Raw genomic sequence first — 57177 nt, forward strand, 5'->3', positions numbered from 1 at the left:
TTAACTCAATATCTGCTTCCACAATAGGTTTTGCGATAAAATCATTAAACCCGGCATCTAAGCATTTCTCCATCTCCCCTTTCACATTGCCGGCAGTAAGTGCTATTATGATAACATCAACGCCGGAGGGCAAAGACCGAATGCTACGTGTTGCTTCTATTCCATTAAGTTCGGGCATTTGAATGTCCATAAAAATAAGGTCTGGCATTTTGACTTTGCAGGCCTCTACCGCAAGCAAACCATTTTCAGCTTTTTCAATTGACGCAAGTGGGGCAATGCGTTCGATAATTGTGCTCGTTAACAACATATTAACCGCATTATCTTCGGCAATAAGCACATTAAAAGGACGAACGACAGCTTTAGATGGCAACCGATCGCTTTCTTCACCATTTACGACATCAATCTTTTGCGTTCGCTTAAGAGCCTCGTACATCTCTTTCGTATTAATCGGTTTCCTTACCCGTGTTACCATTAATTCATTTGATTGTTTAACAATATCTTCGTCTTCAGATGAACTGTATAGCAAAATAATTGGAATGTTGGAATATTCCGCTTTTGGGCTCTGTCGTATTTTTCTAATTACCTCTAAGCCATCTAAAATCGGCATCTGGTAGTCTACAATCAGTAAATCATATTTTTTATTGTCGTATAATTTTTGCAGGGCATCGAAGCCATTACTAACAGATTCAGAATGAATATTTTTCAACGCCAACATCCGTTCCAGTATCATCCTATTATGATCATTATCATCTACGATCAAAACAGATTGCAAGTCGTTTAAATCACCATTTCCTGCAGGATCTCCAAGCTCAAACGACGTTTCTAAGTTAAAAAAGAACGTGCTTCCAATCCCGACCTCGCTTTCCAGCTGCAGATGACTGCCCATTAACGCTAACAATTTATTGGAAATAGTAAGACCTAAACCTGTTCCCCCATATTTCTTAGTAATAGTACTATCTTCTTGGGCAAAAGCCTCAAAAATTTCATGTTGTTTGTCTCGTTGAATACCGATACCCGTATCTGTTACGGAAAACCGCAAAGTAGTTTTGTTATCTGAGGCGCTTATTTGTACTTCTTCTATTTTCAGTTCTATTTCTCCTATTTCTGTAAATTTGACGGCATTACCCAGTAAATTAATAAGTATTTGTTTTAATCGTGCATCGTCCGCCCAGATAAAACGCGGAAGATGAGGAGACATATCGAGAATTAATTCCAATCCTTTCTTTTGAGCTTGGTAGGTGATAACGTTTATTACCTGTTCACTCAAGTCAAATAAGTCTATTCTTTCAGAATTCAGCTCCAGTTTACCCGCTTCGATTTTAGAAAAATCAAGGATATCATTAATAATCGCTAAAAGCGAAACTGCAGAATCATTAACGATCGTGAGATACTGTTTCTGCGTATCATTTAATGAAGTTTTTAATATCAGATCAGTAAAGCCAATCACACCGTTGAGAGGCGTTCTTATTTCGTGGCTCATGTTAGCAAGAAATTCAGATTTAGCTTTGCTGGCTTGTTCCGCTATTTTTTTTGCCTTCCGCAATTCCTCGCTCTTTTCAAAACTTTCTGTTATATCCTGCGTAAACATAACCAGTCCCCCCACTTCATTATTAAAGTGACGCCAAGGTCTGATTTCCCAAATAAGGTGTTGTTCGTGGTCCCATCCCGGTGGCGTCCAGACATCGTCATTTTTTTTATGCACCTCGCCATTCAGACATTTTTTATGAATTTCTTTCCAATCGTCAGGAAGATTCGGAAAAACATCGTAATGTGATTTGCCAATAATACTCACATCTGCTAAATGATAACTTTCATACCATCGTTTGCTGACGGCAATATATCTTAAATCTTTGTCTAACATTGCTACAGCCGCCGGCGCATGCTCAATGAACGTTCGAAGCCTGGCCCTTTCCTCTATTAATGCAACTTCTGCCCGCTTCTTTTGATCTATATCTTGGAAAGTACCGAAAATCCGTTTGCATACACCTTCTATCATTTCGGGTTGTCCGTGGCTTCTGACCCAAATCAATCGTTTCTTTGCGGTGCGTAACTGTAATTCTAAGTCATAAGGTATGCCTTTCGTCACGGCTTCTTGAAATGCTTCTTCTATATACGCACGATTCTCGTCTTCATAAAAGGCCAATGCCTGTTCAATGGTCGGTTCATAATCGACTGCGACTTCATGAATACTTTTTGTAACATCCGACCATATAATTCTATTATTCGTTAAATCTACCTCCCAGCCGCCAACCCGCGCGACGCGGTTGGTCTGCTCCAACATTTCTTTCGTCTTCTTGAGATCACCCTCCAACTTCAAACGCTCAGTCATGTCAATCGCATTTCCAATAATGTAATCGTTACCTTCTGCGTCTTGTTCTAACACATTATTATAGAGCCAAAACAAGGGCTGTCCGTCTTTATGAAGCGTTTTCATAAGCCCTGTATCTTTGCGATTTAATTTGATACGATTCAAATATCCTTTCAGAAATTCGTGATGATAGGGTGGAACTAAATCGAATAAGGACATTCCTAGAATTTCTTCCTTTTTATATCCTAGTATGGCAGCACCTGCTTGATTGACCGACAAAATATTGCCCGCTAAGTCGTGTGTACACATCAGGCCCTGAGAATTCTCAAAAAAAGAACGAAGTTTATTTTCGCTTATCTCTAGCTCTTGATTCTTTAGCGTTTCTTCCGTCATATCACGACCAACGACGAAAATCTCATTTTCTCCGATATTAGGAGTTACAGACCATTGGATCGTTCGATTAGATCCGTCTTTTGCCAATAAACGATTAGTAAAATGAATGGTGTTCTTTCCGGATCGCCTATCCGAAAGTTCGTCCTCTGTCTTCCTGATATCATCCGGATAAACAAACGTTAAAAGTTTCTTTCCGAGCAACTCGCTTTCTCGCCAACCTAAAAGGTCTTGGAAAGCGGGATTCACCATTTTTATGATGCCTTCGGAGGTGACCGAGCTGATCAAATCTTTTGATATGTCAAACAATTTAGAAAAGTACTTTGCTTCTTGGGTATTCTTTCTCTCAAGTATTAAAGTAACCACCTGCTTAGCCAAAAGCTCAAGAAGTCTTTTCTGCTTTTCGTTTAATTCTTTCGGCTTTTTATCGATAACACATAATGCTCCCAATGCATATCCGCGAGGATCAATTAACGGGTAACCTGCGTAAAAAGCGATATTTGGATCTCCTGTAACGAGTGGGTTATGAACAAATCGGCTATCTTTTGCTGTATCGTTTACTTGGAAAACGCTGTCATTTAAAATGGTATACTGGCAAAAGGAAATATCACGGCTCATTTCAACCGTATCGATACCTTTCTTCGATTTAAACCACTGTCTGTTTTCGTCAATAAGTGATATAAGCGAAATTGGGGTGTCGCAAATCAAACTAGCCGCTTCAGTAATGCTATCAAAGTCTTCCTCTTCAAGTGAATCAAGTATATCATAATTTCTCAGCGCCTGCACGCGCTCTTTCTCGTTTTCAGGAATTGGAAAACTTATCATAATTTGGATTTATTGTACACCTAATATACAACAAACAAAAACAAATTAAGTTCTTTATAAAGAAATGTAAGATGATTTAGAAATATCAATGTCGAATCAAAACGACCTAATTTTCATAAAACCGACACAAGTATCACAATAATTCACATGAAAGCTGGTTGCAGTATACTCTTTGTACGTGATCATCATAGTCTAATTATTGTATTGAATTGCCTCTGCCTTATAGTATGAATCAGCATCTTCGCCGCCTGTATATTCAATGCCATGAATAATAACTCCATCTGCACCGACAGCTTTAGCCTTTTCAACTATTTTCCGCTTCGCCACTTCTTCATTGAGCAAAACCTTCGAAGATATATGTCCGATAACTTTATAGTCTTTTTTAACGTCTTTGCTTGCATAATAAACATCCATATGCATCGTCGGATTAAATCGATCTCCAAGATAAGATGTGCCGACGCAGGACATCATACTCAATAAAATAGGTAAAAATAGCTTTTTGTTCATAATTGATTCGATTGTTACTGGTTAGACTGGTGAAACACGTTTTGGTTTAGCAAACGGTTATAACTTGTCGCTATATACCCGGATATTGCCGCATTTCGAGTGCTCACATTCACTAATTCAACTTAAATTTACGTTCAATATTTACATTCATCATGACACGTAGATTACCAACCATTACATTATTAATGCTAGTTTTTTTATCTATGAAAGCTCAACAAACACAAATTGGCAGTTATGCCCAAGTAAATGGCCTGAAAATGTTTTATGAAATCCATGGTAAAGGCAATCCCTTAGTATTATTACATGGAGGAGGATCAACCATTGCAACTACTTTCGGCCGCATTTTACCCGAACTTGCCAAAGCACATCAAGTAATTGCAGTAGAGCTACAGGCACATGGGCACACTACTGATATCGATAGGCCACTCAGTTTCGAACAGGATGCAGATGACGTGGCGGCACTCTTAAAGCAGCTGAGCATTAAGAAAGCGAGCTTTATGGGTTTCAGCAACGGAGGTACCACCTGCTTGCAAATTGCTATACGACACCCCGATTTAGTAGACAAGCTTATTGTGGCCTCTTCCAATTATAAGCGCGGCGGACTGCAACCCGGCTTTTTTGAGGGTATGGAGCAAGCAACACTTGATAATATGCCACAACCATTGAAAGACGCCTATTACGCTATTAATCCTGACCCAAAGGGGCTACAAGCCATGTTTGAGCGGGATAAGGCTAGAATGCTTGCATTTAAAGATATAAGCGATGAGCAAATAAAGAGCATTCAGGTTCCTGTGCTTGTCGTGAATGGCGATACGGATGTAATTCGTACCGAGCACGCACTTGAACTTTCCCGGATGTTACCGCATGCACAACTGGCCATTCTACCTGGTGGGCACGGTGATTATCTAGGGGAAATTTGTGCGCCAAATAAAACAAGCAATATGCCCGTCTTCTTTGTCGCTTTGATTAACGACTTTCTTGGGAAATGACGCCGGAAAACGCACTCCTTATAATTATACTGCCATCAAAACGGATAGACAATATTTAGTAATGTCAATATGACATCTTCCATCCTTGTTGCACAGCTTTTGCTGAGGCTCGAAAAAAGGATTGATTTTGCATGATGACCATTCATTTGACAGAAAATAATAAACTGAAAAAGTTGATTGTTGTAGGAGATCGGGTGCTGGTAAAACCGGCGAAACCTAATGAGCGGACAGAAAGCGGGCTCTATCTACCACCCGGGGTTCAGGAGAAGGAAAAGGTGCAACAGGGTTATGTTATAAAAACAGGGCCAGGTTATGCTATTCCCGTACCCGCTGATGAAGATGATGCTTGGAAGCCACAAGAAGAGAAGGTAAAATATATCCCCCTACAGGCGAAGGAAGGAGATTTAGCAATTTTCTTGGTAAACGGCTCCACCGAGATCTTGTATCAGGGTGAAAAATACTTCATTGTTCCACAAGGGGCCATTTTAATGCTGGAAAGAGAAGAAGAACTCTAATTCTTTGCATGGCGGCGATTTTTCAAATTTGTTGCTTGACTAAACAATATCACCTCATGACTGTTAAGTTAAGCAACAAATTATTTCTATTATGAAAAATCTTAAAAAGCTATTCGCAACACTATCAGCTTGTTTATTTTTATCGATTATTGGCTGTGGACAAAATAGCCAGGAAAACGAAACGGAAGGTGATTCTTATCGAGATACCGTAGAAGCGCCTACGACTAACGATAACAATATGCGCAATGACCAACCGACGGACGAGTTGACAACAAAGGATTCGCTGAGTACCGACTCTATTTGATGTTGCTGCTAAGCCAACTTGCAAGCAAACTTATCTTTACCTATTTTTGCTAATAATGTTAGCAAACAAATGAAAGAAGAGATAAATTTTTACTTATTACAGGCGGATAAATTCAATCCTTATATTAACCGAAAGGAGCATCTTCAACGTATTTATCCTAAATTGACGTGGGAAACGATTTTAAGCCACCGACGAGAAGTCTATACTCGAGATCGGATAATCATCTACTTAAAACAAAACATAGAAAGATTAGGTGCGCTTGGCTTTAGGGAAGTAGCGGAGCGGCATCTCCATCAGTACGAACGGGAAAGCTATCCGGAGTTATTTTATGACGAGTGAGCTTGGTAGCCACATAAAAACAAAAGGTTCTTTTTAACAAGGAACCTTTTGTTTTTTATACTGTCGGTCAGGGTTTTATTCGCCTGCTTTTTTACCTACTCGAAACAACCATCCGGAATCAGTAACTGCATACAGGGCACCGTCCGGTCCTTCTGTTATTGCCCGGAAACGTTGCGCTTGATCGGCTAGCAGTCTTTCCTCTCCAACTACCTTATTATCCTGAATAACAAGACGAGCTATGTGCACACCACTCAAGGCGGAGATAAATAGGTTATCCTTCCATTCAGGAATCACGTCGCTGCTGTAAAAGGTAATGCCGCTGGGTGAAATTACAGGGTCATAGTAATAAATAGGCTGCTCTAAACCTTCCTTTTGTTGAATGCTATCGCCAATTTTTTTCCCACTGTATTCGATACCATAGGTTATAATCGGCCAACCATAGTTTTTACCTGGAAGAATACGATTTACTTCATCACCTCCCCTTGGTCCAAACTCGGTTTCCCAAAGATCGCCCGTCGTAGGATGAAAAGCTAGGCCTTGCACATTTCTATGGCCATATGAATAAATCTCAGGGCGCGCATCCCCCTTACCCTCGAAGGGGTTACCTGGAGCAGGTTTACCGTCCTTTGTAATTCGAAGAATTTTACCTAAGCCCGACTTCAAGTCTTGGGCTTGAGGTCTTGTTTCCAGATCAGAACGCTCGCCGGTGCTCACGATGAGATTACCTGTTTTATCAAAGAGAATACGACCACCATAATGTAATGTTCCATCATGAACAGGTGTCGCTTCGTAAATGACTTGCGCCTGCTCAATTGTCTTTTCGTCAGCAGCTAACTTACCTTTGCCAACTGCTGTCAAGTTGCCGCCGGCCTTAGGTTCTGAAAAAACCCAATAAACCATCCGGTTATTTGCAAAGTCAGGGTCTATTGTTAGCCCCAGTAAACCACCTTGTCCCCTTGCATCAACCTTAGGTAAGCCCGTAATGGCCTCGCTGATTTTACCGTCTTTTGCAACAATCCGCATCGTACCACCTTTTTCAGTAATCAGAAACCTTCCATCCGGTAGACAGGTGATACCCCAAGGATTTTTCAATTCTTTGTTGAGTACGGTGACCTCGTAAGGAGTGCTTGTTTTTACAGCGCCTATACGCGTTTGTCCCGCGAAAGCTGGTTTATAGTCGCTATTCGGTGAACCCGTCTCTACCGGTGGTAAGCTGGTTGTATCCGCGCCTACCGGTCCGCCGTTCTTATTGGCTGAAGAACTACAAGAGGCAACAGATAATGCTAATCCGGAAAGCAATCCTAAAAATGTTGAGTTATATGACATAGTTTATCTTTTTTGCGATTATAAAACTATTGAATTTTATTTATATCAGCAATTAATCCTACACTAACAAAAAAAGAAGAGTACCATCAAAGCTCCCAGAAGCGTATTAAGAAAATTTACGCCGTTATTTCCCAAATATTGCTTTCTTTCCAAACTCGCACCTAAAATAGAATCGAACAGGTTACCTAAAAAACCCGCAATAGCGATAAAGACGGCTACTTTATTCAATCCTGCATAAACAATCCCCATTAAAGCTGAAGCCATAAGTCCTATCAAGGTACCTTCCACGCTGACGACACCATCTTCACCTCGGATGTCGTGTTTGAAAGTTAACATGTTATAAAAAGAACGGCCATAAAGGGTACCTAATTCGGAAGACAAAGTATCTGCCAATGCCGCTGCAAGACTGCCGACCATCATGATTTTATAGACATCGGTATGCGACACATCTATCAAGCATAAAACTGCTAGCAATCCGGCAACACCTCCATTTGCAAACACCTGTCCCGCTCCCCGTGTTTCTTCATGCTTAGATAAGGCAAGTAACCGCGCTTTATCTATTTTCTTATGTGAAGTTGCCAATACGGCAAGGCCAAAAAATAAGCATAACATCAACAATTCCTTGATTCCCATAGCATAAAAAACCAACAAGCCGATACAAGAGGCTAGCCCGGCAGCAGAAACCGTTAGCTTTTTCGTGAGAACGGCTAACATGGCACAGATTAATAATACAAAACAAAGAATTAGCGAAGAATTTCCCATTAAATTGTCAGGATTATCCAATATAACATCATTTAACAAATTATTATTATTAGAGTTTCTACCTTTACCCCATCACACATAAAACAATTGCGCTATGAATTCCACAACATTATCATTGAAGGGAAATAGTGAAATACTTATCAAAAAACCAGGCGTAAAAGAACTGATCGCCGTTGCAAAGGGAATGAAAAAAGATGGATTTTCCTATGACGAAATCGCGAGAGAAACAAAACTCACACTAGCTTTTGTTATGTCTTTGTTTAAATAGTTCGTTTGCGTGCGTTGCTACCCCTTATATAGCAGCGCACGTAAAATGCAAATGCACGATCATTTGATGTTTAAACATTTATTATTTTAGCAGCTATTTTATTTATCAATCCAATCTACTATTTTTGTAGACATTTAAACAAAAAAATAGCGTATGAAGACAATTATCCCAGCATTCGCCCTCGTGCTCCTTTTAGCAGCATGTGGTGGTTCAACAAGCGATCAAGCGAAAACCGAGGAAAAACAGGAAGCAGCGGCAGCAACCGGTAGTTCTTACAGCATCGATACAACCGCTAGTCAGGTCACTTGGCAAGGTACTCATAAAGGCGGCTTAGCTCCTCGTTTTGGAAACATTAAGGTTACAGGTGGTTCATTATCCGTTGAAAACGGGACGGTAGCCGCAGGCGATTTGGAAGTAAGTCTTGCCAGTCTGCAAGTTGATCCTAAGTCTGTTACCGAAGAGGGCAAAAAACATACAGATTTAGAAGGTCATCTAAAAAGTGCTGATTTTTTTGACGTCGCAAAACATCCTGCTGCAAAATTTGTCATCACCGCTGTAGCACCTTACGACAGCACCAAGCAAAAAAGTTTGCTTCCCGGTGCTACTAATTTGGTCAGTGGCAATTTAACGTTAAAAGATAGCACCCTCAATATAACGTTCCCTGCACAACTTACGGTAGCTGAAAACGAAGTGACGGCTAAAGCAAAGTTCACGATCGATAGAAGCGCTTGGGGTATCAACTATAAAACAGAAGGAAGTCCTGAAAATTGGGCGATCAGCAAAGACGTTGAAATCGGCTTTGATTTGAAAGCTGTTAAAAAATAATTCCAAAAAAGTAGTTTGTGAAGGCCTGACGTCAATGTTCAGGCCTTTTTTTATGTCACTAGTCCTATACCAATTTATATACTCATCCAAATAATATAGCAAGCCGCTAACTAAGTCATTTTCTACCACATTGTTATCTATAATAAAAATGACCGCCCATTTTTAAGGTTTTCTTTTTATCTTAGGTCGCGTTGTAATATTTCCACTTATATACGCTAACATCAGCACTTATGTCTATACTGCAGCACATTAAAGAAAATCAATTAGTTGCGATTGTTAGAGGAGCAGATCCAAAGGATATCCTCTCTATTGCGGAAGCACTGTATGAAGGGGGAATCCGTTTATTAGAGATTACCATGAATTCCACCGAACCTCTGGCTGCCATCGAGCAGGTGAGCAATAAACTGGGCGATAAGCTCATTATCGGCGCGGGAACTGTACTGGATAGCACGATGGCAAAAGATGCCATTCATGCCGGTGCGCATTTTATTCTTTCTCCTATATTGGATAAGAGGGTCATTGAGACGACCAAGAGCCTAAACAGGGTAAGCATTCCAGGTGCTTATACAGCGACGGAAATTTACCAAGCTTACCAAATGGGCGCGGATATTATAAAAGTTTTCCCGGCTACTTCACCATCTTATCTAAAAGACATTGCCGGTCCGCTGCCATACATCCCTTTGCTCCCAACCGGTGGCATCACGATCGATAATATTGCAAACTTTAAAAAAGCAGGGGCCGTAGGCTTCGGAATCGGAAGTGCGCTCGTGGATACCAAGCAACAAGTGACCGGCCAATACCTGCTAAACCTCACCCATACCGCTAGAAAATTTGTAGAAGCAGTTAACGTATAATAGCAATTCAGATGAAGATTAAAAGTTATGAATTATTTCAGGTACCTCCACGATGGTTGTTTTTAAAAATAGAAACCGATGAAGGGATCGTGGGTTGGGGAGAACCGGTGATCGAAGGTAAAGCGGCGACAGTAAAAACAGCAGTCGACGAATTGATGGAATACCTGATGGGTAAAGATCCAATGCATATTGAAGATCATTGGAATGTGCTATATCGCGCAGGCTTCTATCGCGGTGGGCCGATTATAATGAGTGCAATTGCCGGTATTGACCAAGCGTTGTGGGACATCAAAGGTAAATTTTATAATGCCCCTATTCACCAGCTATTGGGAGGAAAAGCGAAAGACAAAATGAAAGTCTACTCCTGGATTGGAGGCGATCGTCCGGCAGAAGTTGGCTTAGCAGCGAAAAAAATGGCTGAACAAGGCTTTCTTGCGGTAAAAATGAATGCCACTGAAGAACTCCAGTATGTCGACAGCTATGATAAGATAGACGAAGCGGTTGCAAGGATTGCAGCGGTACGAGAGGCTGTTGGTCCGGCTTTTGGGATAGGGATCGACTTCCATGGACGGGTACATAAACCCATGGCAAAAATATTGGCAAAAGAGCTGGAGCGCTATAGACCGATGTTTATCGAAGAGCCTGTACTACCCGAGAATAACGAGGATCTGCGAGAAATCGCCAACCATGTGGCTATTCCAATCGCAACCGGGGAGCGGATGTTTTCTAAATGGCAATTCAAGGCTTTGCTGAAAGAAGGGTATGCTGATATTATCCAGCCTGATCTTTCCCATGCCGGCGGTATTACCGAATGCAAAAAAATCATCTCCATGGCAGAAGCGTTTGACGTAGCGGCAGCTCCGCATTGCCCGCTCGGCCCAATAGCGCTTGCCGCCTGCTTACAGGTCGATGCTACCTGTCATAATGCTTTTATTCAAGAGCAAAGTTTAGGTATACACTATAATGAGGGAAGTGATTTGCTCGATTATCTCGTAGATAAAACCGTATTTGAATATGATGGGGGCTATGTAAACATCCCTGACAAACCGGGACTAGGTATTGAAATTAATGAAGAACATGTAAGAAAAATGGCTGCCATTGGGCACAATTGGAAAAATCCGGTTTGGAGGCATCAGGATGGCAGCGTAGCCGAATGGTAATTGAGTTATTGCGTTCTAACCGGTTTGTCTGACTACGAAAAGCCGATAGCTAATTAATTACAACTGATAACTACCTGCTAAAAGCTAATACCTAAATATGAAACCGACAAAAATCAGGCATCAGATGCTCTTTCTGATCTTTGTAAATGTAGTTATAAACTACATGGATCGAAGTAATCTAGCCGTGGCGGCATCTGATATTGGTAAAGAATTTAAATTCTCATCCGTACAGATGGGGCTTATCTTTTCAGCCTTTAGCTGGACCTATCTTTTATTTCAAATCCCGGGCGGAATTTTAGTCAAGCATATTAGTCCAAGAATATTATACGCAGTCAGCCTCATTAGCTGGTCCTTTGCAACCCTCATACAAGGTTTTGCCAAAGGCTTTGCCACTTTGTTCGGGCTACGTATGATAACAGGCGCATTCGAAGCGCCGGCCTTTCCAATTAATAACCGCGTAGTTAGTGCCTGGTTTCCGGAAAATGAAAGAGCATCGGCCATAGGAATTTATACGTCCGGCCAGTTTTTAGGTCTTGCTTTTTTAATGCCGATACTTTCAAAAATTCAAGCTTATGTAGGGTGGAAGGGTCTTTTTGTTGTAACGGGACTCATCGGCGTCATTTGGGGTTTTGTCTGGTATTTTTTTTACCGTGATCCGATGAAACATACAAAAGTCAATAAAGCCGAGCTCGAAGTTATAGAAAGCGGAGGTGGCTTATTGGACCGAACGCTTACAGGGACCGGTCCGAAAAGAAGCTTCCGGTGGTCCGATCTAAGGGAAGTATTATCCTACAGAAAATTGTGGGGCATTTACATTGGTCAGTTCGCTGTGAATTCTACCTTATGGTTTTTTCTTACCTGGTTTCCTAAATACTTGGTTGACTACCGCGGAATGGGCTTCATCCAATCGGGATATTGGGCTTCTATACCGTATCTTGCTGCGTTCTTGGGTGTGCTTTGCTCTGGCTTCCTCTCCGATTATTTGATTCGAAAAGGCATTTCAGCGGCAAAAGCACGTAAACGTCCTATCATAATTGGTCTTTTAATCTCTGTACTCATTTTGGGTGCTAATTATGTCAATGCACCTAGTCTGGTGATTTTATTTATGTCTTTGTCTTTTTTTGGTGTCGGCTTTGCTTCGATCACCTGGATATTTGTTTCTACCCTTGCACCGAAACATTTGATTGATATAACGGGCGGTGTTTTCAATTTTATCGGCCAGTCGTCCGGCATTATCGTTCCCATAGCCATTGGCTTTTTGGCAAGTGGTGGTAATTTTGCACCTGCTTTGATTTTTGTTGCTTCGCTTGGCCTCCTAGGTGCCTGTTCTTACCTCTTTTTAGTGGGAAATGTTGAACGCATAAAATCTAATGATATTGCTGAATTACCAAATAGTGAAATTTAATGGATACATTTTTAAGCTGCGATTGGGGAACAAGTTCCTTTCGATTACGCCTAGTTGAGGTAAAAAGTTTCAAGATACTTGCCGAAATAAAAAACGATTCAGGTATTTTGGAGACATTTACCGCTTGGCAACAAAACGAGCCTGCGACGAATCGTGTTTTGTTTTACACTTCAATCATAACGAACCACATCCGAATACTAAGCGAGAAGCTTCGTGTTTCGCTTAAGGGAATACCTGTAGTACTATCAGGAATGGCATCGTCTACGATAGGGCTCATTGATTTACCTTATAAAGTTCTACCCTTTGAAATAGATGGTTCTGACTTGCACATCGAAATGTATAAAAGTGACGAGACGACCAATCCGCTTATTATTGTCTCCGGTGCAAGAACTGAAAACGACGTTATGCGAGGAGAAGAGACCAAAATAGTGGGCTGTGCTCAATTGATCGGAAACGATGAGTCCGAGCAGCTGTTCGTTCTTCCAGGTACGCATCCAAAACATGTTCTAATAAAAGATCGCCGGATTATCGGTTTCAAAACCTTTATGACCGGCGAATTTTTTGATCTCCTTTCAACAAAAAGTATCTTGTCAGGATCTATAGCCGCGGGAGAAGATTTAAATAGTCGGGCAAATCAGAAAAGTTTTATGGAAGCAGTACAGCTAAGCCAAACCACCGATCTACTTCACCATAGTTTTCTAGTTCGGACCAATCAAGTATTGGAACGCCTTTCTAAACAACAGAACTATTACTACCTCAGTGGGCTGCTTATTGGAGCGGAGCTAGCGAGTCTGGAATCAAAAAAATCCATATACTTACTTGGGGGGCCCGCGCACCGTTCCTTATATACCTTGGCGTGTTCGACCCTCGGTATTGAGATTATACAGTCATGGGATGCCGATCGGGCTTTGATTCAAGGGCAGGCAACAATTTTCTCAAGAATGAAAGATAGTTCATCCCTTCTCGCTTAACACTAATCTTTTTTTACTTTAACGGCAAATAACGTCCAAGTGGCCAAAAGTAGCAGGACAGCGGAGAACTGATAAATAATCGAGAGATCAATCTGTGCATCTTTCAATGCGCCTCCAACATATACCATCAGCCCTCCTACGATGGTACTCAGAAAATTGAGGAAACCATAGCCCGTAGCGATATATCGATCATCGGCCACTTGCCTTAAAATAGGCATCAGGTTAGCATCATTAAATCCTCTTGCCAGACCAAAGATCAGCATCGCAATGATGGCAATGCCAAAGACAGAAGTAGATGCCATTAAAAAAAGAAACGGGGCGCCCAAAGTAAAACCGATAATAAGCATATAAATTCGGCCCCTATTGTTTTTACGAGTCCAACGATCTGCCAAAATCCCTCCTACGATGACGCCAATAAATGAACCGATCTGAATGTATCCGGTGGCGGAAATTCCGGCTTCGCCGAGGTCAAGGTGAAAATGCTCTTTAAGAAAGGTAGGTAACCAACCGTAAACAAGCCAATTTACAATACCTAACACTGCAAAATAAAACAAGAGAACGTAAAACGAGGCCTTACTAAAAAGATTTTTCAGTGCCCCACGGATGTTAACTTCTAAATCGATTGGAACTACTTCCGTTAAATCACTTTGCGTGCGTTGATGATCTTTTAAAATTTTTAATAAAATAAAAGAATAAACAATTCCAACAATACCAAAAACGTGAAAGCCATAGCGCCATCCCCATAGTTCTGCAATGTACCCACCGATACCGCCCAATGCTAATCCGGCATATAGACCACTCATATGTAAACCGGTTGCCAGCGACCGTGTCCGTCCTCGGTGGTAATCGGTTATTAGGGCCAAAGCGGCAGGAATATAACATGCCTCACTTATACCCATGATGATGCGCGCAACTAGCATTTCGGAAAAAGAGCTTGCAAAACCTGTCCATAAGGTAACCGCCGACCACACCATAACGCTAAAAACAATCACTTTCTTTCTACTGTACTTGTCGGCGAAGAAACCTCCAAAGGGACTTAAAATCCCATACGACCAAAGAAAGACCGACGTCAATAGACCGAATTGTGCATCCGACAGTTTGAAATCAGCCACAATAGGATCGTGCATCGAAGTTATTAATATACGATCAAGGTAATTTAAGAAGGCTACTACCCATAATAAAGCTACAATAAGCCATGCGTAACGATTAACAGTATGTTTCATTATTGATCCGTTATTTTTTCAGGTGTCAGTCTTAGCACGCGAGGGGTACGAACGGCAGGTCTTACTTCTCCCCCCGGTATTATGACAGCATCGTTCCATATAGTTAAACTGGTCGTTACCGGAGCCCAGCTGCTCCCATTTGGATTGGCAATTGCATCTTCTTTTTTATCAGTGGGAACCTCTCCTATTTTCTTCCAGGTATTTGTGGACACATCATAATCTAAAATGTTCGTAGAAAAACCGGGGTGTTGCTGTTTCAATTGATTTGCTTTTGCAGCCAGCTTCCCATCATCGCCTCCAAAAATTAAAAGATGGTATTTGTTAATACCATAAGCCGGATTTGGCGCCGCTACAACTGATTGGGGAAGATCGGCTATTTTCTTCCACCCTACCTGGGGGGTATATTCATAGGCATCTTTCAGGTATTCCCTAACTCCATCCACCAGCTTTGCTCCGCTGAATAAATACAATTTACGATGCTGAACACCTGCAACCGCTAACATTCTGGACGGTCCCGGCCAAGGGTCAAGTACCTTCCATTCTTTCGTATCGGCAGCAAGATCCAATGCCCAAAAATTTTTCTCCGTTGTCTTGGAGTCCGGTTTCCTGATACCGCCCGCTATATAAATAACATCTCCTAACAGTACCCCTGTACAATTGGCTAATGGGTGGGGTAAATCGGGCAATGTACTTTTTTCAATTCTTCCGTTGTCATATCGCAACATCCAAACTTCCTTGTGATGACCATTTTCATTACTCCCTCCGATAAGAATCACTGCATTTCTCCAAGATACGGATACTCCATAACCTAATGGTTGCGACAACCTCCCTACTTCTTTCCATTTGGCGTTTGGGTTGTCTAGTGCGAATACCCGATCGTACCATACCTTATCAGAACCGGTCCAAGGCGCACCGCCATCGGGAAAATTTGCACCACCTATAACCAAAAGTGCGCCATTGCTGACTCCAACAAAAGAACCCGCAAATCCAATCGGATCCGGGAGTGCTTGCAGCTCATCCCATTTTAATTGATTTGTAGAAACGAACTGCGCCACTCCTTTATTTAAAGAAAAAGTCATAAGAAAAATGAGAAGTGAATAAGAAGATCTGTCCATGCTAACATTCAATTATATTTTACAGCTCACTGCTCTTCGCTCAGTATTTCCGAAGCCTGCTTCACCACGTCAAAAAAACCGTTCACATCTAAGGCGTTTTTCAGCTGCAGCACGTCGTCTTCATTTAGCGGCTCAAGTGGTAGCCGACAAGGACCGAGATCAAAGCCTATCATCTTCATGATTGCCCGTTGCGCAGGAATCGGCGGATATTTTACAAGACAACGCACCATGTTAACCGAATGCAATTGCATGTTTGCCGCTTCCTCATAATGTCCGTTTTTATAATACCTTAATAGTTGTAAATAGAGCGATGCAGAAAAAGTATAAGTGCTACCAATAGCTCCCATCGCGCCAACGGCAAGTGCCGGTAGAAGCATCTCATCGTAGCCGAATAGCACATCAAACTTACCCCCTTTATAGTTTAGACAGGCTTGATATTCATGTAAGGTAGAGGCGGTATATTTAAGTCCGGCAAAATTAGGGATCACTTTTTCAGCCTGTTCCAAGAAGGCGAGCATATCAATGGCGATGCCCGTTAATGTAGGGATATGATAATAGTAGAAGGGTGTATGAGGTGCTGCAGAAGCAATCTGAGCCATACTATTCACCAGATTGCTCACAGTAGTAGGTTTAAAGTAAAAAGCTGCGACGGAAGAAATAGCATCAGCGCCAATCTGTTCTGCATGGGCTGCCAATCGTCGACAGTCCGCAATCGAACTGTGTCCAACGTGCACCAGTACCAATATCCGTTTATTAGCAGCTTTCACATAGGCCTCAGCAATAGCCATGCGTTCTTCCACCGTTAAATTCGGCCCCTCTCCATTCGTTCCGCAAATAAACACACCAGATAATCCATCGGCTACCATTTTATCTACTATTCTCGGGATAATATTCAGATTTATTGTTCCATCTTCGTGATACGCCGCAAAAGTTGCCGCTATTAATCCGGTAATTTTATTCATATATTTATTTATTGTAAGTTTTATTTATTTCCAAACAACTCAGTGCACAATTTTCGTTTCACGATAAGTTATTATTATTTATTATCGGTCAGCCAGTCAAGCTTAAAGGTCTTCAACACGATGTTATAGTTCCAGTCTTTTCCCGAATTTGTTTCAAACAAGCAATAAACGGTTCCATCCGCCCCTACCGCAACATCTGAATAGCCGGATGGCCCTTCGTGAATCAGCTTACTAATAGGCCACGTCTGTCCCTCGTCATAGCTGACTTTAGCAGTTAAGTTTTTACGGGGATGTTTTGGAATATCGCGGCTATCAGGATTGAGAAATAGGATACCTTTCTTCCTGTCGGATAACCTAATAATACTAGCCATGCAGATCGGATCGAAAAGTTCTTCATCAAAGACAGGTTTCGACCATCCGCTGATGCCGTCCTTACTATAGCTTACACCACGCAAATGTTTTTCCGAAGTATTTCTGATATTCACCATTACCCTTCCGTCCTTTAATTGAACTGCCATGGTTTCGCTGGGATTTTTAAATTCAGCCGAGTTTTTAGCGATGATTTCACCTCGTTTCCACGTTTTTCCGAGATCATCGCTATAAATGGTTGCAATGCAAGAAGGGGCGTGGCTCCGATGAGGTACCGTCTTAGCAGGATCACTCAACCAAACCGGGACAAGCAATCTGCCATTTTTTAGCTGAATGCTATGTCCGGGGCCAGGTGCTAATACTTTCCAATCATACGCTGGCTTAAAGGCGTCAAAAGTGGCGGTGATATCCATGGCAGGGCTCCAGGTTTCTCCATCATCGGTAGAAAAAGTATAATAAGCTCTTGCGTAATCCCGCTGATAAAGCAGGTGAATTGTCCCCTTACTGTCAACGATAGGCGTGGGATTACTGGTAGGGCCACTTTTCTTGGGAGCAATAACGATTGGGGCTTCCCAAGTGCGCCCTCCATCTTTGCTTCGACGCATCAACAAATCCATTTCTGACCAGTCGCTCGCGGTACCGATCCGACCTTCACAAAAGGCCAATAAGGTGCCTTTTTTACTCATTACGAGCGCAGGAATCCGCGTTGATGCATAGCGTTCATTCGGAGTAAAGACAATACTGCTATCCACAGCCATTCGCTCAGAAGTATGTTGCCCGGCCACACATCCGTAACCAACAATTAAAAAGTTGATCAGTAGATACAGATATTTAAATTTATTCTCTCTCATGGCTTTGTGTTTTGATTTTTTGTGCTTCGTTGCATAAAAACTTCCGGCAAAAGCTCGGCACATCGCTGCTTAACAACGTGTATTTCTTCTTCGGGAATCCAGCGATACGGCCATCGCAAACGGGTACTTATAGGTGTCCATCCACCTACCGCAGCCATAAACTTATCCACCGCTTGGTTAGCATAAGCTTGATCCCGAATATAAGGCACCATGCATTGCTGCATAAATTGTTGAATACGCGATTGCATTTCGAACGGATCACCTGTTTTGTTCACCATATCGTTATACCAGTTTTGGGCAAACGCAGGGTGTAAGCAAGCGACATTAGAATAGGTACCATGGGCCCCTTGGGAGATGCCGGTTGCGAGTTGATGCCCGGGTACAAATACTGAAAACGGAACCAGCAACTCGCTCATCTCCCGATACCACTTCTCGTCTCCTCCCGAAACCTTACATCCCGCCAAGGGAATTCCTGCTAGTAGAATCTCTGCAAAGTCACTCGGTAAAAGTTTCGTTTTCGCATGCGGTGGGTTATACAAAACCAATCTAATCGGATCAGCTTCTTCCGCCAATCGCGTTAAAAAATGGATAATCTCCGCCTGAGACGGCACAAACCAATCCGGCAAAATGACTTGAACGGCAGACGGTTTTAGCAGTTTGGCTCGTTTTAATCGTTCCAAGGATATTTTAGGACTCATATGCGAGCATCCGATCTGAAAAGGCATGGATGCAGCGTTACATTTTGTGGCTAAAATTTCATTTATCTGATCAAATTCGTCTTCAGTTTGATTGTAAAATTCTCCAGCCGTACCATTTGAATAAATTCCGTTCACTCCATGGGCAATTAGCGTGTCTATCTCATCTTCCAATTGTTTAAAATTAATACTTTCGTCATCATCAAGTGGAAGCAACAAAGTTGCCCAATTACCGTAGATCTCATTTGCTTTTAGTGGAACCATTTTGTTTTATCTTCAATTTCCTAACTTTTAGTCTTCGATTATTCATACTCCCAATAAAGCTTCTTTTTAATTACGGTTCCGTGCGGCCATTCAATATCCAGGCTAGGTTAAATTTGTTGAACTCAATAGATTTGTTACTGTTGGCTGAATCGTGTACATTTTCATTATATTCAATCAGCGCACCAATGCAATAATCCGAGGTCTTGACCATGCTCGAGTATCCACCGTAAACCACGGTACTTGTCGTATAATTGCAGTTTCCGCTGTTGTACAAAGCTCTGCTTATTGGCCAGGTCTCTCCATCATCATAGCTGATGCGAACAGTCATATTACAGCGTTGACTTGTGCCGTTTGGATTTAAAAAAATTATTCTATTCGGATCATCCACATTATATCGAAGTATAGAGCCCTCGCACTTCGGATCGGGAAGAGCGGAAACAGCAGAAAAAGAAGAGAAATTTCCGGAAATTGACCCCACAGACTTCCTTCTTGTTTTTGAAATATTCCACTCCGTTGTATTGGGACGATCATTCCGCATTAAACTTCCGTTCATTAGCTCAACGATGGTACTTTCATCCGTACCACCCGGGACAGGTTCATAACTCCAGGTCGCTCCATGATCATCACTATAAATATTTCTTCCGTATGCCGGAACAATTAATCTACCTGGATGATCGTAAACAGTTCTGATACCGATCCCTGGACCAACACAATCCCATTTATAACTCAAAGGAGTTAATGTACCGGTGCGATCTACGGGATCAGACCAATTAGCGCCATGATCATCACTGTATGAAGTATGAATTCTTCTATCACCCCAAGCTTGAAAATCCGACCATTTGGTTTTGAATTCGTCGTTCCATTCTAAAAAGAGCCATATTCTACCGTTTACGCCTACCGAAGGGTCATAAACAGCTGTGGGATTTCCCCAGGTACCATTTCCTTTTCCCACTACCTCTCCTAATGCCGACCAGGTTGTTCCGTTATCCATCGACCTTTTAAATACCACATTGATATCGCCATAGTCGCTTGGACTCCAGCGCCTACCTTCCGCAAAAGCTACCAGCGTTCCATTCTTGGTTTTAATAATAGACGGAATACGGTACGAATGGTAAATCCCTTCACTACCTCCGTTAAAAACAATTATCCGCGTGTTAATTGGTGCTGCTAAGGCTGCATGCTCAGTAAGACTTTGCTCCTGATCAAGACCCGGTAGTTTTTCTCGATCGGCATTTGTTACTTTAGCGCAACTCAATGCGATAGACAAAACAAAACCTAAACCGAGGTATGCCAGATTAATTGGTTTAGTAGTCCACATTTTAACGTTATTCATTTAGATTTATATTTAGCTATTAGTACTTATGTAGTACATATCAAATGTGACAACTATTTTAAATATTTCCAAATTTTTATCGAAAAACTTCCTCGGCTCGCAGAATTGGCTATCACAATTCTCTACAGGCAAGTTCTCCCAACAACTTAAGATCTCTTTCCAATTTCTCATCCCACAATAGTCCGTAGTTTAACCGGAGGCAGTTATCGTATTGGTTTTGTAAGGTGAATATTCTGCCCGGAGCAAAACTAATTTTATATCTCAAACACTTTTCATAAAGAGTGACAGCATCGATAGCCTTGGGTAATTCTACCCAGATAACAAATCCTCCTCGCGGTCTGGTGGCCATTGTCCCCTCAGGGAAATAGTCTGAAATAGCCCTTGAAAATTTCAACATGTTGCCGTGAAGTGTGTGCCTTAGTTTGCGGAGATGACTCTCGTACCGACCGGTTTCGAGAAACCACGCAATAACTTCGTGGGTAACAGACGTGGATGAAATACTATGACAGAGTTTCATTCGCCTTACCTCGTTTTTGAATTTTCCAGGAGCGACCCAACCGACCCGATAGCCCGGGGCAAGCGTTTTCGACACGGAGCTGCACCATAGCACTAACCCACTTTCATCGTAAGTCTTGCATGATTTCGGACGTTGTTGACCAAAATATATATCGCCATTGAGATCATTCTCAATAAGTGGGATGTTATATTTTTCCAAGAGACGTACGGTCTGCTTCTTATTTTCATCCGGCATACAACTGCCTAGCGGATTACTGAAATTGCTGATAAAAAGACATACATTTATTTTGTTTGCCTTCAGTGCATCTTCCAACGCATTTAAATCAATACCATGCTGAGGATCCGAGGGCAATTCTAATACTTTAACACCTAAAACCTGAGCTAGTTGCAGCATTCCAAACGAAATCGGGCTTTCCATCGCCACCGTATCGCCTCTTTTTGTTAATGCCATCATGCAGTAAGATAATGCATTCAAGCAACCGCCGGTTGTGATAATTTCGTCGTGGTTCAAATGCCCCTCCATCGCAAAAGACCATCGGGCAATCTGACGTCGTAATCTTTCATTCCCTTCGATTTTATCATACATTACGCCGCTTCCTTTTAACTCTCTCATCGCCACTGTTAAACCCTTATTGAGTTTTGCAATAGGCAACAATTCATTCGCCGGAATCCCTAAAGCAAGTGCCAAATGGCCATCTTCTCCCAAACCGTCATAAATTTTGCGAACTAATAGCTCGCTGTCGGCATAATGTGCTTCGGCCTCGGGTTTGGTAATTTGAGGAAGCGCCGGGACTTTCGTTTTGGAATAACGCACATAATATCCCGATTGAGGTTTCGTTTCAATCAACATTTTACTTTCCAGATTATAATATGCACTTAATGCCGTATTCTGACTTACTCCATATTCACGGCAAATAGTCCTTAAAGAAGGAAGCTTATCACCTGTTCGTAAAGCACCATTTAAGATTTGTTGCTCAATAACTTTGGCGATCCGTATATACATGAAATCTAATTTCTCTTTAACTTTTTTCATTCGTTATTCATTTAACTGCTACCATCAAAAATAACATATCTGCATCTGCTATCATAAAGATGTTTTATCGAACTTTGTTTATCAAAACGAACGTAAATACGATGGCACACAATGAGATAAAAACAGGTTTTCTTTTCGCAAATCGCGAACTACTTATTCTTGCATTTCCGGGAAATATCCGATCCCGAAAAAACACCTACTATAGTATGTACCGTAAGATCGCCTAAAACCAGCAACAATGGACTCAGTTCAAAAACACATATTTATTATCGGTTCAGGAGCCATCGGCAAAGCGCTCGCCGTTTTCCTTAAACTTGCCGGAAGAAAAGTGACCGTAATCAGAGGAAGGGTAAAAGATGCTTGCACAACAACCAGGCGTATAGGTATTGAAATCCAAAATGGCGTGACCCTCGAAGCCAATGTCAAAATTACAACATTGGATTCGCTTCCAATGATTGATGGCATTGTTGTTCTCTCCAACAAATCGTTTGGGAATGAACAATTGGCGCGTGCACTAAAAGGAAGAACAGGTAACTCCCCTATTGTTCTCTTGCAAAATGGGTTAGGTATAGAGCAGTCCTTTCTAGATCACGGATATCCACAGCTATACCGTTGTGTACTCTTCGTAACTAGTCAGCTAATCAACCAATCTAATATAAGGTTTAAGCCCGTAGACATTTGTCCAATCGGTATTGAACGGGGAAATAAGGCTGATCTGGAAAGGGTTGTCAACCACCTCAATACACCAAATTTTAGGTTCAGAAGCGAACTCCACTTACAGCATATTATTTGGAAGAAAGCTATTATAAATTGCGTTTTCAATTCCATTTGCCCCTTATTGGAAATTGACAATGGTATATTTCATAGAAGTCAGGACGCGCTAAAAATTGCACGCAGAATCATTGTAGAATGTATTAATATTGCTACAGAAAAAGGGATAGCAATTCGTCAGGACGAAGTCGAAACCGGTTTGCTGCAAATAAGTCAGTTGTCTGAAGGACAAGCGATATCGACTTTACAGGATATTCGAAACAAAAGAAGAACGGAAATAGAAACGCTGAATCATGAAATAGTACGGATAGCGGAGCAGATGCATCAGCAGGACAGCGTTCGTGAAACCAGATTGTTGGGCGAGCTTATCAAGCTCAAATCAGAGCTTACCCAAAACATTATAGATACGGAAGTAATTGGCAAATTATAAAGGAAAGAAAGTATTACTATGAAAACAATACTAATAACAGGTGCAAGTAGAGGAATTGGCGCTGCGACAGCGCTTCTTGCCGCCCGAAATGGTTATGCAGTAGCAGTTAATTACCAAAAAAATCATAAGGCAGCGAATGAGGTTGTCAACCAAATTCTTTCCATGGGAGGCGAAGCCATTGCAATTCAGGCCGACGTTTCTAAAGAAGATGAAATCCTTCATTTGTTTTCCGTAATTGATAGCCGGTTTGGAAATCTCCATTGCCTCGTTAACAATGCAGGCATACTGGAACATCAGATGAAGCTTGTCGATATGGATTATGCCAGGTTACAGCGGATGTTCAAAGCCAACATCCTTGGTTCGTTTCTTTGTTGTAAGGAAGCGATTAAACGTATGTCTACAAAATTAGGTGGCAAAGGCGGCACCATTGTTAATGTTTCATCCATTGCTTCCAGAACCGGTGCACCTTTTGAGTATATTGATTATGCAGCCACTAAAGGAGCGTTGGATAGCCTTACGATCGGATTGTCTAAAGAGGTGGCGGACGAGGGTATTCGGGTAAATGCCGTTCGTCCTGCATTTATCTATACCGATATACATGCCGATGGCGGGGAACCTGATAGAATTAATCGACTAAAAGAAGGCATACCATTGAAAAGAGGTGGTTTGACAGAAGAAGTAGCTGAAGCTATTTTATGGCTTGCGTCAGAAAAATCTTCGTATTCTACAGGCATTTTCATCGATGTCACCGGAGGCAAATAGATGAATTTTAACCACTTAAAAGATAAAACATAAAGAAAAAACACCTATTTATAAACCGTATCAAAACCTCATGACAAGGTGCTTGTAAAATTGATGGGACATACTCGCCCGAGTAAATTCCGCTCCCATACAAGACGATCCAAGATGATTTTTATCAAGCGCTAAACACTGCATATCGCCCTAATGGTTTTTCATTGAACCTCGCATTTTTAGTTCGGTTGGATAACATCGAACTGTACAAAATAAAGACCTATGTACTTTGGTAAAAACAACAGTTATGACCAAGTGTAGCATCTTATTTTTGGGAATACCTCCTATCGCGATATCAAGCAGTATCGCTAAAGCACAGCATTATGATTGCGAAATGCCTGCGTTAAACCGGTTGATGACCAAGATGGCTTGTGTCATACAGAAAGAGCACATGCCAGGATTAACAATTGGGCTATGCCGATCTGGAATATGTAATTCATACTTTCACGCAAATACCATAAATTTACGAAAACAGTCCAAAATATCTAATGTCTGAAATAAATACCTTAGCTGCTTTTTATGCCTTTTCGGGCGGAGCATTATGGCTATTAGGATCCCTGCTCTTTATTGGATTTGATAAAGTAAATACCCAAGCCAACCGATGGCTTGGGGCATTCTATTTTATTCTGGCATGCAGTTTTACGCAACTTTTTCTAGAAGAATTTGAAATAGGTGGCAGTTTCCTTATTCATCTGCTCGAGCTACCAAGATGGGCGATGCTTCCCTGTCTATATATGGCAGTAACCGGCTACGTGTCCCCATCTTTACCAAAAAAAGATAAGCTTCTCCACTTCGTTCCTTTTTTGCTTTTCCTTGTATTTTCTTTGGTGTACTTAATGCCAAAATTCTTTAATGGGCAATACCATCTGCCGATATTACCTCCGTGGATCGGCTTTATCGTTCGATATTTTTCTTTTGGCCAGATGGTTTATTATTGGATCGTCTGTTTCTTGTTGCTCCGTCGTCACCAAAAGAATATAAAACGAGTTTCTTCTTTTACCGATAAAATAGATCTGGAATGGCTAAGATATCTATTGATTTCCGTGTTAGTTTTGATTTTTATCCGCATACTGAGCATATCCAGCATTCACGTAACTTATTACTCCCCAATCCTTTATTTTTTAGGAATAATTCTTTTGGCCTATTCAACGCTGTCTCAGAAATCAATTTATGCTATCGAGGCATATCAACCGCCGGAAAAAGACGGAATTGCACCCCAGAAAGTGTTAAATGAACGGCTTACCGCAGAACAAGTGGAGGAGCTCAAATCCATAGTTACAAGAAAAACAGACAGTGAAAAGTTGTACCTCGATCCAAGTTTGACACTTTCAGTGCTTTCCGGTAAAATTGGCATCAGCACCCATGAACTCTCTTATGTTCTCAATAACGGGCTTGGTAAGAGCTTTTATCAGTTTATAAATGAGTTACGGACCGAGGAAGCAAAATCATTACTCTTATCAGAAGACACCAAGCATTTAGATATGCTCGGTGTTGCAATCAGAGCTGGTTTTAATTCCAAAACTACATTTTATACCACCTTTAAAAAAGCGACTAAGCTCACACCTAAAGAATACATTAAAGCAAATTCAAAGACTAGTTGACAGCAATTCCGTTCATTTGCATCCACCCGAACTTCTTCTAATCACTGAAGGGTTATCATTGCATCATAAGATAATTACGAAATACGCATGTTCGAAAAACACAAGCGCATGCGTATTCCATATGACCATTAAAAAATAAATCATAATCGGATGAATCCAATGAACAAGTCTGCAATCGCCCCAAAAGATTCGTGTGGTCATCGGCAGCATTTTATTCGGAAACATATTTCTTGCAATAAGCTGTTTTGCACAGCCCCCCGGCCGTACATTGCCTTCCCACTTATTTTTTTATTGAATGATAAAGAAGCGACACAGGTCTCATGTTTCGAGACGATGTATGGATCAAAGCAAAATAGAAGGTTATGATATGGAAGATTTTAATCGAATTTTCGTCATTTGGTATATATTAGTCGTTTGGACAGCTGATGGAATAGCACAGCAAGTGACGGACGAAAACTTTAATTATTCGGTTTCCATCCCTATGTACGGGGTAGGAAATGGCCCCGTAATATTATTTGATGAAGCCCATAATAATGCGTCGACATTGAAGGGGACCTATGCCGCCTTTGGTAAACTGCTAACAAGTGACGGTTATCAGGTAGTAAGCAGTAAAGAAAAGGTGACTCTAGAACTTTTAAAAAAAGCCGAGATCTATGTAAGCGTCAATGCGATGTATGATATGGAAGACTGGGATTTACCGGCGAGGTCGGCCTTTTCCCAAGACGAAATAAATGAACTCTGCCATTGGGTGGCCAATGGGGGAAGCTTATTTCTTGTAACGGATCATATGCCCTGCGGTGCCTCGGTCAATGAACTAGCAGGAAGATTTGGAATCAACATACTAAATGGCTTCGCTATTCGAAAGGATGGTCGGCCAGAGATATTTTCAAAAGAAAAAAAAACACTTATTTTAAATGAGATTACCAATCGTCCCGGTAAAAAAATCGATAGCATTATGTGCTGGGGTGGAACGGGATTTATTGTTCCGACTCATGCCCATGTAATTTCTGTATTGGGCGACGATTACCGCATCTACCTCCCTAGCTATGTTTCCCAAATAAGAAAAAGATTATCAGACACTATTCCTTATATTTCCGGAAGAGGGTTAGTGAATGGCGCATATTTAGAATTTGGTAAAGGAAGAATTGTCATATTCGGTGACGGGGCACCTTTTTCAGCGCAGCTCCAAGGTGTCAAAAGTGAGAAAAGAGGCATGAATCATCCCGCAGCAACACAGAATGCCCAATTTCTGCTTAATATTATACACTGGTTAGACAGGAAATAATAAATGTAAAAACAGCTATTTCCAGTGCGGGTTTTGGCAACTTTTGTTAGCCCGCTATTTGTTCATCCATCTATACGCTACTCCTTTATTTTTTCAGCTTAGCTACTTGTATGGCTATTAATTTGGGCAAATAATTGGGTGTACAATTTTTAGCAACTATTTCATCTTTATACAGCCCTGTACGTTCTCCCAGTGCAACACATCTCGGACGATACTTCTCTTCAAAAATTCCGATTTGAGCCGTCGTGAAATTCATTGCCCATTGAACTTCAGGCACTTCTTTTTCGATACGTGCTTCAATTTTAGAAAGCAATTCTTCACTATTTGACGGTGGCGTTTGTCCAACCCAACGTAAACGAGCTTGGTAATACCAAAAAATTCGTCTTTGTAGTGAAGATTGACTGTTTTCCCAAGTTTCCATTAATGAAATAGTCTTTTTGTCTTTTGAAAGTTGGTTTGCCATTAACCGGTCTATTAGTTGAAGTCTTTCATCTTCATGATGTTGCTTCATGTCGTTATCCAAATTGTCAATGAGTTTTTGCGAGAGTTGCTTTTTGTCCATAATCAAAATTGCCAACTGTCGGGGTAAAAATTGGCCTGTTGACCAAAGCTCCAAAGCCAATTCGTGGTCTTTTTTTATCTCACCCGCAATTTTTCGTAGGTCTCCCAGCTTAGTTTTAGCATTGATCTGAGCCAAGATGTTTTTCGCTTGTGAAGAGAGTTCCATATCAATCTTTTTGTTTTCGGAGAAATAAACAATTTCTGACCTTGAATAACCGTCCGCTTACCTTGTTGTTCTCGATTCAGGAAAATATTTCTTTGTGTGTGTTTCGGTTGTATTTTCCATCTTAATTAGCCTTGTTTCCAAAGCTAAAAATCCAATAAGAAAGGTGACGATAATCCCAATTATATACCCTAAATAATCCATACAGTAAGCTTGAATTTTTGTTTTATTCTTTTTCGGAGAGTTCCTTGATAATGTTTATCGCATCATCCCACATTTTCTGATGAAACGGGATATCGCTTTTTGCCATTTTACCAACTTCAATGGAAAGTATGTATCCGTCTTTATCAGGAACGATACGATACTTCTCATAGTAATCGCCTAATGCGGTTTTGGGTTTCTGTTCCACATCATCATAGTAATGCAGTTGTAAATATTCTTCCGGTCTATGAACTTCTACTACTCCAGTTGCACCGATATTGTTTTCTGCATCTCTCCAAATAATTAGCGAGCCTTCATTCCAATCTGTTTCTGCAATCGCACCTCCACCAAATGCTGTTCCCCATTGATTATTAGGATTAAGAACAATATCCCAAATATTTTTCAGACTTGCCCGAATGCGAATTGACTTGTTAAAGCTGTCTGTTTCCACAAAATTGCGAAGCGATTGCCCAAGGATACTTTCCCAACCCTCATTGAAATCTGCTTTTTCGAAGTCAGGATGCGACAGAAAGCTGTCCGTACCTGAATGGGTCAGTTTCAAACGGGTTTTGTTCTCGTCTTCACTAAACAACTCAAATGTTACTAATGATTGTCCCTCATAACCCTCATAGCTCCAAGTATAAGCAATTTTTGTTATTGGCTTAGCTTCCACAACCTTACACTTGTGCAAATATATTTTCCCCTCGTTTTCTGCAGAAAATTGAAACTCAAATCCAACTTCTGCTTTGAAGTCGGATACGTCAAAATACCACTGTTTCATTTGGTCTTTATTCGTAAGAGCTTCCCAAACTTTTTCAATCGTGGCTTCGTAAATACGTTCGATTACTACTATTTTCTTGTTCATTATTTTGATCTTTTATTGTTGTTAAGAAATTTGCCCAATGCGTCCAATTTGCTTTCCCAAAACTGTTTGTACTGTGATACCCATTCGTTTATTTCGTTCAGTTTTTCCAATTTTGCTTCGCAAATCCGTTCACGTCCTTGTTGCTTCATATTTAGCAAACCACATTCTGCTAATATTTTTAAATGGAGTGATATGGCTTGCCGACTTACATCAAACTGTTCAGCAATGGTGTTGACATTGACAGGTTCTTTTGCAATCATACCGATAATAGCTCTCCGTGTCGGGTCTGCAATAGCTTGAAATACATCTCTTCGTGTCTCCATAATATGCAAGTATTTGCTTGCAAATATAAAAGCAAGCATTTACTTGCGCAATTTTTTTTATACTTAATTTCAATTAATACCTTGGAAGCATAACTTATTAGCCATTAACGGATAGCAATAAATCGAGCAATATGCTTACGTGCTCGACAACCATTCCATTGACAGAAGTTGGGTATAGGAAGAGTAGCAGGATTACCTCGCTGCGCTCGGTGATCCTATAGGTGAGGATGACAGACAAAAAGCTCCGCACTACGTGCTTGGCTTTTGTTGTTTTACAACTCGCTCAAGCAAGCTTGGCTCGTTGTAAAACAACAAAAGCCCTTGCTTTCGCAAGAGCTTTTTGTCCGTCGGGGTGGCAGGATTCGAACCTACGACCTCCACATCCCAAATGTGGCGCGATACCGGGCTACGCTACACCCCGATCTTTCCATTTAACAATCGTATTCTTTTGTAAACGGAGTGCAAATATAGAATTTGTTTTCTAATAAATAAAATTTATTTAACAGTTTTTTTTGATGCAAATTGTAGGAACTTTCCTATCAATTTGCCGGTGCGTTCTAGGTTTTCAGCAGTACATTTTTTTAGTTCCTCAAGGGACACTGCTCCATGCCCCGTTGGAATTAAGATATCAAAATAAGCGTCCATTTGTTCATTCGTTTGCAGGGGGACGTTACCGGCTACTCCGATGACAGGTAGTCCCAAGGCTTTCGCCCTATATGCCACACCGAAAGGGCCTTTTCCATCCAATGTTTGTAAGTCAATAGCCCCCTCTCCTGTTATCAGCAAATCGGCTTTGGTGAGCTTTTTATCGAAGTCCGTCACTTTCAAGAAATAATCAATCCCATTCAATAGCTCGGCATCCAACATAGCCCACAATCCCGCAGCCACCCCACCTGCTGCACCACCTCCTATTAACCGACCGGCATCTTTCTTTAGCTGAGTTGTCCAGATACAATTCAAATGCTCTAAAATATCGTCCAATACCTCCTGTTGTTCCACGGAAGCACCTTTTTGTGGTCCAAATACAAAAGCGGCCCCCTTGCTCCCTAGCAGCTTGTTTTTTACATCTGTTAAAACAGTAAACCGACAGTATTCAATTCGCTTGTCTAATCCCGACAAATCAATTCTATCAAGTTTCAAAAGTTCCAATGGAGATACCTTTAGCTCCTCCCCCTTTTTATCTAGAAACTTGGCGCCCATTGCGCTTAATATACCACAAGCTCCATCCACGGTTGCCGAACCTCCTACACCTAAAACAATATATCTTGCACCCCTGACTAGAGCATCCTTTATCATAAGTCCGGTTCCCTGACTGGTTGCCTTCATGGGATTTAGTTCATTGTCGGCTAGCAATCGTATCCCCGATGCATCGGCCATTTCAATGTACGCAGTAGCAGTCTTCTGATCATAGCCGTAATTGGCCTTGATTGGCCTACCTAAAGGATCAATTGTATTGACTTCAACAGTATTCAGACACAGATGTTTGATCAACAACTTCATGGTGCCATCGCCCCCGTCTCCAATTGGAAAACAGCTAAGGGAACATATCAGCCCACTCTCTTTCAGGCCTTCAGCCAGTGCAATGGCTGCTTGATCGGCCGCCAAGCTATTCTTAAACGCATTAGGTGCTATGAGTATCTGCATAACTATTCTTTTGCCAGGCTGTTAATCAATTCGTGGCGGCATGAGTTTATATACGACCGGTGTTATGATCCGCGACAGAAGGGTCGAGCTAATTAATCCGCCTATCATAACAATAGCCAAAGGCGAAATGAGGGGATTACTCGACCAAGCAATCGGTAGCAAACCGCCAATGGCTGTCAGTGTCGTTAGAATGATAGGTAAAAATCTTATTTCACCTGCCTTCTCAATTGCCTCATTCAATTCCATACCTTCACGCCTGAGTTGATTGGTAAAATCCACCAGCAAAATTGTGTTCTTGACCTCTATGCCTGCTAACGCCACAATACCGATCGTGGCTACAAAGGATAACGTGTTACCGGTGACCAGCAACGCCAGTACCGCCCCGACGATACCTAATGGAATGACTGAAAGAACAATAAGTGTACTCTTGAAGGTCTTGAACTCCAATACAAGTACTGCAATAAAGAGAAAAACGGTAACCATAATGACGGTTCCAAACCCACCGAATGACTCTTGTCTACTTTCTACTTCACCACCCATTTCGTAGTGGTAACCGGTTGGTAGCTTCATACTATCCATCTTCTTAATTACCTCATTGATAACCCGATCATTTAAATACCCTTTCTTAACAAACGCATTAACCGAAATCGTTCGTATCTTGTTGATGTGATTTATGCTGACAGGCGACGACTCAAAGCCGACTTCGGCTAATTGCTTTAATGGTATAGCTACGCCTTGTACATTGTTTACGTAAAGATTATTTAGTACCGATAAATCCGGATAAGCCGCTCTTGGCACGCTAAGGCGTATACGGTAGTCGTCATCGTCTGAAGCAGGATTTGTATAAGTAGCTAAATCGATACCTACCAACGCCATACGAATTGTTCTATCGATGGAAACACTAGGCACGCCAAGACTTAGTGCTTTTTCCTTGTTAATGCTTAAACGAATATCGGTTTTATAGTTCTTAACGGGGTTATTCACATAAATGGTCCCTTCTGTTTCTTTTAAAGTTTGTTCAACATGAGCGGCCAACGATCGTAAAGTGTCTAAATTTTCACCAAACAAACGAACTTCAACCGGTGATATAATGGGCACGCCTTGCTCAAAATCTTTTACTTCTACCTTAGCGCCCGGGTACGGCGTCCACGCATCTCTTAACCTTTCGATAATGGCGACCTTTTCATCTGATTTAACGTCACTCCTAAGTTGAACGAAAATTTCAGCAAAGTCGGTGCGCTGATTTTGTTGGGCAACGTTATAGTAAATACGTGGGTTACCTTTGCCCACATTCGCTGTATAATACTGCACCTGAGGAATCGATTTTAATTCTCGTTCTATTTGTCTGGTAATGCTATCGGTATAAAATATACTTGCTTGCTGTGGTGCAGAAATATCAATTAAAAATTGTGGCTTCTCCGATGCCGGGAACAAACTGAAGCCAATGACAGGAATCAAACCCAGCGAACCAATGAAAATGATGCCTGCCACCAATATCGCGATCCACGGTTTTTTAAGCGCCTTATCCAGCAAGACGGCATAGGTTCCGTGAATGATCCGTTGAAAAGCCCTTAATACAGCATTTCCTTCCGGGTTCTCATGCGCTTTCAACAAACGACTTGATAGAAAGGGCACAACCGTCAGCGCAATAATCATCGAGGCAATGACGGTGCTGATAACGGCTACCGGCAAACTTCTAATGAAATCACCGGAAGCTTCCGGCATAAACATTAATGGCATAAAGGCAATGACCAGCGTTGCCGTACAACCCAGAACCGCCATAGCAATTTGCCCTGTTCCTTTTATCGCAGCATCAAGCCTTGAATGTCCTTCCCGCAGCCATCGTTCTATGTTTTCAACCACAACGATGCTGTCGTCCACCAAAAGTCCCAGTGCAACAACAAAACCAACGATACTTAATTGGTTTAAACTGAAACCAAAAATATGTAAGAGCACTAAACCGATGGAAAGAGAAAGAGGTATCGCTATCATCACGACCATGGAAGCCCGATTTCCTAATGGCAATAAGGTAATTAAAACCAATGAAACAGCAATTAAAAAATCAATACCCAAACCGCTCAAGCGATGATTAACATTCTCCGCCTGATCAAAGTGCAACACCAAATCCATGTTTTTTGGCAAGCTTTGCTTAAATTTTTCAATAACAGGCAAATAAGCCTCTTGCGTTTTGCTTATATTTTCACCGGATTTCTGTGCTGCATTAATTAGCAAGCAACGGTAACTATTTAGGCGGGTAATGTGGTCATCAGGTGCAAAGTCCGGATAAACATCCGCAACATCCTTTAACAATACATTTTTCCCTTCGCTACTGAATACAATCGTATTCCCAATCTCACCGATACTTTGGTAGTTACCGCTGGTTTTGACACTGAAGGACTTCCCTCCACCCAATATGCTACCGCCCGGAATATTAGCGGCTTCACTTTGAACCGCTTCCATCACCGTGTTAAGTGGAATACGCATCTGCGCCAAACGATCGGGGTGAACATCTATGCGCACCAGCTGCTCGGGCAAACCACTTATTTTCACTTCTTTGAGTGACGAAATCTTCTCCAATTCATCTTGTAGATTTTCCGCTACTTTCTTTAATGCCTTTCGGGATGCATTTTGGGATATTAACGCCAACTGAACAACATTTACCCCGCTGGGTTCCACCTTCTGAATGTCTATATTATAAATATCTTGAGGCAACTCTGCGCGTAATGCGCCGATTTCCCGCACCAGCTCCTGATATTTACTATCGTAATCACTTTCAAACTTATACTCCACCGTTAATACAGCGAGCCCATTTAAAATGGTAGTTTTAATCCGCTTAATATCATCCAAGCCATATATCTTCGTTTCCATTGGCTTAACCACCAGTTCCTCCATATCTTTTGGACTTGTCCCGGGATATACCACTACCACCGGAAACATAGGCGTTTGCATTTCCGGATCTTCTGCCCTGGGCATGCTTAACATAGTGCTTATGCCCACTACTACCACCATGATGACCATAATCAAGGTGAACTGGCTGTTCTTTATTGCATACGATGAAAGGTTCATTTTTTTTAGCTTTCAGCAGTCAGCAATCAGCTTTCTGCTACTTAACGAATTCCTGCTCTACTACTTAACTACTTAACCACTTAACCACTCAACTACTTAACGACTTAACCACTCAACTACTTACCTACTTAACCACTTTAATTGGCGACCCATCTGTTAAATAGGCACTTCCTGAAATAATCAACGATGGGATGTTTTCCAATCCCGCTGAGATTGACACCGTATTTTGTTGAATAGCATCCACCTTTACCTCAACCTGCCTAGCTGTTTTTCCGTCATTCGTAACGAAAACAAAAGCCTTTCCGGCATCGCCATCTAAAATAGCATCGTAGGGTATTTGCCAATGAGACGCATCTTCCTTCGTCTGTATGACAGCTTGGGCAAACATACCCGCACCGATTTTTTTGCCGTAATCACCCGGAAGAAGTTTAAGCATAATGGTGAATACACCGGAAGCGGGGTCGATCCCTTCCGATTTTTTATAAACCAGCGCTGCCACCTTGTTCCCAAGCACTTCGGAAGAGATAATAGCAGAATCACCAACCGCTATACGCGACCACTGTTGATCACTCACACCTACTTTCAACTGCCAATCGCTGCCCCCCGTCCTATTCAACTGAAGCACAGGACTTCCCGGACCCACAACTTGCCCGTCATTCACAAAGCGTTTCAGCACATAACCTGCTGAAGCCGCCCTAATCTCAGTTTGATTTCGATTATAATTGGCTGCCCGCAATTGCTCTTGAGCAATTCGAAGGGCAGTTTCGGCATTCTGTAACTGTTCAAGGGTGGCTACACTATCTTTGAATAAGGCTTGGGCCCGCTGAAAATCACGTTGTGCTTTTTCCTCAGAAAGCTTAGCCTGTCCGACACTCGCAGCAACCTCTGTCGGATTCAACGTTGCCAACAATTGACCGGTTTGCACGGCATCACCCTCTTTCACATATATCTTACTAACTACGCCACCATTTTTAAAAGAAAGAATCGCTTCGTTGTCGGTTGTAAAAACGCCGGATGTCTTGATTTGCTGTCCCACCGATTTCTGAGATAATGTTAATAATTTTACGGGTATCGTATCCTCACGGAGCCCATCGGCCGATCGATCGCTGGTGCTTTTACAGGAAACAAAAGCAACCAGAAGTACTAATAGAGAACCAAATCTATTCATAATCTTATTTTTTTAATGGATAAGTGGCTGTTTCCCTTTCCAACTCCGCGGCAGCCAACAAGACGTTATATTTATTAATGAGTGTAGATAATTGAGCAGTGGTTAATTGATTTCTTGCGTCAATTGTTTCAATGTATGTATTAGAACCTACTTTATACCCCTTTTCAATCAGCCGTTGATAAGACGCGGCAGCCTCTAATTGTTTTAAAGAAGAGTGATAATTCTGCCACGCGGCAATCAGATTGTTCTTCGCGATCCTCGAGCTCACTTCCAGTTGTTGCTGCACATGCGCTCTATTAAGAGATGCGTCAGCCAACTCTAATTGCGACTGCTTGATTTTTATGCGGTTTCTATTACCGGTATATATAGGCAAATCAAATTGCAAACCAACCATCAAATAACGCGATTGATCGTTGAAACGCATTTGTTCCGCTTGGGAGCCCAAATCCAAAAATCCGCTGATCTTAGGAATGGAAAACTTTTTGTTCATCTTAATGACATTTTCATTGATAGCTATCACTTGTTGAAGTGATTTCAACTCCTCACGTGACTGAATATCAGGATCTGCCTGTAACAGAACAGTTGCTTTTTCCAAGGCCGCATCAGCATTATACAGAGTATCTATGAATGTCTCTCCTTTTCTGTTGAGTAATGCGTTAAAATATAACCGAGCGTTTATTTGTTGTTGCTCCGCCTGGGTAACCTGCGATCTTACCTGCTCGATTTCGCTGTTAGCGCGAAGCACATAGGCCGGTAGTCCTTTACCGTTTGCCAATAGACGTTCGTTAACCCGCTTGGATTCCTCAGCCAGTTTTAATGCCGATTCATATATTTTTACAGCTTGGTGTGCATTTAAAAAGTTGAAATAGGCCGACTTAATATTTTTCACCAATTCACGCTCGTAAGTCTGCACCTCAAATTCTTGTAAATGAACCTGTTGCTCATTAATCCGTTTATTGTATCCAATATCCGTATTAATAATGGGTACCGTCGTTCTAATCCGAGCGTCATAATAGTTCTTTGGCAAAAAATTGATCGATTCGTTCTGCAGCTGAGGAAAGTTTTGAGAATTTGTCAATTGATTCAAGGTCGTATATACCGGGTTCATCAAATCACCTAAAGGCAATAATATATTTCGACCTCCCGAGGCCGTGCTATAAGTTGCCTGAAGAGCAACGCTTGGCTGGTACATACTCTTTGCTGTCTGGAGAGCCAACATCGCCTTATCCAAGGAAATGTTTTTTTGCTTGAGCACTAAATTGTTATGTCTTCCCTCCTCGATATAAGCATCTAGCGTACTGATTTGCGCCCTCGACAAGAAGGGGATCAGTAACACTAAACAACAAGTTATTATAAACAGTGTTTTCATTATTAACAGTGTTCTTTAATGAATAAAAAAATTAACCTTTTATCTGTTCCAAAAATTTAATATAACTATCAAAAGCGCAATCAAGAATTTGAGTCCCCTCCTTTAGCTCAATCAAATGCTTCTCAACGACATGGGTGATATGCCCGTGCATATTAAGCGCACACAAGCCGTGCACGGTCGACCAAACCAACAAGGAAAACATTTTAGTGTCATGTCCCTTAAAATAACCGGATCGTTGACATTCAGCGATGGTGTAAACCAGAAAGTTAAAAGCCTCTACACCATCGTCCCACTGCTCTGCCTCGCTACCGCAAATTTTCTGAAGATATTCCAAAGGCTCCTTCATGATAAACATAAGCTCATAAAATTCACGATTTTCCATGGAAAACTGCAAATAGGTTCGCCCCATCGCTTTCAAGCGCTCAAATGGGTCATCCACGTTACTAAGGGCAGAAAATTTAGTGCGCAACACCTTGAATCCTTCCTTCTGTAACGTATAGATAATATCGTTTTTATCTTTATAATAAAGATAAATGGTAGTCGGACTGAACTCAATGGCTGATGCTATTTTCCGGATAGAAGTAGCTTCATAACCTTCTTTCAAAAACAGCACTTTCGCAGCGTCCAAAATACGCTGACGCAAATCTTCTTTATGCCTCTCTTTGCGTTCCTTTATTCCCATTTTTTATACCTCAAGCAAATAACACAGCAAACATAGTTAACAGTGTTAATATTTCCAAATTTATTTTGTAGTCAGCTCTTAGATGTTAGTCAAGAGGTGTCATTAATTAGCTTGCGGCAGACACCGAAACCTCTCCGTCTTATAATATTGTTACACCAATCCATATATATTCAAAAACAAAAATTTTACCTTCGTTCAAAAAAATTGGCCGACTAACAAATCGGTATTTGTTCAAATAAGCAATAAACATTTGGGCATCTATAAAAAAGAATTGTTTATTTTTAACTTAATGATTCAATTTGCCAAATTTCTACAACAAATAATTTAACACACATGAAGTATTATTCCCCTTTACTTTACTGCAGTCTGGCCTTTGCTGTCTTTCAAGGCTGCTCGCAAGCTGAAAAGAGCACAACACTCACTAATACTCCTGAGAAACTAATCGATCCTGCCAATATGGACACAACTTTTAAACCGGGAGATGATTTTTTTCATTATGCAAGCGGCGTCTGGCTGAAAAACAATCCAGTACCGGCCAAAGAAACGCGTTGGGGTAGCTTCAACCAACTACGAGATTTTAACGCAAAAGCAGTAAAGAGCATTTTGGAAGAGGTTTCCACAAAAAAAGATGCAAAAACAGGTAGCGTAGAACAACGCGTGGGGGATTTTTTCTCGAGTGCGATGGATAGCGTTGGAATCGATGCTGCGGGCAAAGAACCAATTAAAGATGATTTAACGCGCATCAACAGTATAAAGGATATCGATGGCGTTGTCAAAGAAATTGCATTTCAGCGAACTATTGGAATTGGTTCCCCTCTTTATAATTTTTACGTCGATCAAGACGAAAAAAATACAGCAGCCAACATTGCGCAATTTGGTCAAGGTGGACTCACACTCCCTGATCGCGACTATTATCTAGTTAATAACACGAGAAATCGTGATATTAAACAAGCTTACGAAACTTATGTTCAGCAGCTATTTACCCTGGTAGGAACTAACGACACGGAAACGGTTAAAAAGTTTGAACAAATATGGAATATAGAAGCTGCTCTCGCGAAAGCCGAATGGAGTCGGGAGGATATGCGAGATCCCTACAGAACCTACAACAAACTTACATTAGCCGACTTAAAGAAGAACGCTCCCCAACTCAATTGGGAGACGACTTTTAGTACGCTAAAGATTGAGGATGCAGACAGCGTAATAGTCAACAATCCTTCATTTTTCGTCGAGGCATCTAAGCTACTTGCAAAAAAATCGGTTGACGAATGGAAAACATATTTGCAATGGAATATGCTTAAAACTGCAGCACCACACTTAAGCACGCCTTTTGTCAAAGCTAATTTTGCTTTCACACAGGCCCTGACAGGTCAGAAAGAGATGACACCTCGTTGGCAACGCAGTTTTGAAGTGATTGATCGTTCCATCGGTGACTTATTAGGCCAATTATATGTAGCCAAATATTTCAAACCTGATGCAAAAAAACGAATGGTTGAATTGGTAAAGAATTTATCGGAAACTTACGAGGAACGAATCAAGACACTGGACTGGATGAGTGAAACGACCAAGAAAAAGGCCATTGAAAAACTACAGGCCTTCACACCCAAAATCGGCTATCCCGATAAATGGGAAACCTATGACGGTTTGGAAATAAAGAAGGATGATTATTATGGAAATATCCGCCGTGCCAAGACATGGAACTATAACGACATGGTGGACCAGTTAGGCAAACCGGTAGACAGAACACGTTGGGGTATGACACCGCCGACTGTGAATGCCTATTACAATCCGGCAAACAATGAAATTGCTTTCCCAGCCGGTATTTTACAATTTCCGTTTTTTGACTTTTCGGCAGATGATGCAGTTAATTATGGTGGGATCGGCGCCGTCATCGGTCATGAGATGACGCATGGCTTTGACGATCAGGGAAGGCAATACGCTGCCGATGGTAACTTAAAAGACTGGTGGACAAAAGAAGATGCGGATAATTTCAAAAAATTGGCGAATAAGGTGGTGGAGCAATACAATGGCTACACCGTTCTTGATACACTTCATGTAAAGGGCAAACTCACCTTGGGAGAAAATCTAGCGGATTTGGGCGGTTTGGCCATGGCCTATGCAGCATTCAAAAAGACTCCTCAAGGGCAATCCAACGAAAAGATTGATGGTTTTACCCCTGATCAGCGTTTCTTTTTATCATGGGCTCAGGTATGGCGTATGAATACTACACCTGAAACAGCCGCTCAATTGATCTTGGTGGATCCCCATGCACCTGCTACAGCACGGACAATCGGCCCCTTAGTTAATATGGATGCTTGGTATAAAGCCTTTAATGTAAAAGAAGGCGATAAGCTATACAAGCCGGAGAATGAACGAATCAGGGTTTGGTAGAAAGGTATAAGCGTAGGGTATAGGGCATAGGGGGGCGGCATACCTTATACCCTATACCTAAAACCTTACCTTAAATCTCAATAAGCTCCAAACATAGGTTCTTTTAAACGACAGATAGGATGATATTCTTTAAAGTCAACTGCCATAGCGATATATCCGTCTCTTACGGGTTCTTCTCTAACCAAATCGGTGCTTAAGTACTTTTTATTGTCATCACATAGCAAAGTAACAACAACTGCATCTTCCCCCAATTCTTCCTTCAGCTTAATGGCTCCAATCACATTAGCACCCGAGGAGATTCCTACGGCCAATCCTAACTGTTCGGCCAATTTTTGGGCCATCAAAATAGCATCACCATCATTCGCCCGAATTACCTTGTCCAATTGATCTAACTGAACAATGGCCGGTATAAATTCATCAGATATCCCTTGTATCCGGTGCGAGCCAACTTTAAATCCTGTAGATAGCGTAGGACTTTCGGCCGGTTCCAAAGGATGAATCCGAACTTGGGGATGTACACTGCGTAAATAACTTCCTACACCCATGACCGTCCCACCGGTGCCGACTCCGGCAACAAAAGCATCTGGCTGTAGGCCTTTGCTTTTTAATTGTTCCCAAATTTCACGTCCTGTTGTTCGTTCATGTGCTTCACAATTATACCTGTTTTCAAATTGGCGAGGTAAAAACACACCGCCTCTCTCAGCCATCTCTTCACTCATTTTAATACTTCCCAAAAAGCCACCCTCCTCTTTACTCACCAACACAATCTCGGCTCCCATGCTTTTTATGATGTCAATACGTTCGCGACTAAGCCAGTTAGGCATGATAATTTTAACCGGGTGCCCAAGCGCCCTGCCAATCGCTGAAAAGGCTATTCCCGTATTCCCACTCGTTGCTTCAACGATGGTGTCAGTTGGTTTTATTTGACACCCTAAATAAGCTTTATACATAATATATAAAGCCATCCGGTCTTTAATACTTCCGGTTAGATTATAATGTTCGCACTTGACGTAAATCTTATTGGCTTTTCCAAGATATTTGTAATGTAATTCCAGCATCGGCGTATTACCTACTAAATGCCATAAATGCTTGAATCGACTATCCAATTCAGGCGATAGGCAAGCGCTTAATACCTCTTCTTTTGAAATAAAGTTCATTGTATTCAATTTATTGGTTGATAAAAAAATCGCCCTATATTCTTTAGAAAATTCTATATAGACTTAGTAGACAAAGGGTTATTTTTTTTAGCGAAGTATTTATTGGTTAAATTAACTCCACACTTATTAAGACAAAGGCTGAGCGCCGATATTAGCAGCAAAGGTAGTCTTTTTTATATAAACAATGAAATTCCCTTAATTACGATCGCAATCGGCATAAGCAAGTACGTTGATTTTATGTTTTGTCTACACAAATGCCTGAATCGTCGTCAATAACAACCTTATCGTATATAGTAGCGAACAACCGATTGCACAAGCAAATCTATTTCCTTACTTTCATTTAAAACTTGATAAAGAAGCTTTGTTAGCATGTTAACATCCTTATCCTTCAAGCAAGTCCACGTGGCTCTTCATATTTTTATATGGAGCATCCTATTGCTTTTGCCCTATCTTATCGGATCGGCTGACAATAATTATCAAATTGGTGCTATACCCGGTTGGCTCTTTACACTAACAGGCATAATACATGCCGCCATATTTTATGGAAATGCCTATTTTCTTTATCCAAAGCTATTCAATAAACGATTCTGGTGGTTATATATAGTTGGTAGCCTCTTGTTAATTTTCGTTTCTCTCCGATTAAAGCATTGGCTGCTTTTAAACTATTTTGCTGAAATTCCCCCTAGTCCTTTGGTTTATAGATTCCTCTTCGCTCCTTCCATTCTTGTCTTTGTCATAAGTTTTGTTTACCGTATGGTGTTAAACAGGATTCGAGCAGAACGATTGCAAAAAGAACGGCTCGCGGTTCAATTACAGGCCGAACTTAAATTTCTCCGCACGCAAATCAGTCCGCATTTCCTTTTCAACGTATTGACCAACATGGTTTCCCTTGCCCGAAAAAAATCTGATAAATTAGAAGAATCCCTTATTATGTTGTCAGGTATAATGCGTTACATGCTTTACGACACAGAAGGCAAAAAAGTCGCTTTAATCAAGGAAATTGAATATTTAGAAAATTACATTCAGCTGCAAGCCTTGCGATTTGGGCAAGAAGTCAGGATAATCAGCCAGCTGTCAAGGCCAGCCGAGGACAAGCAATATGTTATTGAACCCATGTTGCTTATACCATTTGTTGAAAATGCTTTTAAACACGGTGTTACCCACTTGGAAGCTCCACAAATCCATATCTCTTTGACAGTACAGGATGACGTGCTCTTTTTTGAAGTTCGAAATCACTATCAAAGCCAGCATAAAACCGTCCATGAACGATCAAGTGGTATAGGACTGGAGAACACGAAACAGCGTTTAGAACTTTTATATAAAGAGAAATACGCATTAAAAACCAATGCAGACAATAATCTGTTTTGCATACAACTTACACTTAAACTAATATGATGAGGTGTTTAATTGTAGATGATGAAGTATTGGTGCGAGAGCTGATGGAAGATAATATTCGGCAAGTACCCTTTCTAAATTTAATAAAATCCTGTAGAAATGCGCTGGAAGCGGCAGCTGTATTGCACCAAGAACCGATCGATTTGATTTTTCTGGATATACAAATGCCGCAAATAAGTGGCCTGGAATTTCTGCAGACACTCAAAAAACCACCATTGATCATCTTGGTTACCGCTTATGAGCAATATGCGTTAGAAGGTTTTAATCTACAGGTGGTAGACTATCTCTTAAAGCCCTTTGGCTTTAAGAGATTTTTAAAAGCTTGCAATCGCGCACAGGACTTGTTCGCCATGCAAACCGCCGTAACACCAAAAAAGGAGGAGACGGATCACTTCTTCGTTCATGTTGAGTATACTTTAGTTAAGATTTTGATAAACGAAATAGACTATGTGGAAGGGCTTAAGGACTATATTAAAATTCACTTATCCTCTACATCCAAACCCGTGTTGACGCGCATGACCATGAAATCGATAGAAGAACGATTACAGCCTTTTTCTTTTATACGTACACATAAATCTTACCTGGTTGCTGCAAATAAAATCACGACCATTAAACGTGATTTCGTATGCATTCGAGACCAAGAAATCCCGGTTGGCGAATCTTTCAAGGAACGAGTTAATCAATTATTGAATCTCGGAAGTTAAATTTTTGCTGTTTGTCGATACATATGCTATCCTGGTCTACTTTCCTAAAATACTAAAATCAAAGCCACTAATTTTAAATCAGTAAGGCAAAAAACTGCATCAAAAAGGAAATTTGGTGAAAGCCTTATGAGAAGGTTTAATTTTAAAATTTGGTATTATGTTAGTCTTCATTGCAATTCGGATACTTTTTGTAGCCTGCATGATTTTTATAATCGGCTACATTTATGGGGGATTTTCCCGCAAGCCTGTGTTGGCGACCATTTCGAAAGTCGCTGCAATTCTCGTTATTTTTCTTTTTATAGCAGCCAATATTTTCGCTTTCCAATGGCGAGGCAATAGGCTTTTTGGGAAACACGTACATCATTGCGATCAGATTGAATACAGGCAAGATAAAGAAGAACGTTAATTTACTGGAGTGGGTTTTGACAATGCCGTCTGCACAAGTTGCGCAGACGGCGTTTTGTTATTACGAAACAATGATAAACAACCCTTTATTTTTTCGAGATAATTCGCTCGTTTACTTTTCTCCAATCAAAGACATGAAAGGTTCGGTTGGTACTCATAGCCACCAAAATCCCTTCAGGAAATTGCGCTCCTAAATTTACGGAACTAGCGTCGGCTCCATCCGTCTCCATTGCACTAACAGGAATTTCAGCTAATAAAGGATATTCGTTTTTATTGGCTTTAGTTCCTTCCCGAGGATAAACCATAAAGGTATGCGAGCCTTGGTTAGACACGAGAATATAACCGGTTTCAGCCCCCGTTTTGTAAATAGCAATTCCTTCATGATCCTTTGAAAAACCACTTTGTCCGAAAAGAGCTAGTTCTTCATTATTATTTACCGCAGGGTCAGCCATATATTTCCGAATCCCCGTTTGTTCATCGGAATAATAGATATAGCCCAGTTCGTTATCGACCGCAATGGCTTCAATTTCCTTCTTGCCACTATACTTCCCAAATTTCCGTACAAGGTCACCGCTGACAGATCCGGCTCCATTGTCTCTTAACCGATATTGCCATAAATAACCCACTGCCGGGCCCGATTTTCTGCCTACCACCGCAAATACTTGCTTGTCTCTCGGCCGCGTATACAAAGCAATGCCCATTGGAGCTCGCTCCTCTTCACCTACAAATACATCTATTCCGCCGTTATCCACGGGACTTAAGTCAGGCAGCGTAAAAACTCGTATTTTATTTGTCTCACGCTCAGTCAACACCGCAATGTCCACACTTTTCCCGTTCAATTGAAAACCGTAAGCAATATCAACGTTGTTCGGCCTTTTAATCCCCTCTACTCTTTTGACAATTTTCCCCTGCAGATTAAAAGCATAGAGAGCTCCATCACTATCTTTATCCGTTCCGATAATTAGGCTTTTTTCCACCTGTTCTGAATCAATCCAAATGGCCGGATCATCACTATCATGTTTAACTTTTTCGGTAATGACCGTTGCAACTAATGTATCTGTTGGATGATCCAATGGTTGAGTTGATTTACTATCATTTTTATTGCTAGCCGATTGACAACCAAAAGCCAGTACAGTAGCCATAAACGCTAAAACGAGGTATACTTTATTTCTTTTGTTCATTATTCTTTTTCTCACAAAAATGCCTTTATTGACTGAATAAAATCAATTTTCACGCGTTACAAATAGTGAACATGATTAAAAATAAAGGCAACAATTTGTAACAATACGTCCTAAATCTAGATTATGCCCGCCTCTTCTCTGTTATTGAAATAGTATTAATGATGCATTTATAGAGTTTTAACAAAGGGTTAATAAGGACAATACCCTTATTAACCCTTTGTCAACACCTTATTAACCCCTTACCAACCCTTTGCTAATAATAACAATACTATAAAGTATTAGGGTGGAAAGCCTAATTAAACCATAAGCAAGAACGCTTTATATAGCTTGAAGAAATGCTGTTAAACTCTTGCCCGGCTCGACACCTAATTTTTTACGAAGACGATACCTGGATACACGAAGACTGTCTGTAGAGATACCCAAGAGGGCAGCCATGTCCGGTGTATTCATGTTGAGTTTGATGAGGGAAACCAAGCGCAGATCTGCCGCAGATAAATCAGGGTTAATCTGTTGTAAATGCAGAAAGAAATCTTGATTAATTTCTTCGAATACTCTTCGGAAATCAACCCAGCTAGCTTCTTTATGAAAGCTTTGGTTAATCTTATTGAGTAATTGCCTAAGCTCTTTTTTATAGCTTCTACTATCGTTTCGAATAATTTCAGTCAAAGCCAGTTTCATTTCCTCCAGCAATTTATTTTTTTCAATTGCCTGGAGCGTATGAGACGTAATTTCTTTTGCTTTGCTTTCGATTTCGATCTGTAATTGCTCTTCCTGAAGTTTTTTATTTTGCAGCTCGACTTCCATTAAACGTTGCTTAGCCTGCAGCAGATCCGTTTCCTGATCGCGAAGCTGCCTTTCATTGCGTATTTTTTGCCGCTGGTTTCTCACCACGATTATGAATAAAAGAACCAATAAACAAGCGATAATACCAAGTGTTGCATAGATAATAATGGCCGTTCTGCGCTCCTTCGCCAATTGTGCGATGCGGGCGTCTTTACGATCAATATCATAAAGTACCTTAAGCAGAGCAGCTTGGTTTTTACTATCTTCATTATAGATTTCGATATACAGCTTCCGACTCAACTCTAAATAGTAAAATGCACTATCCGCATTTTTCAGAAAACTATAGGTCTTCCCTAGGTCCCTATAAGCACTACTTAATCTGCTCCATGCTTTGTTTTCTTTAGCTAACTTTTCGGCCAGTCCGGTATAGATCAAGGCCTCTTGGTATTTGCCCGTCTTTCTGTTGATATCTCCTATGTTATTATAGGCATCAATTAGCATTGGAATATTATCGTTCGCTTTAAAACGATTCAATGCTTTGGTAAAGTATTGATAGGCCTCAACATACCTTCCCTTGTCTTCATAAATACTTCCTAAATTCTCGTTGATTAAAGCTATGCCGTCTAAGTCATTTATTTGCTCAAAGGCTTGCATAGCCTTTTGTTGAAAGTAAAAAGCGCTGTCGTAATCGCTACATTTTTCATAAAGATGCCCAAGATTTCCATAAGTATTTCCTTGTCCTTTAACGTCTTCTGATCTTTTATAGCTATTTAAGGCTTGGAAATAAAGGCGTTTAGCTTCTTCTCTTTGATTGTTTAAAAATAACAAGAGAGCTAAATCATTCAGGTTTGCCGCTCGTTGACTTTGGTTTCCTCGCTCCAGCAGTTTTTCTGCTTGTAGATGGTAATTTAATGACTGTGCGAAGAGGCCCGAGTTATAACATATCTGCCCCATCTTTTGCAAGGATAAGGCTTGTTTAAGCTTATCGTCTTGCCTTTCGGCTTGCAGATAACGTTCATTCTCTATGACTAATAAGGAATCGGAAGGTCGAATATCATACAGATCTAAATACCCAATATCCAAAACAGCAGAAGGTGTTTGCGCTGTTAAAAAACGTGGATAGCATAATATCCAGGCAATTGCAAAGATACAGACACGAAAACGTACCATATCACAAAAATAATCGCCTGATGTTAATTTATTGTTAATTAAAATCTTATAAAGTGTTCGCTTAATAAACGAAGTTGCCGCAGTTATATACCATGACCTATAATAAAAAGGGCTATCTAGTGCATGACAGCCCCTTTTATTTTTCTATTATTACTTACATATCAAACTTAAGACCTAGATTATAACGTGGTTTATAAAACTCATTTTGCATCGGACGATTACTGGCGCCCCAATAATAGCGTAACGATTGATTGGTCAGGTTATTAGCTTCTGCAAACACGCGCATATACTTTCCGAATTTATACGAAGCATTTGCATCTAAGAAGAATTGGCTATCGTAATAAAAATCGCTAAAAGCATCGGATCCTATTTCATCGATGTAAGCAGCTGTATAATTGGCTGAGACACGCGCGGAAAAGCGTTTATTTTCCCACGATAACGAACCATTCACCATATGTGGGGCAGTTTGTGGCAAAGTCATATTACCTCTCGGATTACCATCCGCATCCGCAATACCTTTCGCTTTCGACTTGGTGTAGGTGTAGTTGGCATATACGCCAAAACCTTTCAGGAATTTACCGGGCAGGAAGTCCAATTGACGCTGAATAGCAAGCTCAAAACCATAAACATCCACATTATCGCCGTTACGATCCTGCACAAAACGCCAAGTTTCTCCTTCCGGAATTAAATTGCTTGCTCCTGGAAAATCGTTTGCAAACTGTTCTGCCGTATAATCTCTATTACTGTATTTATAAATAAAATTCTTCAAGTTTTTATAATATACACCTCCGGAAATAATACCGACCGACTTAAAATACTTCTCCGCCATGAGATCGAAGTTCCAAGCATAAGTCGCTTTTAGATCCGGATTACCCGCCACGACAAAACCATCGTCTATGTTAGACTGTACATAAGGGGCGATCGCATAATAGTTCGGTCTGGCCAAGCTCGTTGTAACAGCACCTCTTAATACCAAGTCTTCTTGAGGAACATACTTAAAAGTTACACTCGGTAATACGTTTGTATAACTATTTTTAACAGACCTTGTACCTGCCAGTTCTTCCTCATCGGCCACCACATTTCCGGTATAGTCGATATTGGTATGTTCGATCCTTGCCCCTAAAATCATGGACAATTGACTATTGAAATCCTGATCCCAACGAATATAACCAGCGGTTATTCGTTCTTTGGCTTTATAATTTGCGGATAAATACTCATCGGGTTTATCCTCTTGCTCAAACTGAGACGCATCTGTCAAATCAAGGTTACCCAATAAATGCTTGTCGGCAAATAAACCGGGTGCATATTGGTTACCTGGTTCAAAGGCACCTGTCCAATTGACAGTTTGCACATTGCCTAAAACATCATATTGTCCGCCAAGTGGTGTGTATTCAAAGAATTCATTTCTCCGTTCCTTCTCTTTCAGACGTAAGCGGGCACCAAAACGCAAGCGACCTTTTTCACCGTCAATCAAGGAGAAAGGAACCCGAAAGTTCAGTTTTGCACCTAGTTCGGTTTCATCGGTATAATCATGATTTTCGCTGATGGCGTCAAGTTGACTTAAACCAGCATTTGGACGGTCATACACTAAATCTACCGGGCGATCATTAGAAGAGGGCACTTGTTGGATCAATAAGTCTTCTTCGCTTTCGTATTCGTAGTTAATGTATCGTTCATGTGGCCGGTCTTCACTTGCCTTCGCATAACTCACCGCCCAATCCATATCCAAGGACGAACCCAGCAGGTGATTCCCACCCAATGAATAGTTTTGCACACGTTGGTCTTCTAAGCGAGCATAATCAACGCGGTTATTACCAATGCCCCCTTTAGTTTCGCGCGAAATTTTATCGAGTTTAAAACCTCCCGCCACTCCCAGATCTTCTTCCGCCAATTCCATATCGGTTCGCACACGATATCGGTTTTCCCAGTCGTCCCGCCAATTGTACATGAGATTAGCATATAAACTATGATTCTCATTAATTTTATAATCAAAAGCTCCCGCCACACTTCTTCTAACACGGTGCACATTGTATCTTCGAATATCTTCGCGAGATAACCACGCATTGCCATCTTTATCCTGTTCCCATTCGCCTTCAATACCTTCGGAGCCCAGTTGATTATTGTTGTAAGAGCCACTCAACACCATACCGAATTTGTTATTAGCAAAACGGTTTCCATAAACAAAAGCACCGGTATAAATGGGTGTTTGGTGTAAGGGGTTATAACCGCCTGCTAAGGTTGCTGATATCCGTTGCCCATTTGGTGAAGCCCTCGTAATCAAGTTCACCGATCCACCGATGGCATCCGCGTCCATGTCGGGCGTTAACGTTTTATTCACCTCGATGGTTGAAATCATATCCGAGGGGATTAAATCCATTTGTACCCGTCGATTGTCGCCTTCTGCCGAAGGGATCCGATCGCCATTGAGTGTCACGGAATTTAACTCCGGTGACAATCCACGCACGATAATATTACGGGCTTCTCCTTGGTCATTCTGCATGGTAATACCAGGAACGCGCCGCAAGGCGTCACCGATATTGGCATCAGGGAAACGTCCTACTTGATCAGATGAAATGATATTGGTGATATTAGATTTACTTTTTTGTTGATTAAGCGCCCTGGCCTGTCCTCGGAGACGATCACCCATAATGACTACCTCGTCCATCGTAACGGAACCGTCTTCTAACATAAAATTGACAACTGTATTTTCCCCCGCAGTTACCAGGACCTGTTGCTTTGTCCTTTGATAACCCATATAAATTACTTCCATTTCATAGGTTCCTGCAGGCACATTTAAAAATTCATAGTCGCCATTTTGACCTGATATAGTATAACGGTTTCCAACATTGAGGCGTACAGTGGCTCCCGGCAAGGAAGCTCTTGTAAGCGATTCTTGCACTTTTCCGGAAATTACTCCATGCTGTTGTGCAAAAGCGATAAAGGATAAGGTCAAGAGCAAACAGCTTGTAAAAAGTTTTTTCATTTCTTTGATGGTTTAGTATTTCACTTAAGACATGACAGCTTGATATTAACATCTCACTTGTTCATGTTACAAAGTTGATGAACCTCACCATTTCAATGAAAAGGCAAACGTTACAAAATATATACCTAGCCCTTTCAACCGTTAACAGCATAGCAGCAAGCAGATAAAAACAAAGCACAAAACACTCATTAACAAACACTTACAAACAAACAAAAGAACCATTAAGTTTATGTTAAATAGAAGTTAGCTTTGGAGCAGTGAGAAGTAAGATTGAAGGTATAAGGTGGAGTATGATATCCATAAGGCTTATAGCTTATAGCCTATTGCTTATAGCTTATAGCCTATTGCTTATAGCTTATAGCCTATTACTTAAAGCCCGCATGTCTCTTATGAAAATAAATATGTGCGGGCAATCCAAAAGGTTTTTCACTTGTCGTATAATAACCGGACCCGTCCCGTGCAAAAGTGATTGCTTCGCCTTGCGGTTCGGGCTGATAAGGCTGCATAGTGCCTTCATGACGAAACATTTCGGGTATAGATTCACCTTGCTTACGCTTCCAATAATACACATTCAGTAGATTTTTTATCAGCACCTCCTTACCATCCGGCGAGATATCGGCACTTGTAACAAAGGTATAAGGAATGGAAATACGCTTTTTCAGGGTAATCGTATCAGTTTTCTGTGCAGGAAGTATCGCTTCATAGACACCAACATGCAGGTCGCGCTTACTTATAATATAGAGCTTTTTATCAATAGGGTCGAAAAATAGGGACTCAGCGTCTTTCGGACCGTCTTCATAGCGAAGAGTGTACGTTGTAATGGACTGTTTAGGAATGGTATCAACAACGTTGTTCTCATTAATTTTTGGCTCTTCAAACTTATGAACATAAATAGTTGAATGTTTTGCCAAATTGTCGCCAATATCGCCAACTAATAAATAAGACTTCCCGCTATCTTTCATGGCAGCCATATCTTCCCAATCACGGGCGTCAATTCCTTCTAAATAATAGGTTGTTTTATGTCTCGCCGCGCTATCCAGCAAAAACACACGGGCCTGATCACCGCTATCGTTGTGTGTCCAGAAATAACCTGGATTATAACCACTGCAGACTAAACCCGAAGCTTCGTCGATAGCGTCATAAGCAATCTCGCCTTTATCGATTGCTTCTCCAAATTCACCTTGTTCTATGGGGCAGAATACGGTAAGAAGAAACGATATACCGATGATGTGAATAATTAAACGCATAGTAATTTATTTGACAATTAAAGGTTCCCCCTCCCTGACCATTTTTTGTACCTTTGCCCATATTTTGGTTGACATGCAGATAGAACAATTTTACGACACCGGGCTCTCCCATGCTTCTTACGCTATTGTTAGTAATAACGAAATGGTACTGGTTGATCCGGCAAGAGATCCTGAGCCGTACCTCGCCTTTGCAAGAGAAAATCATGCCAAAATTATCGGCATCATTGAAACACATCCTCATGCAGATTTTGTAAGCAGTCATTTGGAGCTTCATAAACGTACGGGAGCCGCCATTTATACCAGTAAGTTAGTAGAAGCGGATTATCCACATCAATCTTTTGACGAAAACGATGTGATTGAAATTGGTAGTCATACTTTAAAAGCACTTAATACTCCCGGACATTCACCCGACAGTATTTGTGTACTGTTGAGCGATCAAACCGGAAAAGAATTGGCTTTGTTTACAGGTGATACCCTTTTCGTTGGAGACGTTGGACGACCCGATCTTCGCGAAAATGTTGGAAATGTAAAGGCAAAAGCGACCGAATTGGCAAAAGCCATGTATCATACCTTGCACAGCAAAATCATGAAGTTACCGGCTGACGTTGTAGTCTATCCCGCACATGGCCCTGGCTCGCTTTGTGGCAGGAGCATGAGTAAAGAGTTACAAAGCACTATTGGCAAAGAGCTCAAAGAAAACCCGGTTTTACGCCCCATGGAAGAGTCGGAATTTGTAGAATTGCTAATGGATGACCAGCCTTTTATTCCAAAGTACTTTGTCCATGATGTAGCAATCAATCGTTCGGGGGCCGACGATTTGGAAGCAAGCTTGGCACACATTATACGTATAGTGGAATCAGAAATTGAAAACACTACCGCTTTGCTCATCGATACGCGCCCTGCACATGTATTCAGAGCCGGGCATTATCCACATGCCATTAATATTCCGGATGGCAACAAATTTGAGACCTGGGTCGGCAGTATTGTTGGGCCGGGCGAATCATTCTATTTAATTGTTGCGGAAGAACGAAACGCGGATGGTTTATTACGTAAACTGGCCAAGATCGGTTATGAGAGTCAGTGTAAAGGCTATCTTACATCAACGGAAAGCAGTAATGTAAGTCCAGCGTTCGATCTTTCTTTTTTCAAAGAAAACGAAACTGACTTTACAATTATCGACATTCGCAATGATAGCGAGCTAAAGAAGGGCAAGTTGTTTAAGGAAGCCATTCATATACCCCTGCCCCGATTACGGGAATCGCTTCAAGCAATACCGGAAGAAAAGCCGATTGTCGTACATTGCGCCGGCGGCTATCGCTCGGCTATCGGCTCGAGCATTATTGCCGCTCGTGTAGCGGTACCTGTATACGATTTAAGTACTGCTGTACATGAATTTGAGAAATAGTTGAGTGGTTGAGTAGAGAAGTAGTTGAGTGGCTTAACGCTTTGATAATTCAACGTTTTAACTACTCAACATTTTAAACGATTCACCTATTTAACGTTTCGACAACTCAACTATTCAACAACTTAACGTAAAACAAATGAACTTTGTAATAACCGCTGACGGCTCGAAAACTATTTTCCATGAAACGGTCGGAGAGCATTATCACTCCAAGCATGGAGCGGTGCAGGAAAGCAGGCATGTATTTCTTCAATCCGGGTTACAATACCTCCTCCAACAGGGGTTAACTTCACAAAATGAGAAAGTATCGATTCTAGAGGTAGGATTCGGAACAGGTCTTAATTTTTTGTTGACCGCGGATTATTGCTTGAAACAAAACATTAAACTAACCTATACCGGTATTGAAGCCTATCCACTCGAAGTTGAGGTGATTGCACAAACGGGTTATGACAAAGAAGTAGATGCTACTCTTTGGCATTCATTCTTGGAGCATTATGGCCAAGCTCTATCCAATCCACAATGCTTAGTGAACGAAATAGACTTAACGATTGCCCATCAAGAAGTACTTAGCTTCAACAGCAAACAACGTGTTGACGTACTTTATTTTGATGCCTTCGCTGCGATTCATCAGCCGGAAATGTGGACATTGGAAACGCTTGAACATGCATGTTCCTTTCTAAAACCGGGAGGCGTATTTGTAACCTATGCTATTACAGGCAACCTAAAGCGTACGATGAAAAGTCTGGGATTTTCCATAGAAAAAGCACCCGGAGCACCGGGAAAGCGGGAGATGTTAAGGGCTGTTAAAATTGGTTAATTAGGTAGTGGAATGGTTAAGTTGTTAAATAGTTAAGTAGTAAAATCTCGACTACTCAATGTTTTGACCTCTCAATTAACGTCTCAACTACTCAACGTTTTGACTTCTCAACCACTCGACAATTTACAATTCCCCTTCAACCCCCAGCCCGAATAAAGCAAAGTCGTATTTCACGGGATCGTTGGCATCTAGTAGTCGAAGGTTGTCTGTTAGTTCAACAGCCGTATTCCAATCCGTCTGTTTACGCGTAATTAAACCTAAATGCCTGGCAACCCGTTCAACATGTACATCGCAGGGACAAATTAACTCGCTCATTCTTATTCGCTTCCAAATGCCGAAATCCACTCCTCGAAGATCATTGCGAACCATCCAGCGTAAAAACATATTAAGGCGTTTACAAGTTGACTTTTGAGCCGGTGAACTGATATGTTTTCGTGTGCGGGTAGGGTAATCCGGTAAACTAAAAAAATATGCCCGAAAACGATTCAATGCATCTTCAACCTTTAAATTCGGACGTATAAGCTCAGTTTGATAACATACATTACTGCTCATCTCTTGACTTGATACAGCTTCTTCCTGCCCCTCCATTAAAAAGTCTTCCCTAAACTCGCTCGACATCGATGAAGGCAAAAACGCATCCTCCAGGGAGTTAAAACGTTCATAATGCGCTCTGAAAAAGCTGACGAAATACAGCAAGTCAGTATCATTAAAAGTTCGATGCTTGAAGCCCAACAAGCCTTTCAAATCATCTGGTTCATGTCCTACAATAAACGCATAAGGCTTTCCATCCATTCTGTCAATTAGTTCGCGGCATTTATTAATAATGGTTTTCCGTTGTCCCCAAGCTAATACCGCTGCGAAAAAGCCCATGATTTCCACATCCTGCTTTACTGAAAATTGATGCGGAATGCAGATCGGATCATTTTCAATAAATCCAGGCTGATTATATTGTTCAACCTTACGATCGAGGAAGTCTTTTAAATGAAGCATTTAGCAGTTAGCATTTAGTGATTAGTGGTCAACAAACAGCTATTAATTCGTACAACGTATAACCTAAAGCTTATAACTTAAGAGCTTGCTCCAAATCTTTCAAAAGGTCTTCAATATCTTCGACACCAACACTAATGCGGATTAGATTATCAACAACTCCGACTTTTTCTCTAATTTCTTTTGGAATAGAGCCGTGGGTCATGGTAGCGGGATGGTTGATCAAAGATTCAACGCCTCCCAACGATTCGGCTAAAGAAAAAACTTTAAACGAGGAAGCTACTTTGAAGGTATCCTGTAGGGAGGCGTCCTTTAAAACAATGGAAATCATACCACCGAAATCGCGCATCTGTTTTTTAGCTACTTCATGATTTGGGTGGTCTTCAAAACCCGGCCAATATACCTTTTCAATTCTTGGATGATTCCGTAAGAATTGGGCTATCTGCCTACCATTCTCACAATGAGCTTTCATACGAAGATGAAGCGTTTTTATACCGCGAAGAGCCAGGAAACTATCTTGAGGCCCCGGTGTACCGCCACATGCGTTATAATAAAAGAACAATTGCTTATACAATTCTTCATTATTGGTGACTAAAGCGCCCATCACCACATCGCTATGTCCGGCTATATATTTCGTAACTGAATGCATTACAATATCTGCGCCTAAATCGATCGGATTTTGTAAATAAGGCGAAGCAAAGGTATTGTCCACTACATATAGAACGCCAGCCTCTTTCGCAATGAGTCCTACCGCTTCAATATCAACAATTTGCATCGTTGGATTCGTAGGAGTTTCAATCCAGATCAGCTTTGTTTGATCGTTTAAATAAGACCGGATAGTTTCAGGCCTCGTGAAGTCAACAAAATGGAACTTAATACCAAACTTCTCAAACACTTTTGTAAAGATCCGATACGAACCGCCGTATAAATCATTACCCGTAATAACCTCGTCCCCTGGCTTTAGCAAGCGTAGCACCGTATCGGTAGCGGCCATACCACTGGAGAAAGCCAAACCATATTTAGCATTTTCCAAGGCTGCAATACATTCCTCCAGTGCTTTGCGCGTCGGATTGGTACCTCGCGAGTATTCATAACCTTTATGTTCCCCAGGCGATTGTTGCCAGTACGTCGATGTCTGATAAATCGGCGTCATCACCGCTCCGGTTGTCGGATCGGGATGCTGCCCTGCATGTATAGCTTTTGTTGCGAATTTCATAAATTTCGTTATTCGTTGTTAGTTGTTAGTTATTCGTTGTTAGTTGTTAGTTATTGACTATGAACAAGAACTAATAACCAATTATCGATTATGACTAAGAACCAGTAACCGATAACTAATAACCAATTAATAAGCCTTAGCAAACAACACCCGTTGTTTTGATGGTTTGCCCGTAAATATACACGTTCCTTCTTCCTCTTTATTATTAAGAGGAATACAGCGGATGGTCGCTTTGGTTTCCTCCTTGACTCTTTTCTCCGTTTCTACTGTACCATCCCAATGGGCCGAGATAAAGCCGCCCTCCCCTTCAAGCACCTTTTTAAATTCTTCATAAGAATTTACTTCGGTAATGTGTGCATCGCGGTAAGTTAGTGCTTTTTGGTAGATATTCTCCTGTATAGTAATTAATAATTGTTCGATGGCTTCCGCTAATCCTGTTTGCGGAACCGTTTCTTTGCTTTGCGTATCCCTTCTTGCCAGCTCCACAGTTCCATTTTGCAAATCACGAGCTCCTATCGCTACACGGACCGGCACTCCCTTAAGCTCCCATTCGGCAAATTTGAATCCGGGACGTTGCGTATCACGGTCGTCATATTTGGCGGAAATCCCCTTTTGCTTCAATTGTGCTATTAAGTTATCGGCAAGTGCGCCTATCTGCCGGCTCTCTTCTTCTGTTTTATAAATCGGTACAATAACTACTTGGATAGGCGCTAATTTAGGAGGCAAAACCAATCCGGCATCATCCGAGTGGGCCATAATTAAAGCACCCATCAAGCGGGTAGATACCCCCCAAGAGGTTGCCCATACATAATCCAGCTTGCCTTCTTTCGACGTAAATTTAACGTCAAAGGCCTTTGCAAAATTCTGCCCTAAAAAGTGGGAGGTGCCTGCCTGTAAAGCTTTACCATCTTGCATAAGCGCCTCGATGCAATAGGTATCTAAAGCTCCCGCAAAACGTTCGTTCTCCGTTTTTCTTCCACGAACCACAGGTAAAGCCATCCATTCTTCGGCAAAAGTAGCGTATACATTCAGCATACGTTCTGTTTCTTCCACAGCTTCCTCGCTTGTGGCATGCGCCGTATGCCCTTCTTGCCATAAAAATTCAGCTGTTCTCAAAAATAGACGCGTGCGCATCTCCCAACGTACGACATTGGCCCATTGATTGACCAAGATGGGTAAATCGCGATAAGACTGTATCCAGCCTTTGTAAGTATTCCATATAATGGTTTCCGAGGTTGGTCTTACAATTAACTCTTCCTCTAATTTTGCCTCTTCGTCAACAATGATTTGTCCATTTCCGTCATTTTTAAGACGGTAGTGTGTCACAACGGCACACTCTGTGGCAAAACCTTCCACGTGAGAAGCCTCTTTTGAAAAAAATGACTTTGGTATGAAGAGCGGAAAATAGGCGTTGCTGTGGCCGGTGTCTTTAAACATTTGGTCAAGTGCCGCTTGCATTTTTTCCCATATAGCGTATCCATAGGGCTTAATAACCATACATCCACGTACGGCGGAATGTTCTGCTAAATCGGCTTTACTTACTAATTCATTATACCATTGCGAATAGTCTTCATTTCTGCTAGTTATACCTTTACTCATTGTTGTATGTTTGGAATAAAAATTGTACTTTAAATGGAAAGCAAAAGGAACTGTTAAAATTTGTTAAAAATGTTAAAATCACTGTAAAGTTACTTCCATTTTGCGAATGTAAGGATTATTAAATTATTTTTGTAGCAGACGCATTTTTACAACCGTTTACCTATTAAACCTTTTCGGTTTAACGGTGTCTAACGTTATAAAGACCACAAAATTATTTGAAAGGAAAGAACAATGAAAAGTAAACCATTAATCATAAAAAGTGCCATATTGATAGGTGCCTTATCCTTAGGATCTTGCGCTACCAGTCAGTACGCACAGAATACTTTTCAGGATGATGTTTATGGAGGGAAGACAAAGGCAAAGGAGATCGCCTATCGCAGCCCGGACTATTACGATGAGTATGCCGAGCCTGCAGAAGGTTACGATGAATATGCAGATACGGATACCAATGCTTATGCCGACCAATATGCAGATCAGAATGGAAGATATTACGACGATGAATATGCGGACAGCTATGGGGATGCATATGCAGACGAATATAGCGACTCTGAATATGCCAATCGTATCAATCGCTTTTACTATGCGACACCAGGCATGTCCTATTACGACCCATTTTTTGACCCTTGGTATGGCTATGCCGGCTGGGGCGGTGGTTTTGGCTGGGGCGGCGGCTTCGGCTTAGGTTTTGGTTGGAGAAGTGGCTGGGGTTGGGG

Annotated in this window: 47 protein-coding genes, 1 tRNA gene and 1 pseudogene (1 of these 49 cut by a window edge); 21 read left to right on the forward strand and 28 right to left on the reverse strand. The window is 41.2% G+C overall.

All coding sequences use genetic code 11. The features are described 5' to 3' along the window. On the reverse strand, positions 1-3523 hold the 5' portion of the coding sequence (locus E0E36_RS26695) for a PAS domain S-box protein (RefSeq protein WP_130858474.1). 383 nt of this gene lie to the left of the window's left edge; only the first 3523 of its 3906 coding nucleotides appear in the window; it begins with the start codon at positions 3521-3523; its stop codon lies beyond the left edge, outside the window. A 192-nt stretch (positions 3524-3715) separates the two neighbouring features. Beyond that, the gene (locus tag E0E36_RS26700; RefSeq protein ID WP_130858475.1) at positions 3716-4030 is read right to left on the reverse strand and encodes a hypothetical protein; all 315 of its coding nucleotides are present in this window, start codon (positions 4028-4030) and stop codon (positions 3716-3718) included. 203 nt (positions 4031-4233) lie between these two features. Here E0E36_RS26700 and E0E36_RS26705 point away from each other — a divergent pair, with 203 nt between their 5' ends. From E0E36_RS26705 to E0E36_RS26720, 4 genes are all read left to right on the forward strand, one after another. Beyond that, positions 4234-5019 (forward strand): alpha/beta fold hydrolase, encoded by a 786-nt coding sequence (locus E0E36_RS26705; RefSeq protein ID WP_242627404.1) that lies wholly within the window; start codon positions 4234-4236, stop codon positions 5017-5019. 131 nt (positions 5020-5150) lie between these two features. After that, the gene (locus E0E36_RS26710) at positions 5151-5534 is read left to right on the forward strand and encodes a co-chaperone GroES (RefSeq protein WP_013667798.1); all 384 of its coding nucleotides are present in this window, start codon (positions 5151-5153) and stop codon (positions 5532-5534) included. Positions 5535-5625: 91 nt separating this feature from the next. Beyond that, on the forward strand, positions 5626-5838 hold the full coding sequence (locus E0E36_RS26715) for a hypothetical protein (RefSeq protein WP_130858477.1): 213 nt from the start codon (positions 5626-5628) through the stop codon (positions 5836-5838). Between the two features lie 69 nt (positions 5839-5907). Continuing rightward, positions 5908-6177, forward strand: coding sequence for a hypothetical protein (locus E0E36_RS26720; protein ID WP_130858478.1), 270 nt, complete (start codon positions 5908-5910; stop codon positions 6175-6177). Positions 6178-6252: 75 nt separating this feature from the next. On the opposite strand, the gene E0E36_RS26725 is transcribed toward E0E36_RS26720, so the two are convergent. Both E0E36_RS26725 and E0E36_RS26730 read right to left on the reverse strand, forming a co-directional pair. Next, entirely contained in the window at positions 6253-7503 is a 1251-nt protein-coding gene (locus tag E0E36_RS26725) for a PQQ-dependent sugar dehydrogenase (RefSeq protein ID WP_013667801.1), read from the reverse strand. 63 nt (positions 7504-7566) lie between these two features. Next, positions 7567-8265, reverse strand: a complete 699-nt coding sequence (locus E0E36_RS26730) for a DUF92 domain-containing protein (protein ID WP_256377666.1) — start codon at positions 8263-8265, stop codon at positions 7567-7569. Between the two features lie 94 nt (positions 8266-8359). Here E0E36_RS26730 and E0E36_RS27885 point away from each other — a divergent pair, with 94 nt between their 5' ends. From E0E36_RS27885 to E0E36_RS26755, 6 genes are all read left to right on the forward strand, one after another. Next, positions 8360-8533 carry a hypothetical protein gene (locus E0E36_RS27885; RefSeq protein ID WP_013667803.1) on the forward strand — a complete coding sequence of 58 codons (174 nt, stop codon included), beginning with the start codon at positions 8360-8362 and terminating at the stop codon, positions 8531-8533. 153 nt (positions 8534-8686) lie between these two features. Then, positions 8687-9358, forward strand: a complete 672-nt coding sequence (locus E0E36_RS26735) for a YceI family protein (protein WP_130858480.1) — start codon at positions 8687-8689, stop codon at positions 9356-9358. Positions 9359-9588: 230 nt separating this feature from the next. Continuing rightward, positions 9589-10212, forward strand: coding sequence for a bifunctional 4-hydroxy-2-oxoglutarate aldolase/2-dehydro-3-deoxy-phosphogluconate aldolase (locus E0E36_RS26740; RefSeq protein WP_130858481.1), 624 nt, complete (start codon positions 9589-9591; stop codon positions 10210-10212). A gap of 11 nt (positions 10213-10223) precedes the next feature. Beyond that, entirely contained in the window at positions 10224-11372 is a 1149-nt protein-coding gene (gene dgoD / locus E0E36_RS26745; RefSeq protein ID WP_013667806.1) for a galactonate dehydratase, read from the forward strand. A 97-nt stretch (positions 11373-11469) separates the two neighbouring features. Next, a complete protein-coding gene (locus E0E36_RS26750; RefSeq protein ID WP_130858482.1) occupies positions 11470-12777 on the forward strand; it encodes an MFS transporter in 1308 nt (435 codons plus the stop codon). Next, complete coding sequence (locus E0E36_RS26755) at positions 12777-13748, forward strand: 2-dehydro-3-deoxygalactonokinase (RefSeq protein ID WP_130858483.1); 972 nt, start codon at positions 12777-12779, stop codon at positions 13746-13748. The genes E0E36_RS26750 and E0E36_RS26755 overlap by 1 nt, the downstream gene beginning before the upstream one ends. Positions 13749-13750: 2 nt before the next feature. Here E0E36_RS26755 and E0E36_RS26760 read toward each other — a convergent pair whose 3' ends face one another. From E0E36_RS26760 to E0E36_RS26790, 7 genes are all read right to left on the reverse strand, one after another. Beyond that, positions 13751-14971, reverse strand: a complete 1221-nt coding sequence (locus tag E0E36_RS26760; protein ID WP_013667809.1) for an MFS transporter — start codon at positions 14969-14971, stop codon at positions 13751-13753. Next, positions 14971-16086: a galactose oxidase gene (locus tag E0E36_RS26765; RefSeq protein ID WP_130858484.1), complete on the reverse strand. Its 1116-nt coding sequence runs from the start codon at positions 16084-16086 to the stop codon at positions 14971-14973. Before E0E36_RS26765 ends, E0E36_RS26760 begins: the two co-directional genes overlap by 1 nt. A gap of 26 nt (positions 16087-16112) precedes the next feature. Continuing rightward, positions 16113-17048: a dihydrodipicolinate synthase family protein gene (locus E0E36_RS26770; RefSeq protein ID WP_130858485.1), complete on the reverse strand. Its 936-nt coding sequence runs from the start codon at positions 17046-17048 to the stop codon at positions 16113-16115. Positions 17049-17122: 74 nt separating this feature from the next. Then, positions 17123-18268 (reverse strand): sialidase family protein, encoded by a 1146-nt coding sequence (locus E0E36_RS26775; protein WP_130858486.1) that lies wholly within the window; start codon positions 18266-18268, stop codon positions 17123-17125. Next, the gene (locus E0E36_RS26780) at positions 18265-19227 is read right to left on the reverse strand and encodes a dihydrodipicolinate synthase family protein (protein ID WP_130858487.1); all 963 of its coding nucleotides are present in this window, start codon (positions 19225-19227) and stop codon (positions 18265-18267) included. Before E0E36_RS26780 ends, E0E36_RS26775 begins: the two co-directional genes overlap by 4 nt. A 70-nt stretch (positions 19228-19297) precedes the next feature. After that, positions 19298-20560, reverse strand: a complete 1263-nt coding sequence (locus tag E0E36_RS26785; RefSeq protein ID WP_242627406.1) for a sialidase family protein — start codon at positions 20558-20560, stop codon at positions 19298-19300. Between the two features lie 112 nt (positions 20561-20672). Next, positions 20673-22109, reverse strand: coding sequence for an aminotransferase-like domain-containing protein (locus tag E0E36_RS26790; protein ID WP_130858488.1), 1437 nt, complete (start codon positions 22107-22109; stop codon positions 20673-20675). A 238-nt stretch (positions 22110-22347) separates the two neighbouring features. Here E0E36_RS26790 and E0E36_RS26795 point away from each other — a divergent pair, with 238 nt between their 5' ends. The 4 genes from E0E36_RS26795 (at position 22348) to E0E36_RS26810 (ending at position 26988) form a co-directional block, all read left to right on the forward strand. Continuing rightward, entirely contained in the window at positions 22348-23310 is a 963-nt protein-coding gene (locus E0E36_RS26795; protein WP_013667816.1) for a ketopantoate reductase family protein, read from the forward strand. 18 nt (positions 23311-23328) lie between these two features. Then, entirely contained in the window at positions 23329-24072 is a 744-nt protein-coding gene (locus E0E36_RS26800; protein ID WP_130858489.1) for an SDR family oxidoreductase, read from the forward strand. Positions 24073-24590: 518 nt separating this feature from the next. After that, positions 24591-25703 carry a helix-turn-helix domain-containing protein gene (locus tag E0E36_RS26805; protein ID WP_130858490.1) on the forward strand — a complete coding sequence of 371 codons (1113 nt, stop codon included), beginning with the start codon at positions 24591-24593 and terminating at the stop codon, positions 25701-25703. 337 nt (positions 25704-26040) lie between these two features. Further along, on the forward strand, positions 26041-26988 hold the full coding sequence (locus tag E0E36_RS26810) for a hypothetical protein (RefSeq protein WP_130858491.1): 948 nt from the start codon (positions 26041-26043) through the stop codon (positions 26986-26988). A gap of 85 nt (positions 26989-27073) precedes the next feature. Here the strand turns inward: E0E36_RS26810 and E0E36_RS26815 are convergent, their stop codons facing one another. From E0E36_RS26815 to E0E36_RS26855, 9 genes are all read right to left on the reverse strand, one after another. Beyond that, on the reverse strand, positions 27074-27715 hold the full coding sequence (locus tag E0E36_RS26815) for a DNA alkylation repair protein (protein WP_130858492.1): 642 nt from the start codon (positions 27713-27715) through the stop codon (positions 27074-27076). 223 nt (positions 27716-27938) lie between these two features. Beyond that, a complete protein-coding gene (locus tag E0E36_RS26820) occupies positions 27939-28778 on the reverse strand; it encodes an SRPBCC family protein (protein ID WP_165447093.1) in 840 nt (279 codons plus the stop codon). Further along, a complete protein-coding gene (locus tag E0E36_RS26825; RefSeq protein WP_242627407.1) occupies positions 28778-29101 on the reverse strand; it encodes an ArsR/SmtB family transcription factor in 324 nt (107 codons plus the stop codon). The genes E0E36_RS26820 and E0E36_RS26825 overlap by 1 nt, the downstream gene beginning before the upstream one ends. Before the next feature lie 347 nt (positions 29102-29448). Continuing rightward, positions 29449-29522: transfer RNA gene (locus E0E36_RS26830), tRNA-Pro, on the reverse strand. Positions 29523-29596: 74 nt separating this feature from the next. Next, positions 29597-30745 carry a glycerate kinase family protein gene (locus E0E36_RS26835; protein ID WP_130858493.1) on the reverse strand — a complete coding sequence of 383 codons (1149 nt, stop codon included), beginning with the start codon at positions 30743-30745 and terminating at the stop codon, positions 29597-29599. Between the two features lie 21 nt (positions 30746-30766). Beyond that, complete coding sequence (locus E0E36_RS26840; RefSeq protein WP_130858494.1) at positions 30767-33811, reverse strand: efflux RND transporter permease subunit; 3045 nt, start codon at positions 33809-33811, stop codon at positions 30767-30769. Between the two features lie 124 nt (positions 33812-33935). After that, on the reverse strand, positions 33936-34979 hold the full coding sequence (locus E0E36_RS26845; protein WP_130858495.1) for an efflux RND transporter periplasmic adaptor subunit: 1044 nt from the start codon (positions 34977-34979) through the stop codon (positions 33936-33938). Between the two features lie 4 nt (positions 34980-34983). Then, positions 34984-36348: a TolC family protein gene (locus E0E36_RS26850; RefSeq protein WP_130858496.1), complete on the reverse strand. Its 1365-nt coding sequence runs from the start codon at positions 36346-36348 to the stop codon at positions 34984-34986. A gap of 31 nt (positions 36349-36379) precedes the next feature. After that, positions 36380-37030 (reverse strand): TetR/AcrR family transcriptional regulator, encoded by a 651-nt coding sequence (locus E0E36_RS26855; protein WP_013667855.1) that lies wholly within the window; start codon positions 37028-37030, stop codon positions 36380-36382. A 333-nt stretch (positions 37031-37363) separates the two neighbouring features. Here E0E36_RS26855 and E0E36_RS26860 point away from each other — a divergent pair, with 333 nt between their 5' ends. After that, a complete protein-coding gene (locus E0E36_RS26860; protein WP_130858497.1) occupies positions 37364-39418 on the forward strand; it encodes a M13 family metallopeptidase in 2055 nt (684 codons plus the stop codon). Between the two features lie 77 nt (positions 39419-39495). Here the strand turns inward: E0E36_RS26860 and E0E36_RS26865 are convergent, their stop codons facing one another. Further along, entirely contained in the window at positions 39496-40575 is a 1080-nt protein-coding gene (locus tag E0E36_RS26865) for a PLP-dependent cysteine synthase family protein (RefSeq protein WP_130858498.1), read from the reverse strand. 369 nt (positions 40576-40944) lie between these two features. Between E0E36_RS26865 and E0E36_RS26870 the strand changes: the two genes are divergently transcribed. From E0E36_RS26870 to E0E36_RS26880, 3 genes are all read left to right on the forward strand, one after another. Then, a complete protein-coding gene (locus tag E0E36_RS26870) occupies positions 40945-41970 on the forward strand; it encodes a sensor histidine kinase (protein ID WP_130858499.1) in 1026 nt (341 codons plus the stop codon). Continuing rightward, positions 41967-42674 (forward strand): LytR/AlgR family response regulator transcription factor, encoded by a 708-nt coding sequence (locus E0E36_RS26875; RefSeq protein WP_130858500.1) that lies wholly within the window; start codon positions 41967-41969, stop codon positions 42672-42674. Before E0E36_RS26870 ends, E0E36_RS26875 begins: the two co-directional genes overlap by 4 nt. Positions 42675-42831: 157 nt before the next feature. Beyond that, positions 42832-43080: a hypothetical protein gene (locus tag E0E36_RS26880; protein ID WP_013667860.1), complete on the forward strand. Its 249-nt coding sequence runs from the start codon at positions 42832-42834 to the stop codon at positions 43078-43080. An 85-nt stretch (positions 43081-43165) separates the two neighbouring features. On the opposite strand, the gene E0E36_RS26885 is transcribed toward E0E36_RS26880, so the two are convergent. The 4 genes from E0E36_RS26885 to E0E36_RS26900 form a co-directional block, all read right to left on the reverse strand. Then, positions 43166-44260, reverse strand: coding sequence for a phytase (locus E0E36_RS26885; protein ID WP_130858501.1), 1095 nt, complete (start codon positions 44258-44260; stop codon positions 43166-43168). A gap of 318 nt (positions 44261-44578) precedes the next feature. After that, positions 44579-46213, reverse strand: a complete 1635-nt coding sequence (locus tag E0E36_RS26890) for a tetratricopeptide repeat protein (protein WP_130858502.1) — start codon at positions 46211-46213, stop codon at positions 44579-44581. A gap of 154 nt (positions 46214-46367) precedes the next feature. Beyond that, a complete protein-coding gene (locus E0E36_RS26895) occupies positions 46368-49196 on the reverse strand; it encodes a TonB-dependent receptor (RefSeq protein WP_130858503.1) in 2829 nt (942 codons plus the stop codon). A gap of 365 nt (positions 49197-49561) precedes the next feature. Then, complete coding sequence (locus E0E36_RS26900) at positions 49562-50443, reverse strand: hypothetical protein (RefSeq protein WP_130858504.1); 882 nt, start codon at positions 50441-50443, stop codon at positions 49562-49564. A gap of 73 nt (positions 50444-50516) precedes the next feature. On the opposite strand from E0E36_RS26900, the gene E0E36_RS26905 reads away from it, so the two are divergent. Then, positions 50517-51848, forward strand: coding sequence for an MBL fold metallo-hydrolase (locus E0E36_RS26905; protein ID WP_165447094.1), 1332 nt, complete (start codon positions 50517-50519; stop codon positions 51846-51848). Between the two features lie 136 nt (positions 51849-51984). Continuing rightward, positions 51985-52662, forward strand: a complete 678-nt coding sequence (gene mnmC2 / locus E0E36_RS26910; protein WP_130858506.1) for a tRNA (5-methylaminomethyl-2-thiouridine)(34)-methyltransferase MnmC2 — start codon at positions 51985-51987, stop codon at positions 52660-52662. A 123-nt stretch (positions 52663-52785) separates the two neighbouring features. On the opposite strand, the gene E0E36_RS26915 is transcribed toward mnmC2, so the two are convergent. The 3 genes from E0E36_RS26915 to proS form a co-directional block, all read right to left on the reverse strand. Continuing rightward, the gene (locus tag E0E36_RS26915; protein WP_130858507.1) at positions 52786-53652 is read right to left on the reverse strand and encodes a TIGR02757 family protein; all 867 of its coding nucleotides are present in this window, start codon (positions 53650-53652) and stop codon (positions 52786-52788) included. 70 nt (positions 53653-53722) lie between these two features. Beyond that, on the reverse strand, positions 53723-54865 hold the full coding sequence (locus tag E0E36_RS26920) for a cystathionine gamma-synthase (RefSeq protein WP_130858508.1): 1143 nt from the start codon (positions 54863-54865) through the stop codon (positions 53723-53725). A 126-nt stretch (positions 54866-54991) separates the two neighbouring features. Beyond that, a complete protein-coding gene (gene proS / locus E0E36_RS26925) occupies positions 54992-56464 on the reverse strand; it encodes a proline--tRNA ligase (protein WP_130858509.1) in 1473 nt (490 codons plus the stop codon). 231 nt (positions 56465-56695) lie between these two features. Here proS and E0E36_RS26930 point away from each other — a divergent pair. Then, positions 56696-57177, forward strand: a pseudogene (locus E0E36_RS26930) (hypothetical protein); the annotation flags it as partial.

It is taken from the genome of Olivibacter jilunii, from assembly GCF_900607235.1.
Taxonomy (GTDB): domain Bacteria; phylum Bacteroidota; class Bacteroidia; order Sphingobacteriales; family Sphingobacteriaceae; genus Olivibacter; species Olivibacter oleidegradans.

Excerpts from the sequence above, each read along its gene's own strand:
- E0E36_RS26820 (WP_165447093.1), bottom strand. The coding sequence starts at position 28,778 with ATGAACAAGAAAATAGTAGTAATCGAACGTATTTACGAAGCCACGATT.
- E0E36_RS26720 (WP_130858478.1), top strand. The coding sequence starts at position 5,908 with ATGAAAGAAGAGATAAATTTTTACTTATTACAGGCGGATAAATTCAAT.
- mnmC2 (WP_130858506.1), top strand. The coding sequence starts at position 51,985 with ATGAACTTTGTAATAACCGCTGACGGCTCGAAAACTATTTTCCATGAA.
- E0E36_RS26710 (WP_013667798.1), top strand. The coding sequence starts at position 5,151 with ATGATGACCATTCATTTGACAGAAAATAATAAACTGAAAAAGTTGATT.
- E0E36_RS26890 (WP_130858502.1), bottom strand. The coding sequence starts at position 46,213 with ATGGTACGTTTTCGTGTCTGTATCTTTGCAATTGCCTGGATATTATGC.
- E0E36_RS26880 (WP_013667860.1), top strand. The coding sequence starts at position 42,832 with ATGTTAGTCTTCATTGCAATTCGGATACTTTTTGTAGCCTGCATGATT.
- E0E36_RS26835 (WP_130858493.1), bottom strand. The coding sequence starts at position 30,745 with ATGCAGATACTCATAGCACCTAATGCGTTTAAGAATAGCTTGGCGGCC.
- E0E36_RS26740 (WP_130858481.1), top strand. The coding sequence starts at position 9,589 with ATGTCTATACTGCAGCACATTAAAGAAAATCAATTAGTTGCGATTGTT.
- E0E36_RS26715 (WP_130858477.1), top strand. The coding sequence starts at position 5,626 with ATGAAAAATCTTAAAAAGCTATTCGCAACACTATCAGCTTGTTTATTT.
- E0E36_RS26805 (WP_130858490.1), top strand. The coding sequence starts at position 24,591 with ATGTCTGAAATAAATACCTTAGCTGCTTTTTATGCCTTTTCGGGCGGA.
- E0E36_RS26725 (WP_013667801.1), bottom strand. The coding sequence starts at position 7,503 with ATGTCATATAACTCAACATTTTTAGGATTGCTTTCCGGATTAGCATTA.
- E0E36_RS26760 (WP_013667809.1), bottom strand. The coding sequence starts at position 14,971 with ATGAAACATACTGTTAATCGTTACGCATGGCTTATTGTAGCTTTATTA.
- E0E36_RS27885 (WP_013667803.1), top strand. The coding sequence starts at position 8,360 with ATGAATTCCACAACATTATCATTGAAGGGAAATAGTGAAATACTTATC.
- proS (WP_130858509.1), bottom strand. The coding sequence starts at position 56,464 with ATGAGTAAAGGTATAACTAGCAGAAATGAAGACTATTCGCAATGGTAT.
- E0E36_RS26800 (WP_130858489.1), top strand. The coding sequence starts at position 23,329 with ATGAAAACAATACTAATAACAGGTGCAAGTAGAGGAATTGGCGCTGCG.
- E0E36_RS26750 (WP_130858482.1), top strand. The coding sequence starts at position 11,470 with ATGAAACCGACAAAAATCAGGCATCAGATGCTCTTTCTGATCTTTGTA.
- E0E36_RS26870 (WP_130858499.1), top strand. The coding sequence starts at position 40,945 with ATGTTAACATCCTTATCCTTCAAGCAAGTCCACGTGGCTCTTCATATT.
- E0E36_RS26885 (WP_130858501.1), bottom strand. The coding sequence starts at position 44,260 with ATGAACAAAAGAAATAAAGTATACCTCGTTTTAGCGTTTATGGCTACT.
- E0E36_RS26900 (WP_130858504.1), bottom strand. The coding sequence starts at position 50,443 with ATGCGTTTAATTATTCACATCATCGGTATATCGTTTCTTCTTACCGTA.
- E0E36_RS26810 (WP_130858491.1), top strand. The coding sequence starts at position 26,041 with ATGGATCAAAGCAAAATAGAAGGTTATGATATGGAAGATTTTAATCGA.
- E0E36_RS26770 (WP_130858485.1), bottom strand. The coding sequence starts at position 17,048 with ATGAATAAAATTACCGGATTAATAGCGGCAACTTTTGCGGCGTATCAC.
- E0E36_RS26850 (WP_130858496.1), bottom strand. The coding sequence starts at position 36,348 with ATGAAAACACTGTTTATAATAACTTGTTGTTTAGTGTTACTGATCCCC.
- E0E36_RS26765 (WP_130858484.1), bottom strand. The coding sequence starts at position 16,086 with ATGGACAGATCTTCTTATTCACTTCTCATTTTTCTTATGACTTTTTCT.
- E0E36_RS26915 (WP_130858507.1), bottom strand. The coding sequence starts at position 53,652 with ATGCTTCATTTAAAAGACTTCCTCGATCGTAAGGTTGAACAATATAAT.
- E0E36_RS26755 (WP_130858483.1), top strand. The coding sequence starts at position 12,777 with ATGGATACATTTTTAAGCTGCGATTGGGGAACAAGTTCCTTTCGATTA.
- E0E36_RS26735 (WP_130858480.1), top strand. The coding sequence starts at position 8,687 with ATGAAGACAATTATCCCAGCATTCGCCCTCGTGCTCCTTTTAGCAGCA.
- E0E36_RS26905 (WP_165447094.1), top strand. The coding sequence starts at position 50,517 with ATGCAGATAGAACAATTTTACGACACCGGGCTCTCCCATGCTTCTTAC.
- E0E36_RS26840 (WP_130858494.1), bottom strand. The coding sequence starts at position 33,811 with ATGAACCTTTCATCGTATGCAATAAAGAACAGCCAGTTCACCTTGATT.
- dgoD (WP_013667806.1), top strand. The coding sequence starts at position 10,224 with ATGAAGATTAAAAGTTATGAATTATTTCAGGTACCTCCACGATGGTTG.
- E0E36_RS26860 (WP_130858497.1), top strand. The coding sequence starts at position 37,364 with ATGAAGTATTATTCCCCTTTACTTTACTGCAGTCTGGCCTTTGCTGTC.
- E0E36_RS26920 (WP_130858508.1), bottom strand. The coding sequence starts at position 54,865 with ATGAAATTCGCAACAAAAGCTATACATGCAGGGCAGCATCCCGATCCG.
- E0E36_RS26790 (WP_130858488.1), bottom strand. The coding sequence starts at position 22,109 with ATGAAAAAAGTTAAAGAGAAATTAGATTTCATGTATATACGGATCGCC.
- E0E36_RS26780 (WP_130858487.1), bottom strand. The coding sequence starts at position 19,227 with ATGGTTCCACTAAAAGCAAATGAGATCTACGGTAATTGGGCAACTTTG.
- E0E36_RS26785 (WP_242627406.1), bottom strand. The coding sequence starts at position 20,560 with ATGAATAACGTTAAAATGTGGACTACTAAACCAATTAATCTGGCATAC.
- E0E36_RS26845 (WP_130858495.1), bottom strand. The coding sequence starts at position 34,979 with ATGAATAGATTTGGTTCTCTATTAGTACTTCTGGTTGCTTTTGTTTCC.
- E0E36_RS26815 (WP_130858492.1), bottom strand. The coding sequence starts at position 27,715 with ATGGAACTCTCTTCACAAGCGAAAAACATCTTGGCTCAGATCAATGCT.
- E0E36_RS26825 (WP_242627407.1), bottom strand. The coding sequence starts at position 29,101 with ATGGAGACACGAAGAGATGTATTTCAAGCTATTGCAGACCCGACACGG.
- E0E36_RS26895 (WP_130858503.1), bottom strand. The coding sequence starts at position 49,196 with ATGAAAAAACTTTTTACAAGCTGTTTGCTCTTGACCTTATCCTTTATC.
- E0E36_RS26865 (WP_130858498.1), bottom strand. The coding sequence starts at position 40,575 with ATGAACTTTATTTCAAAAGAAGAGGTATTAAGCGCTTGCCTATCGCCT.
- E0E36_RS26730 (WP_256377666.1), bottom strand. The coding sequence starts at position 8,265 with ATGGGAAATTCTTCGCTAATTCTTTGTTTTGTATTATTAATCTGTGCC.
- E0E36_RS26875 (WP_130858500.1), top strand. The coding sequence starts at position 41,967 with ATGATGAGGTGTTTAATTGTAGATGATGAAGTATTGGTGCGAGAGCTG.
- E0E36_RS26700 (WP_130858475.1), bottom strand. The coding sequence starts at position 4,030 with ATGAACAAAAAGCTATTTTTACCTATTTTATTGAGTATGATGTCCTGC.
- E0E36_RS26705 (WP_242627404.1), top strand. The coding sequence starts at position 4,234 with ATGAAAGCTCAACAAACACAAATTGGCAGTTATGCCCAAGTAAATGGC.
- E0E36_RS26855 (WP_013667855.1), bottom strand. The coding sequence starts at position 37,030 with ATGGGAATAAAGGAACGCAAAGAGAGGCATAAAGAAGATTTGCGTCAG.
- E0E36_RS26775 (WP_130858486.1), bottom strand. The coding sequence starts at position 18,268 with ATGAGAGAGAATAAATTTAAATATCTGTATCTACTGATCAACTTTTTA.
- E0E36_RS26795 (WP_013667816.1), top strand. The coding sequence starts at position 22,348 with ATGGACTCAGTTCAAAAACACATATTTATTATCGGTTCAGGAGCCATC.